The 55,340-nt window shown below is 73.0% G+C and carries 52 protein-coding genes and 7 tRNA genes (1 of these 59 cut by a window edge); 37 read left to right on the top strand and 22 right to left on the bottom strand.

Annotated elements, in window-relative coordinates; translation table 11 throughout:
* The 4 genes in view from argJ to AC067U_RS25645 are tightly spaced (at most 14 nt apart) and all read left to right on the top strand, a layout consistent with a single transcriptional unit that may run on beyond the window.
* On the top strand, nucleotides 1-621 hold the 3' portion of the coding sequence (gene argJ, locus AC067U_RS25630) for a bifunctional glutamate N-acetyltransferase/amino-acid acetyltransferase ArgJ (RefSeq protein ID WP_478832100.1). Its footprint begins 555 nt before the window's first position; only the last 621 of its 1,176 coding nucleotides appear in the window; its start codon lies beyond the left edge, outside the window; the stop codon is at nucleotides 619-621.
* A complete protein-coding gene (argB, locus tag AC067U_RS25635; RefSeq protein ID WP_478832101.1) occupies nucleotides 618-1,535 on the top strand; it encodes an acetylglutamate kinase in 918 nt (305 codons plus the stop codon). The genes argJ and argB overlap by 4 nt, the downstream gene beginning before the upstream one ends.
* 14 nt (nucleotides 1,536-1,549) lie before the next feature.
* Nucleotides 1,550-2,770, top strand: coding sequence for an acetylornithine transaminase (locus AC067U_RS25640; protein WP_478832166.1), 1,221 nt, complete (start codon nucleotides 1,550-1,552; stop codon nucleotides 2,768-2,770).
* Between the two features lie 7 nt (nucleotides 2,771-2,777).
* The gene (locus tag AC067U_RS25645; protein WP_478832102.1) at nucleotides 2,778-3,314 is read left to right on the top strand and encodes an arginine repressor; all 537 of its coding nucleotides are present in this window, start codon (nucleotides 2,778-2,780) and stop codon (nucleotides 3,312-3,314) included.
* 47 nt (nucleotides 3,315-3,361) lie between these two features.
* On the opposite strand, the gene AC067U_RS25650 is transcribed toward AC067U_RS25645, so the two are convergent.
* From AC067U_RS25650 to AC067U_RS25660, 3 genes are all read right to left on the bottom strand, one after another.
* A complete protein-coding gene (locus AC067U_RS25650) occupies nucleotides 3,362-4,045 on the bottom strand; it encodes a L,D-transpeptidase family protein (protein WP_478832167.1) in 684 nt (227 codons plus the stop codon).
* A gap of 60 nt (nucleotides 4,046-4,105) precedes the next feature.
* Nucleotides 4,106-4,684 (bottom strand): pyridoxamine 5'-phosphate oxidase family protein, encoded by a 579-nt coding sequence (locus AC067U_RS25655; RefSeq protein WP_478832103.1) that lies wholly within the window; start codon nucleotides 4,682-4,684, stop codon nucleotides 4,106-4,108.
* A 145-nt stretch (nucleotides 4,685-4,829) separates the two neighbouring features.
* A complete protein-coding gene (locus tag AC067U_RS25660; RefSeq protein WP_478832104.1) occupies nucleotides 4,830-5,054 on the bottom strand; it encodes a hypothetical protein in 225 nt (74 codons plus the stop codon).
* A gap of 388 nt (nucleotides 5,055-5,442) precedes the next feature.
* On the opposite strand from AC067U_RS25660, the gene AC067U_RS25665 reads away from it, so the two are divergent.
* Together AC067U_RS25665 and argH are read left to right on the top strand one after the other, a co-directional pair.
* The gene (locus tag AC067U_RS25665) at nucleotides 5,443-6,636 is read left to right on the top strand and encodes an argininosuccinate synthase (RefSeq protein WP_478832105.1); all 1,194 of its coding nucleotides are present in this window, start codon (nucleotides 5,443-5,445) and stop codon (nucleotides 6,634-6,636) included.
* Between the two features lie 111 nt (nucleotides 6,637-6,747).
* Nucleotides 6,748-8,175 (top strand): argininosuccinate lyase, encoded by a 1,428-nt coding sequence (gene argH, locus AC067U_RS25670; protein WP_478832106.1) that lies wholly within the window; start codon nucleotides 6,748-6,750, stop codon nucleotides 8,173-8,175.
* Between the two features lie 107 nt (nucleotides 8,176-8,282).
* Here argH and AC067U_RS25675 read toward each other — a convergent pair whose 3' ends face one another.
* Nucleotides 8,283-8,792, bottom strand: coding sequence for an HAD domain-containing protein (locus AC067U_RS25675; RefSeq protein WP_478832107.1), 510 nt, complete (start codon nucleotides 8,790-8,792; stop codon nucleotides 8,283-8,285).
* A 119-nt stretch (nucleotides 8,793-8,911) separates the two neighbouring features.
* Here AC067U_RS25675 and AC067U_RS25680 point away from each other — a divergent pair, with 119 nt between their 5' ends.
* The 3 genes from AC067U_RS25680 to AC067U_RS25690 all read left to right on the top strand — a co-directional run bounded on the left by AC067U_RS25680 (nucleotide 8,912) and on the right by AC067U_RS25690 (nucleotide 12,559).
* The gene (locus tag AC067U_RS25680; RefSeq protein ID WP_478832108.1) at nucleotides 8,912-9,463 is read left to right on the top strand and encodes a TetR/AcrR family transcriptional regulator; all 552 of its coding nucleotides are present in this window, start codon (nucleotides 8,912-8,914) and stop codon (nucleotides 9,461-9,463) included.
* Nucleotides 9,460-11,004 carry an MFS transporter gene (locus AC067U_RS25685; protein ID WP_478832109.1) on the top strand — a complete coding sequence of 515 codons (1,545 nt, stop codon included), beginning with the start codon at nucleotides 9,460-9,462 and terminating at the stop codon, nucleotides 11,002-11,004. The genes AC067U_RS25680 and AC067U_RS25685 overlap by 4 nt, the downstream gene beginning before the upstream one ends.
* 79 nt (nucleotides 11,005-11,083) lie before the next feature.
* Entirely contained in the window at nucleotides 11,084-12,559 is a 1,476-nt protein-coding gene (locus AC067U_RS25690; RefSeq protein ID WP_478832110.1) for a membrane-associated oxidoreductase, read from the top strand.
* Between the two features lie 60 nt (nucleotides 12,560-12,619).
* Here AC067U_RS25690 and AC067U_RS25695 read toward each other — a convergent pair whose 3' ends face one another.
* On the bottom strand, nucleotides 12,620-13,402 hold the full coding sequence (locus AC067U_RS25695) for a lysophospholipid acyltransferase family protein (RefSeq protein WP_478832111.1): 783 nt from the start codon (nucleotides 13,400-13,402) through the stop codon (nucleotides 12,620-12,622).
* 185 nt (nucleotides 13,403-13,587) lie between these two features.
* On the opposite strand from AC067U_RS25695, the gene AC067U_RS25700 reads away from it, so the two are divergent.
* The 3 genes from AC067U_RS25700 (at nucleotide 13,588) to AC067U_RS25710 (ending at nucleotide 16,013) form a co-directional block, all read left to right on the top strand.
* Nucleotides 13,588-14,808 carry a glycerophosphodiester phosphodiesterase gene (locus AC067U_RS25700; RefSeq protein WP_478832112.1) on the top strand — a complete coding sequence of 407 codons (1,221 nt, stop codon included), beginning with the start codon at nucleotides 13,588-13,590 and terminating at the stop codon, nucleotides 14,806-14,808.
* A gap of 73 nt (nucleotides 14,809-14,881) precedes the next feature.
* Entirely contained in the window at nucleotides 14,882-15,460 is a 579-nt protein-coding gene (locus AC067U_RS25705) for an RNA polymerase sigma factor (RefSeq protein ID WP_478832113.1), read from the top strand.
* 37 nt (nucleotides 15,461-15,497) lie between these two features.
* Complete coding sequence (locus AC067U_RS25710; RefSeq protein WP_478832114.1) at nucleotides 15,498-16,013, top strand: GNAT family N-acetyltransferase; 516 nt, start codon at nucleotides 15,498-15,500, stop codon at nucleotides 16,011-16,013.
* A 72-nt stretch (nucleotides 16,014-16,085) separates the two neighbouring features.
* Here AC067U_RS25710 and AC067U_RS25715 read toward each other — a convergent pair whose 3' ends face one another.
* Nucleotides 16,086-16,499, bottom strand: a complete 414-nt coding sequence (locus AC067U_RS25715) for a hypothetical protein (protein WP_478832168.1) — start codon at nucleotides 16,497-16,499, stop codon at nucleotides 16,086-16,088.
* A 142-nt stretch (nucleotides 16,500-16,641) separates the two neighbouring features.
* Nucleotides 16,642-17,010, bottom strand: a complete 369-nt coding sequence (locus AC067U_RS25720; protein WP_478832115.1) for a hypothetical protein — start codon at nucleotides 17,008-17,010, stop codon at nucleotides 16,642-16,644.
* Between the two features lie 502 nt (nucleotides 17,011-17,512).
* Here AC067U_RS25720 and AC067U_RS25725 point away from each other — a divergent pair.
* From AC067U_RS25725 to AC067U_RS25760, 8 genes are all read left to right on the top strand, one after another.
* Entirely contained in the window at nucleotides 17,513-18,583 is a 1,071-nt protein-coding gene (locus AC067U_RS25725) for a methionine ABC transporter ATP-binding protein (protein ID WP_478832116.1), read from the top strand.
* Nucleotides 18,580-19,266 (top strand): methionine ABC transporter permease, encoded by a 687-nt coding sequence (locus AC067U_RS25730; protein ID WP_478832117.1) that lies wholly within the window; start codon nucleotides 18,580-18,582, stop codon nucleotides 19,264-19,266. Before AC067U_RS25725 ends, AC067U_RS25730 begins: the two co-directional genes overlap by 4 nt.
* A 171-nt stretch (nucleotides 19,267-19,437) precedes the next feature.
* The gene (locus AC067U_RS25735; protein ID WP_478832118.1) at nucleotides 19,438-20,301 is read left to right on the top strand and encodes a MetQ/NlpA family ABC transporter substrate-binding protein; all 864 of its coding nucleotides are present in this window, start codon (nucleotides 19,438-19,440) and stop codon (nucleotides 20,299-20,301) included.
* A gap of 78 nt (nucleotides 20,302-20,379) precedes the next feature.
* The gene (locus tag AC067U_RS25740; protein ID WP_478832119.1) at nucleotides 20,380-21,114 is read left to right on the top strand and encodes a GNAT family N-acetyltransferase; all 735 of its coding nucleotides are present in this window, start codon (nucleotides 20,380-20,382) and stop codon (nucleotides 21,112-21,114) included.
* 134 nt (nucleotides 21,115-21,248) lie between these two features.
* The gene (gene cbiE / locus AC067U_RS25745) at nucleotides 21,249-22,463 is read left to right on the top strand and encodes a precorrin-6y C5,15-methyltransferase (decarboxylating) subunit CbiE (RefSeq protein WP_478832120.1); all 1,215 of its coding nucleotides are present in this window, start codon (nucleotides 21,249-21,251) and stop codon (nucleotides 22,461-22,463) included.
* Nucleotides 22,464-22,745: 282 nt separating this feature from the next.
* Complete coding sequence (gene cobT, locus AC067U_RS25750) at nucleotides 22,746-26,492, top strand: nicotinate-nucleotide--dimethylbenzimidazole phosphoribosyltransferase (protein ID WP_478832121.1); 3,747 nt, start codon at nucleotides 22,746-22,748, stop codon at nucleotides 26,490-26,492.
* 1,275 nt (nucleotides 26,493-27,767) lie between these two features.
* A complete protein-coding gene (gene cobA, locus AC067U_RS25755) occupies nucleotides 27,768-29,024 on the top strand; it encodes a uroporphyrinogen-III C-methyltransferase (RefSeq protein WP_478832122.1) in 1,257 nt (418 codons plus the stop codon).
* A 78-nt stretch (nucleotides 29,025-29,102) separates the two neighbouring features.
* A complete protein-coding gene (locus AC067U_RS25760; RefSeq protein WP_478832123.1) occupies nucleotides 29,103-29,924 on the top strand; it encodes a TrmH family RNA methyltransferase in 822 nt (273 codons plus the stop codon).
* Nucleotides 29,925-29,969: 45 nt separating this feature from the next.
* Here the strand turns inward: AC067U_RS25760 and AC067U_RS25765 are convergent, their stop codons facing one another.
* The 3 genes from AC067U_RS25765 to AC067U_RS25775 form a co-directional block, all read right to left on the bottom strand.
* Nucleotides 29,970-32,843, bottom strand: a complete 2,874-nt coding sequence (locus AC067U_RS25765) for a VWA domain-containing protein (RefSeq protein WP_478832124.1) — start codon at nucleotides 32,841-32,843, stop codon at nucleotides 29,970-29,972.
* Nucleotides 32,844-32,870: 27 nt separating this feature from the next.
* Nucleotides 32,871-33,638, bottom strand: a complete 768-nt coding sequence (locus tag AC067U_RS25770; RefSeq protein ID WP_478832125.1) for a hypothetical protein — start codon at nucleotides 33,636-33,638, stop codon at nucleotides 32,871-32,873.
* An 81-nt stretch (nucleotides 33,639-33,719) separates the two neighbouring features.
* Nucleotides 33,720-34,940, bottom strand: a complete 1,221-nt coding sequence (locus tag AC067U_RS25775) for a serine/threonine-protein kinase (protein WP_478832169.1) — start codon at nucleotides 34,938-34,940, stop codon at nucleotides 33,720-33,722.
* Between the two features lie 207 nt (nucleotides 34,941-35,147).
* Between AC067U_RS25775 and AC067U_RS25780 the strand changes: the two genes are divergently transcribed.
* The 4 genes from AC067U_RS25780 (at nucleotide 35,148) to AC067U_RS25795 (ending at nucleotide 37,283) form a co-directional block, all read left to right on the top strand.
* Entirely contained in the window at nucleotides 35,148-35,393 is a 246-nt protein-coding gene (locus tag AC067U_RS25780) for a hypothetical protein (protein ID WP_478832126.1), read from the top strand.
* A 183-nt stretch (nucleotides 35,394-35,576) separates the two neighbouring features.
* Nucleotides 35,577-35,768, top strand: a complete 192-nt coding sequence (locus AC067U_RS25785; RefSeq protein ID WP_478832127.1) for a hypothetical protein — start codon at nucleotides 35,577-35,579, stop codon at nucleotides 35,766-35,768.
* 193 nt (nucleotides 35,769-35,961) lie between these two features.
* The gene (locus tag AC067U_RS25790; RefSeq protein WP_478832128.1) at nucleotides 35,962-36,939 is read left to right on the top strand and encodes a phosphotransferase family protein; all 978 of its coding nucleotides are present in this window, start codon (nucleotides 35,962-35,964) and stop codon (nucleotides 36,937-36,939) included.
* A 65-nt stretch (nucleotides 36,940-37,004) separates the two neighbouring features.
* Nucleotides 37,005-37,283: a TFIIB-type zinc ribbon-containing protein gene (locus tag AC067U_RS25795; RefSeq protein ID WP_478832129.1), complete on the top strand. Its 279-nt coding sequence runs from the start codon at nucleotides 37,005-37,007 to the stop codon at nucleotides 37,281-37,283.
* Nucleotides 37,284-37,384: 101 nt separating this feature from the next.
* On the opposite strand, the gene AC067U_RS25800 is transcribed toward AC067U_RS25795, so the two are convergent.
* The 5 genes from AC067U_RS25800 to AC067U_RS25820 form a co-directional block, all read right to left on the bottom strand.
* Nucleotides 37,385-37,459, bottom strand: a tRNA-Val gene (locus tag AC067U_RS25800).
* Nucleotides 37,460-37,500: 41 nt separating this feature from the next.
* Nucleotides 37,501-37,572 (bottom strand) — tRNA-Val (locus tag AC067U_RS25805).
* A 34-nt stretch (nucleotides 37,573-37,606) separates the two neighbouring features.
* Nucleotides 37,607-37,678 (bottom strand) — tRNA-Val (locus tag AC067U_RS25810).
* Between the two features lies 1 nt (nucleotide 37,679).
* Nucleotides 37,680-37,753: transfer RNA gene (locus AC067U_RS25815), tRNA-Cys, on the bottom strand.
* Nucleotides 37,754-37,792: 39 nt separating this feature from the next.
* Nucleotides 37,793-37,865 (bottom strand) — tRNA-Gly (locus AC067U_RS25820).
* A 177-nt stretch (nucleotides 37,866-38,042) separates the two neighbouring features.
* Between AC067U_RS25820 and AC067U_RS25825 the strand changes: the two genes are divergently transcribed.
* The 3 genes from AC067U_RS25825 (at nucleotide 38,043) to AC067U_RS25835 (ending at nucleotide 40,885) form a co-directional block, all read left to right on the top strand.
* On the top strand, nucleotides 38,043-39,101 hold the full coding sequence (locus AC067U_RS25825) for a chorismate-binding protein (RefSeq protein ID WP_478832130.1): 1,059 nt from the start codon (nucleotides 38,043-38,045) through the stop codon (nucleotides 39,099-39,101).
* The gene (locus AC067U_RS25830; protein ID WP_478832131.1) at nucleotides 39,098-39,919 is read left to right on the top strand and encodes an aminotransferase class IV; all 822 of its coding nucleotides are present in this window, start codon (nucleotides 39,098-39,100) and stop codon (nucleotides 39,917-39,919) included. Before AC067U_RS25825 ends, AC067U_RS25830 begins: the two co-directional genes overlap by 4 nt.
* Nucleotides 39,920-40,060: 141 nt before the next feature.
* Nucleotides 40,061-40,885, top strand: coding sequence for a GNAT family N-acetyltransferase (locus tag AC067U_RS25835; RefSeq protein ID WP_478832132.1), 825 nt, complete (start codon nucleotides 40,061-40,063; stop codon nucleotides 40,883-40,885).
* A 360-nt stretch (nucleotides 40,886-41,245) separates the two neighbouring features.
* Here the strand turns inward: AC067U_RS25835 and AC067U_RS25840 are convergent, their stop codons facing one another.
* Complete coding sequence (locus AC067U_RS25840) at nucleotides 41,246-41,767, bottom strand: DsbA family protein (protein ID WP_478832133.1); 522 nt, start codon at nucleotides 41,765-41,767, stop codon at nucleotides 41,246-41,248.
* 169 nt (nucleotides 41,768-41,936) lie between these two features.
* Here AC067U_RS25840 and AC067U_RS25845 point away from each other — a divergent pair, with 169 nt between their 5' ends.
* Together AC067U_RS25845 and AC067U_RS25850 are read left to right on the top strand one after the other, a co-directional pair.
* Nucleotides 41,937-42,395: a hypothetical protein gene (locus tag AC067U_RS25845; protein WP_478832134.1), complete on the top strand. Its 459-nt coding sequence runs from the start codon at nucleotides 41,937-41,939 to the stop codon at nucleotides 42,393-42,395.
* A gap of 176 nt (nucleotides 42,396-42,571) precedes the next feature.
* Entirely contained in the window at nucleotides 42,572-42,742 is a 171-nt protein-coding gene (locus tag AC067U_RS25850; protein ID WP_478832135.1) for a hypothetical protein, read from the top strand.
* An 84-nt stretch (nucleotides 42,743-42,826) separates the two neighbouring features.
* Here AC067U_RS25850 and AC067U_RS25855 read toward each other — a convergent pair whose 3' ends face one another.
* Both AC067U_RS25855 and AC067U_RS25860 read right to left on the bottom strand, forming a co-directional pair.
* Entirely contained in the window at nucleotides 42,827-43,384 is a 558-nt protein-coding gene (locus tag AC067U_RS25855; protein WP_478832136.1) for a CGNR zinc finger domain-containing protein, read from the bottom strand.
* 170 nt (nucleotides 43,385-43,554) lie between these two features.
* Nucleotides 43,555-43,968: an SsgA family sporulation/cell division regulator gene (locus AC067U_RS25860; protein WP_030011909.1), complete on the bottom strand. Its 414-nt coding sequence runs from the start codon at nucleotides 43,966-43,968 to the stop codon at nucleotides 43,555-43,557.
* Nucleotides 43,969-44,145: 177 nt separating this feature from the next.
* Here AC067U_RS25860 and AC067U_RS25865 point away from each other — a divergent pair, with 177 nt between their 5' ends.
* Entirely contained in the window at nucleotides 44,146-44,571 is a 426-nt protein-coding gene (locus AC067U_RS25865; protein ID WP_478832137.1) for a TIGR02611 family protein, read from the top strand.
* A gap of 78 nt (nucleotides 44,572-44,649) precedes the next feature.
* Nucleotides 44,650-44,721 (top strand) — tRNA-Val (locus tag AC067U_RS25870).
* Between the two features lie 321 nt (nucleotides 44,722-45,042).
* Here AC067U_RS25870 and AC067U_RS25875 read toward each other — a convergent pair.
* A complete protein-coding gene (locus AC067U_RS25875) occupies nucleotides 45,043-47,493 on the bottom strand; it encodes an SCO7613 C-terminal domain-containing membrane protein (RefSeq protein WP_478832138.1) in 2,451 nt (816 codons plus the stop codon).
* Nucleotides 47,494-47,550: 57 nt separating this feature from the next.
* Between AC067U_RS25875 and AC067U_RS25880 the strand changes: the two genes are divergently transcribed.
* Entirely contained in the window at nucleotides 47,551-48,006 is a 456-nt protein-coding gene (locus AC067U_RS25880) for an SRPBCC family protein (RefSeq protein WP_478832139.1), read from the top strand.
* 39 nt (nucleotides 48,007-48,045) lie between these two features.
* Nucleotides 48,046-48,117 (top strand) — tRNA-Val (locus AC067U_RS25885).
* Nucleotides 48,118-48,163: 46 nt separating this feature from the next.
* On the opposite strand, the gene AC067U_RS25890 is transcribed toward AC067U_RS25885, so the two are convergent.
* Complete coding sequence (locus AC067U_RS25890) at nucleotides 48,164-48,889, bottom strand: exonuclease domain-containing protein (protein WP_478832140.1); 726 nt, start codon at nucleotides 48,887-48,889, stop codon at nucleotides 48,164-48,166.
* A gap of 294 nt (nucleotides 48,890-49,183) precedes the next feature.
* On the opposite strand from AC067U_RS25890, the gene AC067U_RS25895 reads away from it, so the two are divergent.
* Nucleotides 49,184-49,729: a DUF4365 domain-containing protein gene (locus AC067U_RS25895; RefSeq protein WP_478832141.1), complete on the top strand. Its 546-nt coding sequence runs from the start codon at nucleotides 49,184-49,186 to the stop codon at nucleotides 49,727-49,729.
* Nucleotides 49,729-50,964 (top strand): hypothetical protein, encoded by a 1,236-nt coding sequence (locus AC067U_RS25900; protein ID WP_478832142.1) that lies wholly within the window; start codon nucleotides 49,729-49,731, stop codon nucleotides 50,962-50,964. The genes AC067U_RS25895 and AC067U_RS25900 overlap by 1 nt, the downstream gene beginning before the upstream one ends.
* A 33-nt stretch (nucleotides 50,965-50,997) precedes the next feature.
* On the opposite strand, the gene AC067U_RS25905 is transcribed toward AC067U_RS25900, so the two are convergent.
* Nucleotides 50,998-51,594 carry a hypothetical protein gene (locus AC067U_RS25905; RefSeq protein ID WP_478832143.1) on the bottom strand — a complete coding sequence of 199 codons (597 nt, stop codon included), beginning with the start codon at nucleotides 51,592-51,594 and terminating at the stop codon, nucleotides 50,998-51,000.
* A gap of 283 nt (nucleotides 51,595-51,877) precedes the next feature.
* Here AC067U_RS25905 and thrS point away from each other — a divergent pair, with 283 nt between their 5' ends.
* Entirely contained in the window at nucleotides 51,878-53,854 is a 1,977-nt protein-coding gene (gene thrS / locus AC067U_RS25910) for a threonine--tRNA ligase (protein WP_478832144.1), read from the top strand.
* A gap of 35 nt (nucleotides 53,855-53,889) precedes the next feature.
* On the opposite strand, the gene AC067U_RS25915 is transcribed toward thrS, so the two are convergent.
* Nucleotides 53,890-54,555 (bottom strand): potassium channel family protein, encoded by a 666-nt coding sequence (locus AC067U_RS25915; RefSeq protein WP_478832145.1) that lies wholly within the window; start codon nucleotides 54,553-54,555, stop codon nucleotides 53,890-53,892.
* Nucleotides 54,556-54,622: 67 nt separating this feature from the next.
* Between AC067U_RS25915 and AC067U_RS25920 the strand changes: the two genes are divergently transcribed.
* Entirely contained in the window at nucleotides 54,623-55,183 is a 561-nt protein-coding gene (locus AC067U_RS25920) for an HIT family protein (protein ID WP_478832146.1), read from the top strand.
* Nucleotides 55,184-55,340 lie beyond the last annotated feature (157 nt).

The following is a 55,340-nucleotide window of genomic DNA, read 5'->3' on the forward strand; positions in this document are numbered from 1 at the left end:
GCCACCATGCTGGTCGTCCTCACCACCGACGCCGACCTGGACAGCGCCGCGCTCGACACCGCGCTGCGGGCCGCCACCCGGACCACCTTCGACCGGGTGGACTCCGACGGCTGCATGTCCACCAACGACACCGTCCTGCTGCTCGCTTCCGGCGCCTCCGGCACGGTCCCCGCGGCCGGCGAGTTCGCCGAGGCCGTCCGGACCGTCTGCGACGACCTGGCCCGTCAGCTGATCGGCGACGCCGAGGGCGCGAGCAAGGACATCCGCATCGAGGTCACCGGTGCCGCCTCCGAGGACGAAGCCGTGGAGGTCGGCCGGACCATCGCCCGGAACAACCTCCTCAAGTGCGCCATCCACGGCGAGGACCCGAACTGGGGCCGGGTACTGGCCGCGATCGGCACCACCTCCGCCTCCTTCGACCCCGACCGGCTGGGCGTCGCCATCAACGGCGTCTGGGTGTGCAAGAACGGCGCGGTCGGCGAGGACCGCGAACTGGTCTCCATGAAGGACCGCGAGGTCGTCATCACCGCCGACCTGAACGCAGGCTCCGCCTCCGCGGTCATCTGGACCAACGACCTGACGTCCGAGTACGTCCACGAGAACAGCGCGTACTCCTCATGACCGGCACCGCGCGGAAGCACACCGCGCTCCCCAAGGCCCAGACCCTGATCGAGGCCCTGCCGTGGCTCACCCGCCACCACGGCAAGACCGTCGTGATCAAGTTCGGCGGCAACGCCATGGTCAACGAGGAGCTGAAGGCCGCCTTCGCCCAGGACGTGGTCTTCCTGCGGCACGCCGGCCTCAAGCCCGTCGTGGTGCACGGCGGCGGCCCGCAGATCAACGCCCAGCTGGACCGGCACGGCCTGGTCAGCGAGTTCAAGGCGGGCCTGCGGGTCACCACCGACGAGGCCATGAGCGTCGTACGGATGGTCCTGGCGGGCCAGGTCCAGCGGGAACTGGTCGGCCTGCTCAACCAGCACGGGCCGCTCGCCGTCGGCATGACCGGCGAGGACGCGCACACCATCACCGCGACCCGGCACACGCCCGAGATCGACGGCGAGCTCGTCGACATCGGCCGGGTCGGCGAGATCACGACCATAGAGACCGGGGCGATCGAGGCGCTGCTGGCGGACGGCCGGATCCCGGTCATCTCCTCCGTCGCGCGCAGCGCGGACCCGGGCGACACCGGCGTCTTCAACATCAACGCCGACACCGCCGCGGCCGCGCTCGCCGCCGCCCTCGGGGCCGAGACCCTGATGGTCCTCACCGACGTCGAGGGCCTCTACGCGGACTGGCCGAACAGCGACGAGGTCATCAGCCAGCTCACCGCGAGCGAGCTGGAGAAGCTGCTGCCCGAGCTGTCCAGCGGCATGGTGCCGAAGATGGAGGGCTGCCTGCACGCCGTCCGCAACGGCGTGCGCACGGCCCGCGTGATCGACGGGCGGGTCCAGCACTCGATCCTGCTGGAGATCTTCACGGACGAGGGAATCGGCACGATGGTCGTGCCGGACGGGAACGGAGGGGGAGGACAGTGACCGGCACCACCAACATCACCGGCACCACCGGCAGCACCGGCGGCAACCAGGAGTTCAGCGCACGCTGGCAGAAGGCGCTGACCAACAACTACGGCACCCCCGCCGTCGCGCTCGTCCGAGGCGAGGGCGCCCAGGTCTGGGACGCCGACGGCAAGCAGTACACGGACTTCGTCGGCGGCATCGCCGTCAACGCCCTCGGCCACGCCCACCCGGCCGTGGTGGAGGCCGTGACCCGGCAGATCACCACCCTGGGCCACGTCTCCAACCTGTTCGCCTCCGAGCCCGTCCTCGCCCTTGGCGAGCGGCTCCTGGAGCTGTTCGGCCGCGAGGGCAGGGTCTTCTTCTGCAACTCCGGCGCGGAGGCCGTCGAGGCCGCCTTCAAGATCGGCCGACTGACCGGCCGGAGCCACATGGTGGCCACCGACGGCGGCTTCCACGGCCGGACCATGGGCGCCCTCGCGCTCACCGGCCAGCCGAAGAAGCAGGAGCCCTTCCTGCCCCTGCCCGGCGAGGTCACCCACGTCCCCTACGGCGACGCGGAGGCCCTCCGGGCCGCCGTCACCGAGGAGACGGCCCTGGTCGTCATCGAGCCCGTGCAGGGCGAGAACGGTGTCGTGGTGCCGCCCGCCGGCTACCTGGAGGCCGCCCGCGAGATCACCCGAGCCACCGGCACCCTGCTCGTGCTCGACGAGGTGCAGACCGGCATCGGCCGCTGCGGCCAGTGGTTCGAGCACCAGGCCCACCACGGGGTCGAGCCCGACATCGTCACGCTGGCGAAGGGACTGGGCGGCGGCCTTCCGATCGGCGCCGCCGTCGCCTTCGGGGACGCGGCCGCGCTGCTCCAGCCCGGCCAGCACGGCACCACCTTCGGCGGGAACCCGGTGGCCTGTGCCGCCGGCCTCGCCGTGATCGACACCATCGCCTCCGAGGGGCTGCTCGACCGGGTCAAGAACCGGGGCGAGCGGCTGCGGGCCGGGATCGAGGGGACGGGCCACCGGCTGGTCTCCCACGTCCGCGGAGCCGGCCTGCTGCTGGGTATCGTGCTGACCGAGCCGCTCGCCGCGCAGGTGCAGCAGGCGGCTCAGGAGGCCGGCTTCCTGGTCAACGCGCCCGCCCCCGACGTCGTACGGCTGATGCCCCCGTTCGTCGTGTCGGAGGCCGAGGTGGACGCGTTCGTCGAGGCGCTGCCCGGCATCCTGGACGCGGCAGGCGGGGACGGACGATCCGGAGAATGAGACGACGATGAGCCAGGCGCAGGACAACGACCAGGTCGGGCCCTCGGTTCCGCAGACCCGTACCGCCCGGCACCGCCGGATCGTGGACATCCTCAACCGGCAGCCGGTGCGCTCCCAGAGCCAGCTGGCCAAGCTGCTCGCGGACGACGGCCTGAGCGTCACCCAGGCGACGCTCAGCCGGGACCTCGACGAACTGGGTGCGGTGAAGATCCGCAACACCGGCGGCGAGCTGATCTACGCAGTGCCCAGCGAGGGCGGTTTCCGTACCCCGCAGGCACCGCTCGGCGAATCCGCCAAGGAGGAGCGGATGCGCCGTCTCTCCGGGGAACTGCTGATCTCCGCGGAGGCCTCGGCGAACCTGGTGGTCCTGCGCACCCCGCCGGGGGCGGCCCAGTTCCTGGCCTCCGCCATCGACCAGGCCGAACTGCACGCCGTCCTCGGCACGATCGCCGGCGACGACACGCTGATGCTGATCAGCCGCGACCCGGCCGGCGGCCAGGCCCTGGCCGACCACATGCTGCGCCTGGCGCAGAAGGAGAGCTGAACGGCGGGAGAGCCGATCCGCATCCCGGGCTCCCGCTCCGTCACCTGCTAATAGCGGGTGACGGAGAGGGGGCCCGTTTCCGTGCCCACCGCGATGTGCGGGCGACGCCGCGGGTCCGCCCAGCGCAGGATGGCCCGCATCGCCCGCTCCGGCACCGACACGCAGCCGGCCGTCGCCCCCTTGCCGTTGACGTGCAGGAAGATGCCCGCGCCCCGGTTCCGCACCGGCTGCGCGTAGTTGAAGCCGATGACCAGGGCGTGCGCGTACTGGGCCGCGTACGTCACCAGGTGCTCGGCCTCGCCGGGCCGGCAGTCCGCGGGCAGCTGCTCCACCCAGCGGTTGTACGCGGACGAGCCGTTGTCCTGGCACCACCAGGAGTCCGGGGTCACCGGCCGGTACCGGACGTGGGTGCCGACCGGGGCGCGCCGGATCCCGAAGGCGTACGGGAGGTCGTACAGCCCGGTCGGGGTGGTGCTGGTGCCCTGCTGCCGGGCGGCCCCCTCGGCCAGCCCGTTCTTCCCGAACCGGGCCTCCGCGCTGCCCGCCTCGAACCAGTGGCCGGCGTGCCGGTCCCACCAGGTGACCCTTCCCGTGGTCGAGCCCGGGGCGGGCGCGACGGCGGTGATCAGCTGGCTGCCGCCGCCGGTGTCGGCCATCCGGGCGGGCAGCGGCGCGGACCGCGGCGGCGGGAGCGGCGGCACGGGCGGGCCCGGCGGCGGTACGGCGGGCAGGGGCGGGACGGTGACGAGGGCGAGGCCGAGCAGCGCGGCGAGGGCTGATCCGATCACACGTCAGACGCTACGCGGAGGCAGGGGCAGGGGCAGGGAAGGCAGGCCGTCGATGGAGTGGCCCATGTCCTTCTTCTCGCAGTACGCGGCGAACTCGTCGTCCGTCTTCCGGGCGAAGTAGTCGGCGTGCAGGGTGCGCTCCTCCTGGTAGTCCATGAGCGGCACGGCGTAGCCGCAGCTGTCGGAGACGCGCGTGGCGCGCACCAGGATCACCGCGCGCAGGGCCGGCCCGTCGGCGTCCCCGAACAGACCGATCAGCTCGCCCCATCGGGGGTCGTCACGGAACACGGCCTCGCCCTCGCCGTGCACCCGGAGGATCTTCGGAGGCCCGGAGAAGGCGCACCACATGAGGGTGATCCGGCCGTTCTCGCGCAGGTGGGCGATGGTCTCGGCGGTGCTCCCGCCGAAGTCCAGGTAGGCGAGGGTCTGTTCGTCGATGACCACCAGGGTGCCCGCCCGGCCCTTGGGGGAGAGGTTGACGTGTCCGTCGCCGGAGAGCGGAGCGGTCGCGTGGAAGAACACCGGCTGGGCCTCGATGAACTCCCGCAGCCGTCCGTCTATGCGTTCGTAGGTTTTTCCCATGAAGGGATTATCGGCCCGTCATGATCGGTGTGGAGCGGGGGTTTCAGCGTGCCAGGCCGATCCGGCCGGCCCGCAGTGCCAGTTCCCCTTCGTCCCAGGGGCCATACGTCGGGCAGCCGCGCCGCGTCGAGATGACGAAGCCCGCTTACCGCGGCCGCCCGCACGGTGCCCACGGGGTCCGCCGCAGCGCCGCCGACAGGATCCGCCGGGCCCGTTCCCGGACGGGGGCCACCCAGTCGGCGCACCGGATGACGACCAGGGGCAGCAGTGCGCGGTCGGTCTGGGTCGCGGCGAGGGCGCGCTGCCGGATCCGGCCGTCGGGGCGGCACAGCGCGGTCTCCGGCCGCGCCTCCAGCTCCCGGTCCGGCATCCGGGGCAGGCTCCGTACGCCGGCGTCCAGTGCGATCCACGCGTGGGGGTCGGCGAGGTCCGGAAGCCGCTTCGGCAGTTCCCCGCCGAGCCGCCGCCCGGCTGCCCCCCCGCGCGCGCGACCCGCCCCTCCGGCCGTGTACCGGCTTCGATGTCGCCTCCCTGCGACCCGTACCGATGCCGGGCGCCCGACTCCGCCCTGCGCGCCCGTATGTCCCGCCCCTTGCCTGCTCGCGGGCGGGCAGGGGCCACGAGGCGCATTCTGGCAGCAGGGCCGGGAACGAGGCCCGCGCGCGGATCTTGACAAAGCCCGGCACGGCTCGATTGACGAAACATACGGAGTCATGCATAGTTATGCCTGTCAGTGAATGCACCGTAAGGAGAAACCCGTGACCGAGCGCGTCGTACTCGCCTACTCGGGCGGCCTGGACACCTCCGTCGCCATCGGCTGGATCGCCGAGGAGACGGGCGCCGAGGTCATCGCCGTTGCCGTGGACGTCGGCCAGGGCGGCGAGGACCTGGACGTCATCCGCAAGCGCGCGCTCGCCTGCGGTGCCGTCGAGGCCGAGGTCGCGGACGCCAAGGACGAGTTCGCCAACGAGTACTGCCTCCCGGCGATCAAGGCCAACGCCCTGTACATGGACCGCTACCCGCTGGTCTCCGCGCTCTCCCGGCCCGCGATCGTCAAGCACCTCGTCGCCGCCGCCAAGAAGCACAACGCCTCCGTCGTCGCCCACGGCTGCACCGGCAAGGGCAACGACCAGGTCCGCTTCGAGGCCGGCATCCAGGCGCTCGGCCCGGACCTGAAGTGCATCGCCCCGGTCCGCGACTACGCGATGACCCGGGACAAGGCGATCGCCTTCTGCGAGGAGAAGCAGCTCCCGATCGCCACCACCAAGAAGTCCCCGTACTCCATCGACCAGAACGTCTTCGGGCGGGCCATCGAGACGGGCTTCCTGGAAGACATCTGGAACGCGCCGATCGAGGACATCTACGAGTACACCTCGAACCCGGCCCTCTCGCGTGAGCCCGACGAGGTCGTCATCTCCTTCAAGGAGGGCGTCCCGGTCGCCATCGACGGCAAGCCCGTCACCGTGCTCCAGGCCATCCAGCAGCTCAACGAGCGCGCCGGCGCCCAGGGCATCGGCCGGATCGACATGGTCGAGGACCGCCTGGTCGGCATCAAGTCCCGCGAGGTGTACGAGGCCCCGGGCGCGATCGCGCTGATCACCGCCCACCAGGAGCTGGAGAACGTCACCGTCGAGCGCGAGCTGGCCCGCTACAAGCGGCAGGTCGAGCAGCGCTGGGGCGAGCTCGTCTACGACGGCCTGTGGTTCTCCCCGCTCAAGCGCGCCCTGGACGGCTTCATCAACGAGGCCAACCAGCACGTCACCGGCGACATCCGGATGACCCTGCACGGCGGCCGCGCCACGGTCACCGGCCGGAAGTCCGAGGAGTCGCTGTACGACTTCAACCTCGCCACCTACGACACGGGCGACACCTTCGACCAGTCCAAGGCGCAGGGCTTCATCGACATCTTCGCCCTCTCCGCGAAGATCGCCGCCAAGCGCGACCTCGGCTGAGACCCGTCGGCTGAGACCGGCAGCACGCCGTAACCCCGGCGACCGCCTCCCCGTTACCTCCGCGCGGGGAGGCCGTCGCGTACTGGAAGCAGTCCTCAAGGAGCATCAGCAGTGAGCAGCAACAACGGTGACGTCCGGCTCTGGGGCGGCCGGTTCGCCGACGGCCCGGCCGAGGCCCTCGCGAAGCTTTCCGCCTCCGTCCACTTCGACTGGCGGCTGGCGCCGTACGACATCGCCGGCTCCCGAGCGCACGCCCGCGTGCTGCACAAGGCCGGCCTGCTGACCGCCGACGAGCTGGACCGCATGATCGCGGGCCTGGACGCGCTCGAGGCGGACGTGGCCGACGGCTCCTTCACCGGCACCATCGCCGACGAGGACGTGCACACCGCGCTGGAGCGCGGCCTGCTGGAGCGGCTCGGCCCCGACCTGGGGGGCAAGCTGCGGGCCGGCCGGTCCCGGAACGACCAGGTCGCCACCCTCTTCCGGATGTACCTGCGGGACCACGCCCGGATCATCGGCGGCCTGATCGCCGACCTGCAGGACGCGCTGGTCGGCCTCGCCGACGCCCACCCGGACGTGGCCATGCCGGGCCGGACCCACCTCCAGCACGCCCAGCCGGTGCTCTTCGCCCACCACGTGCTGGCCCACGTCCAGGCGTTCTCGCGGGACGCGGAACGGCTGCGGCAGTGGGACACCCGCACGGCCGTCTCCCCGTACGGCTCGGGCGCCCTGGCCGGTTCCTCGCTGGGCCTGGACCCGGAGGCGGTCGCCGCCGACCTGGGCTTCGAGCGGGGCTCGGCCGGCAACTCCATCGACGGCACGGCCTCGCGCGACTTCGTCGCCGAGTTCGCCTTCGTCACGGCCATGATCGGGATCAACCTGTCCCGGATCGCCGAGGAGATCATCATCTGGAACACGAAGGAGTTCTCCTTCGTGACGCTCCACGACGCGTTCTCCACCGGCTCCTCGATCATGCCGCAGAAGAAGAACCCGGACATCGCCGAGCTCGCCCGCGGCAAGTCGGGCCGTCTGATCGGCAACCTGACCGGCCTGCTCGCCACCCTCAAGGCGCTCCCGCTCGCCTACAACCGGGACCTCCAGGAGGACAAGGAGCCGGTCTTCGACTCCTGCGACACCCTTGAGGTGCTCCTTCCGGCCTTCACCGGAATGATGGCCACCCTCACGGTCAACCGGGAGCGGATGGAGGAGCTCGCCCCGGCCGGCTTCTCCCTCGCCACGGACATCGCGGAGTGGCTGGTCAAGCAGGGCGTGCCGTTCCGGGTGGCGCACGAGGTGGCCGGCGAGTGCGTGAAGGTCGCCGAGTCGGAGGGCAAGGAGCTCGACGGCCTCACCGACGACCAGTTCGCGAAGATCTCCGAGCACCTCACCCCCGAGGTCCGCACGGTCCTCAACGTGCCCGGCGCGCTGGCCTCCCGCAACGGCCGCGGCGGCACCGCCCCCTCGGCGGTCGCCGTCCAGCTCAACGAGCTCAAGGCGGACCTGGTGATCCAGCACGCCTGGGCCCAGCACAAGCAGTGACGCTGCGCAGGCAGTAACACCGACAGACCCCCGAGGGGGCGGCCGGGGCGGACGGGCCCCGGCCGCCCCCTCGGTGCGTCCAGTCTCGGATCCCGCACCCCGCCTCGCTACGCCGCCCAGGCCGCCAGCGCGTCGAAGTCGGCCCGGGTCAGGCCGATCCGCTCGTCGACGCGCATCAGCAGGGCGTGCGCGAGGTGGTGCCGCTCGACGTACTCGCGGTCCGCGGCCGTGATGTCGTCGTCGATCCAGGCGAAGGGGCGGGCGCCGGCGTATTCGAGGACGTACTGCGTCTTCCAGAAGGTCCCGGCCGGGGCGCGGCCGTGCATCTGCGGCCAGTCGATGTAGGGGAGCCGGGGCAGGCCCAGGTGCGGGCTTATCCAGTCATTGGCCTCGTCCTTCCAGGTCGTGGCCCACACCAGGTCGTATACGTCCGCCAGTGCGAGCAGCTCCGCGCCGTGGCCGTGGTTGAGCCAGACGCGCAGGGGCTTGGCGCTCTCCGCCCCGGTCCAGCCGGTGGGGCGCATGCGGTGGGTGGTGTAGCCCTCGGGTCGGCGCTCCGGCTTGGCCGCGTACGGGTTCAGCGGGCCGTCGACGTCGATCAGCAGCAGTGGCTTCATCGCCTCAGGGTTCCTCTCCGCCCGGCTCCGGGCAGCTGGTTTTCTCGGTTCCACGCACACCGTGGGTCATCACTGCCTCGAATGAGACATCAACGTCTCATTCGAGGTATGCTTGTCTCATGGCCATGGATCGTGACCAGGTGCTGCGCGCTGCCGCCGCCCTGCTCTCCCGCAAGTCGACCGCCACGATGGACGAGGTGGCGAAGGCCGCCGGCATCGGCCGGGCGACCCTGCACCGGCACTTCGCCGGCCGCGACGCCCTCGTCCGCGCGCTGGAGGACCTCGGCATCCGGGAGTTCGAGGGTGCCTTCGACCGGGCGCGGCTGGAGGACGGCTCCGCCGTCGACGCGCTGCGCCGGCTCGTCGCCGAGTCCGAGCCCAACGCCCAGCTGCTCGCCTTCCTCGTCACCGAGAACCAGCTGTTCGAGGGCGACCAGGTCAACGAGGGCTGGGCCCGGCTCGACGCACGGGTGTCCGCCCTGTTCAAACGGGGCCAGGCAGAAGGCGACATCCGCATCGACCTGAGCCCCGCATGGCTCACCGAGGCCCTCTACGGCCTCATCGGAACCTGCGCCTGGGCCGTCATGGACGGCCGGGTCGCGGCCAAGGACTTCCAGTACATGATCATCGAGCTGTTGCTCGGTGGCGCCCGACGGAGTGTGGAGAAATGACCGGGACCCAAGCACTGACCAGCCCGAGCGGAACGGAGGTCAAGAGCCCCGGACGCTGGCTGGCCCTGTCCGTACTCGTGCTCGCGGTGCTGCTGGTCGCCGTGGACGCGACCGTCCTCGGCCTCGCCACGCCCGCGCTCTCCGAGGACCTCCAGCCGTCCGGTAGCCAGCTGCTCTGGATAGGCGACATCTATTCCTTCGTCATCGCCGGCCTGCTCGTCTCCATGGGCTCCCTCGGTGACCGGATCGGCCGGAAGAAGCTGCTGCTCACCGGCGCCACCGCCTTCGGCGCCGTGTCCGTCCTCAACGCGTACGCGACCAGCCCCGAGATGATGATCGTGGCCCGGGCGCTGCTCGGCGTCGCCGGCGCGACCCTGATGCCCTCCACCCTGGCGCTGATCCGCAACATCTTCCACGACCCCAAGGAGCGCAGCCTCGCCATCGGCATCTGGGGCGCCACCGCCTCCGCCGGTGCCGCAGTCGGCCCCGTCATCGGCGGGTTCCTGCTCCAGCACTTCTACTGGGGCTCGGTCTTCCTGATCAACCTCCCCGTGATGGCCGTCCTCGTCCTCGTCGGCATCAAGCTGCTGCCCGAGTCGAAGAATCCGGTCGCCGGCCCCTGGGACCTGGTCAGCGTCGCCCTCTCGCTGGTCGGCGTCATCGGCGTCGTATACGCGATCAAGGAAGCCGCCACGCACGGACCGACCTGGGAGGTCTGGTCCGCCGCGGTCATCGGTGCGGCCGCCCTGTACGCCTTCGTACGGCGCCAGTTCACCCTCGCCTCACCCCTGCTCGACATGCGGCTGTTCCGGCACCGGGGTTTCTCCGGGGCCGTCCTCGCCGACCTGCTGACCGTCTTCGGCCTCTCCGGGCTGGTCTTCTTCCTCTCCCAGTTCCTGCAACTGGTCCAGGGGCGGGAGCCGTTCGAGGCCGGCCTGGCCGAACTGCCCGCCGCCATCGGCGCCGTGGTCACCGGTCTGATCGCCGGACAGTACGCCCGGAAGTACTCCGTGCGCGGGGTCGTCGCCGGCGGCCTCGCCGCCATCGGCCTGGCCCTCGGCGTGCTCACCCTGGTGCACAAGGAGACCGGCTACCCGCTGCTCGGCGTGGCCCTGCTGGCCGTCGGCCTCGGCGCCGGCTTCTCCTTCACCGTCACCGCCGACGTGATCCTCTCCAGCGTGCCCAAGGAGCAGGCCGGTTCGGCCTCCGCCGTCTCCGAGACCGCGTACGAACTCGGCGCCGCCCTCGGCATCGCCCTGCTCGGCTCCATCGTGACCGGCGTCTACCAGGGCTTCACCGCCCCGGCGGGCGTCCCGGCCCAGGCCGCGGCGGCCGCCCACGAGTCACTGGGCGGGGCCGTCGAGGCCGCGCACGCCCTGGACCCCGCCACCGGCACCGCCATGGTGGACGCCGCGCAGGCGGCCTTCACCGACGGCCTCCGCCTCGCCTCCGGCGTCGGCTCGCTGGTCCTGCTCGCGACCGCCGTCGCCGCCTGGTTCCTGCTCCGCGGACAGAAGCTCCAGGACGGCGTCGAGCACTGAGGGAGCCGGTGCCGCCACCAAGGGGACGGTGCGCGCCCGTGGTTGACATCATGATCACGGACGCGACACCATCCCCGCGATGGAGACCACCGATCTGACCCCGGCCGAGCGCCGCATCCGGGACGCCTTCACGCGCGGCGAGGGCGTCGACTTCCGCGAGGGTCCCGACGAGAACTCCGCCGACGGTGCCTCCTGGGGCCCGGAGCGCACCGTGCGCGCCGACGTGCTGCGGGCCCTGCTGGTCAGCGGCCGGGCCGAGGAGGGCCAGGTCGCCGGGCTGAAGGTCTACGGCGCCCGCGTCACCGGCAAACTCGACCTCAAGTACGCCGTCGTCGACCACCCCGTGCGGCTGCGCGGCTGCTGGTTCGAACGCAAGCCCCTGATGTACGGCGCACAACTGAAGGCGCTGGTGCTCGGCGACTCCACCCTCCCCGGCCTGACCGCCGCGAACCTCCGGGTGGAGGTGGTGCTCCGGCTGTCCAACTGCACGATCAACGGCCCGGTCCGGCTGGCGGGTGCCCGGATCGCCGGCGGCCTGTTCCTCAAGGACACGGTGATCCACCGCTCGGTCGAGCCCGACGAGGCCGACGAGCCCCCGCTCCAGCTCAACCACGCGGACATAGGAACGGACATCATCGCGGGCGGCCTCACGGTCCACGGCCCGCTCCGCATCACCGGTGCCAACGTCGCCGGCCAGATCAGCCTCGACCGGGCCAGGCTGCTGAACCCCGGCGGCATGGCCCTGGAAGCCGAGACCCTCTCCGTCGGCACCGACCTGCGCGGCCACCGGCTGGAGGCCCAGGGCATGGTGAACCTCACCGGCGCCCGGGTCCCCTGCCAGCTCAACCTCACCCGTGCCAGGCTCTCCAATCCCGACGGGGTGGCCCTGCGCGCCAGCAGCGCCGTCATCGCCGAGCTCTGGCTGCGCAAGTGCCAGCCGATCGAGGGCATCGTCAACCTGCGCCGGAGCCAGCTGGACATGCTCTACGCCGAACCCGAGGTGTGGCCGGCCGTGGTCCGCATGGACGGCCTGACGTACCGGGTGCTGCACCCCACCCTGCCCGCCGAGGAACGGCTGCCGCTGCTGGAACGCGAGGAGGACGGGTACTCCCCGTACTCCTACGAGCAGCTCGCCACCGCCTACCGCACGGTCGGGGACGAGGCGGCCGCGCGCACCGTCCAGCTCGCCAAGCTCCGTGGACACCGCCACACCCTGCCCCGGCACGCCCGCCTCTGGGGACTGCTCCAGGACACCACCGTCGGCTACGGATTCCGGCCCCTGCGGGCGGCCGGCTGGCTCTTCGCGCTGCTGCTCATCGGCACCGTCGCCTTCGCGGTGGAGCACCCGCGCCCGCTGAAGGCGGGGGAGGCCCCCGACTTCAACCCGGTCTTCTACACCCTGGACCTGATGCTGCCGATCATCGGATTCGGCCAGGAGCAGGCCTTCGCCCCCTCGGGCTGGCAGCAGTGGCTGTCCTACCTGCTGATCGTCACCGGCTGGATCCTGGCGACCACCACGGCGGCCGGCGTCAGCCGCTCCCTGCGCCGCTCATGACCGTGCCCCGGGGCACACACCCCGGGGCACGGCACTGCGCGGCAGGACATGAGGCGCGGCTCAGGCCGCCTTCGCCTTGGTCGCGTACATGTCGACGTACTCCTGGCCGGAGAGGCGCATGACCTCGGCCATCACCGAGTCGGTGACCGCGCGCAGCACGTAGCGGTCGCGGTCCATGCCCTCGTAGCGGGAGAACTCCATCGGCTCGCCGAAGCGGACCGTGACCCGGCCCGGACGCGGCATGCCCGCGCCGCCCGGCTGCAGCTTGTCGGTGCCGACCATCGCGAACGGGACCACCGGGGCGCCCGTCATCAGGGTGAGCCGGGCGATGCCGGTGCGGCCGCGGTACAGGCGGCCGTCGGGGGAGCGGGTGCCCTCCGGGTAGATGCCGAAGATCCGGCCCTCCTCCAGCACCCGGCGGCCGGTCATCAGCGCGGCGACGCCGCCGTTGGCGCCGTCCCGGTCGACCGGGATCATGCCCGCGCCGGTGAAGAACCAGGCCATCAGCCGGCCCTTGATCCCCTTGCCGGTCACGTACTCGTCCTTGCCGATGAAGTGCACCGTGCGGTCGCACACCAGCGGCAGGATCATGGAGTCGATGAAGGTCAGGTGGTTGCCCGCGAGGATGACCGGACCGCTGCCGGGGATCTGCTCGGCCCCCTCCACGCGGATGCGGAACATCATGCGCAGGACGGAGCCGACGGTGGCTTTCAGGAACCTGGTACGCAACAACGGTGTGCCCTCCGGCATCGACAGGCGGGTGCGCACCGCGCGCTCCGGCAGTGGTGCGGGTGCGGCAGTGCAGGTGTGGACGATACTCGCGGGCTCCGCGACCGCGCACATCGGGTTCACGAGATGGATACGTCGTGTTGACGCACGTTTCCGCCATGTTCCGGCGGGGGTGGCCCCTTCGACACGCCCCGCTGCCTACGATCGCGGCGCCGATTCGGGCCGGAGGGTCCCGGTGGATGGCCGGTGATCCCGGCACCCGAGGACCACAGGCAGCCAAGGAAGACCGGGAGACGACGATGACACAGGGCGGGGCGGCACGGCGCACGGTACTGGGGGCGGCGGTGCTCGCCGCGGGCAGCGGCGCGCTGGGGCTCGGCGCGGGCACGGCGCACGCGGAGGGACCGGCCGACGGCGGAACGGCCGGAGAGGGCGGAGCGGCCGGAGCGGCCGGACCGGGCGGCCGCACCGGCGGGGGTGGCTACCGGGACCTGCCGTACCCCACGGTGATCGGCCATCGGGGTGCCAGCGGCTACCGCCCGGAGCACACCATGGGCTCCTACCAGCTCGCCCTGGACCTCGGCGCCGACGTCATCGAGCAGGACCTGGTCCCGACCCGCGACGGCCACCTGGTGTGCCGGCACGAGAACGAGATCGGCGGCACCACGGACGTCGCCGACCGCCGGGAGTTCGCCTCCCGCCGCACCACCAAGACCGTCGACGGAGTCTCGGTGACCGGCTGGTTCACCGAGGACTTCACCCTGGCCGAGCTGAAGACCCTGCGGGCGAAGGAGCGCATCCCCGCCCTCCGCCCCCGCAACACCCTCTACGACGGCCGCTGGCCCGTGCCCACCTTCGAGGAGGTGCTGCGCTGGGCCAACCGGGAGGGCCGCCGCCGCGACCGGCAGATCTGGCTGCACGTCGAGACCAAGCACCCCAGCTACTTCCGCTCCCTGGGGCTCGGTCTGGAGGAGCCGCTGGCCCGGCTGCTGCGCCGCTACGGCCGCGACCGCCACGACTCGGCCACCTTCCTGCAGTCCTTCGAGCCCTCCAGCATCCAGCGCCTGTCCCGGCTGGTCTCCGCGCCCCGAGTGGTGCTGCTCTCCCAGCCGAACACCCGCCCCTGGGACTTCGAACAGGCCGGGGACCCGCGCACGGTCGCCGACCTGGTCAAGCCCGAGGGCCTGAAGTGGATCGCCGGCTTCGCCCAGGGCATCGGCCCCACCCTGGACCTGGTCATCCCCAGGGACGCCGCCGGGAAGCTCGGCACCCCGACCACGCTGGTCCGCGACGCCCACGCCCACGGCCTGGTGCTGCACCCGTGGACCGGCCGCAACGAGAACAACTTCCTGCCCGCCGACTTCCGCAAGGGCACCGACCCGGCCGCCTACGGCGACGCGTTCGGCGCCTACCGGACCTACTTCGAGCAGGGCATCGACGGCATCTTCAGCGACAACCCGGACACCGCGCTGCTCGCCGCCGAGGACTTCCGCCCCGGCCGCCGCCCCGTCAACCGGTAGCCGGATCCTCCCGTACGAGTGGGGCGCGGCCGGCGGGGAAACCACCGGCCGCGCCCGCCGCGTCCCGCCGGGCATGAACCCGGTGAAGGTGAAACTGGCGCAGCGGTCCGCCCGCCACGGCCAGGCGGACCTGGTGAGGGAACTCGGCCCGCTGCTCTCCGCGGAGGCGGCGGCGGAAGCCCCGGCCGCGGGCGTGGACCCGGCCGACATCGAACAGGCGGTCTGGGTACGCCTCCTGGAACACGGCCCGGCCCGGCCGCCGGAACCCGCCCGCTGGCTGCGCCGCGCCGTGCGCGCCGAGGCCCGCCGCGCCCGCCGCCGCGCCCGCCGCGAGGTCCCGTGCCACGAGGTGCCGCCCAGCCAGGACGCGTACGGCGGCGCGCCGGCCGTCCGCACCGCCCCGGAGGAGGAGCTGCTCGGCCGGGAGGCGGGGATCGCTCTCCGAACGGCCGTCGCCCGATTGCCCGGACGCTGTCCGGAGCTCATTCGGGCACTTCTATCGCCAAGAGACCTCACCTACCGTGAAATCGCAGGAGAGTTGGGTATCTCACAAGGAAGTTTGGGGCCCATACGTTCCCGTTGCCTGGGATGTCTGCGCAGAATGCTGGCTGCAGAGGTTGCGGCACCCGGCCTGTGGGGAAGGGAGCCGTAGAACAACGGGCCATCAGGGTGAGCGGAGGCATGCGCACATGGGCATGAGCGTGACCATTTCGTCGGCGGCCGCAGAGGACGCGGAGCAGATCTTCAAGCTCCAGTACCTCGCGTTCCAGAGCGAGGCCGAGCTGTACGGCAACTACCGCATCCAGCCCCTCACGCAGTCCTTCGAATCGCTGAAGGCGGAGCTGGCCTCGGACACCGTCCTCGTGGCCAGGCTCGGGGACGAGGTGGTGGGGGCGGTCCGCGGCCGCACCGACGAGAGCGGCACCGGCAGCATCGCCAAGCTCTGCGTCCACCCGCGCCTGCAGGGCCACGGCCTGGGCGCCCGCCTGCTGCGCGCCATGGAGGAGTCCCTGGCCGGCACCGCCAAGGCCGCCCGCTTCCGGCTGCACACCGGCCGCAAGAGCGAGTCCAACCTGCGCATGTACCGCAACGCCGGGTACGTGGCGGTCGGCGGCCGCACCGCCTCCGACGGCATCGAACTGGTCATCCTGGAGAAGGAGGCCAAGGACGCGGCCGACGCCGCCGACTACGCCGTCAGCGCGTAACGGCAGGACCGGGACCGGCCCGGGAACAGTACCGGGAAGAGAGGAGGGGTCGGCCCGTCGTGGGCCGGCCCCTCAGCCGCGCGCCCGGCGCAGCCACAGCATCCCGGTGACCGGCAGGATCACCGGGATGAAGAGGTAGCCCATCCCGAAGTCCGACCACACGGTCGCGTCGGGGAACGCCTCCGGCCGCAGCAGCGTCCAGGTGCCCACGGTCAGTACGCCCGCCAGCTCGGCGGCGCAGCACACCAGGGCCGCCCTGCGGGCGGTCTCCCCTCCGCGCACCAGCGAGTACGTGATGAACGCGTACACCAGGGCGGCGGCCGCCGACAGCGTGTAGGCCAGCGGCGCCCGGTCGTACTCGGTGGCGATCTGGTAGACCGAGCGCGACAGCGCGCCCACCACCATCACCCCGTACAGCCAGACCAGCAGCAGGCCCGGCCCGGACACCAGGTGGGCCGGCCGTTCGCCACCCGACTGCGCCCGCACGTTCGGTGTCGGCGCGTCAGGTGTCCGCGCGTCCGGTGTCTGTCCGTCTGGTGTCCGCGCGTCCGGTGTCTGTCCGTCCGGTGTCCGTCCGTCCGGCGCCTGCCGGTCCGGCGCCTGCCCGTCCTGCGGGGTCGCGGTCGTGTCAGGCACCGGTGCCTCCCCAGATGTCGTGGAGCCGTACTTCGAGGACGGCCAGGACCACCGCGCCCGCGGCCACGGTCACCGACCCCCACTTGGTGCGCTCGGACAGCGAGAGCATCCCGGCCGCCGGGACCGCCGCGAACGCGCCGAGGAGGTAGGCGACGAAGATCACCCCGCCCTCGTCGGGCTTCTCGCCCTGCGCCAGCCTGACCAGTCCGACCGCGAGCTGCGCCAGGGCCAGCACGGTCACCACGGCCATGCCGATGAAGTGCCAGTCCTTGGTCGGCTGGTTCCGGTAGGCGGCGAAGCCGCACCACCCGGCGAGGGCCAGTGCGGCCACGCCGAGGGCGATCGTGAGGGCGTCGAGCATGCAGCGAGCGTATTACGGGCCCGGGGAACGGCTGCGCGCACCCCTGTGCGGGCAGTGGTCTTGACCACAACCCGCCCCGGTGGCCAGTGTCGCGCCGACCCCGCCGTACGGGCCGTTCCGGCACTGTCCGCGCAGGTCACGGCCGGGGACCGGGGGTCGGAGGGCAGGGTGGCTGCGCCCTAGGTGTCCGGAATGCGGCCGAGATCCGTCCGCTATCCGGACATCGTTGATCGGTCAGCGAAGGGTTCTGCTTTACTGGGGCCCATGACCACGACGAGCAACCGCACCCTTGCGACCGAGGCGATGATGACGCCCGGTGCTCGTTGTATGTGTCGAATGTGCGCCTTCTGAGGGCCTTTCTCCCACGCGCCTCGCGCCCCGAAGCGAGACCACGGCCGAGCCTGTCCGGATCTTGGACGGCTCCTGCCCGCGTCCCCCCAGATGATTCGCCCCCGTGCCGGCCGCCCGTCCGCGCCGCGCACTCGACAGCGACGGAAATCCTGTGATCACCACATCGGGCCTCACGAAGGTCTACCAGTCCCGTGGCCGCGAGGTCACCGCCCTGGACGGCATCGACCTGCACGTCCGCGAGGGCGAGGTATACGGAGTCATCGGCCAGAGCGGCGCCGGCAAGTCCTCCCTCATCCGCTGCGTCAACCTGCTGGAGCGCCCCACCACGGGCACCGTGACCGTCGACGGCGTCGACCTCACCGCACTGGCCGGCCGCGGCCGCCGCGCCGGCAAGGAGCTCCGCGAGGCGCGCAGCCGTATCGGCATGGTCTTCCAGCACTTCAACCTGCTGTCCTCGCGGACCGTGCAGGCCAACGTCGAACTGCCCCTGGAGATCCTCGGCGTCTCCGGCCGTGAGCGGTCCCGCAAGGCCCTCGAACTCCTCGACCTGGTCGGTCTCGCCGACAAGGCCAAGGCCTACCCCGCCCAGCTCTCCGGCGGCCAGAAGCAGCGCGTCGGCATTGCCCGCGCCCTGGCCGGCGACCCCAAGGTGCTCCTCTCCGACGAGGCCACCAGCGCCCTGGACCCCGAGACCACCCGCTCCATCCTCCAACTGCTGCGCGACCTCAACCGGCAGCTCGGCCTGACGGTCCTGCTCATCACCCACGAGATGGACGTGGTCAAGACCATCTGCGACTCGGCCGCACTGATGAAGAAGGGCCGCATCGTGGAATCGGGCCGGGTCTCCGAACTGCTCGCCACCCCCGGGTCCGAACTCGCCAGGGAGCTCTTCCCGCTGAGCGGCTCCGCCACCACCGAGGAGCACACGGTCATCGACGTCACCTTCCACGGCGACAGCGCGACCCAGCCCGTGATCTCCCAGCTGGCCCGGACCTACAACATCGACATCTCGATCCTCGGCGCGGCGATGGACACCATCGGCGGGCGGCAGATCGGCCGGATGCGCATCGAGCTGCCCGGCCGCTACGAGGACAACGTCGTCCCGGTGGGCTTCCTGCGCGAGCAGGGGCTCCAGGTGGACGTGATCGACGCGGAGACCGAGCTCGCCGAGCTCGCCGAGCTCCCCGAGTTCCCCGAGCTCGTCAAGGACGGTGCCCAGTGACCTGGTCGGAGATGCAGCCCCTGCTCAACCAGGGCACGTACGACACCCTCTACATGGTCCTGTGGGCCGCCGTGGTCACCGTGCTCGGCGGCCTGCCGCTGGGCGTGCTCCTGGTCCTCACCGACAAGGGCGGCCTGCTGCAGAACCGTCCCTTCAACAAGGTCCTCGGCGTGGTCGTGAACATCGGCCGCTCGCTGCCCTTCATCATCCTGCTGATCTGGCTGATCCCGGTCACCAAGTGGGTGATCGGCCTCCTCACCGGCATCCCCACCTACATCGGCCCCACCGCCATGATCGTGCCGCTGTCCATCGGCGCCATCCCGTTCTTCGCCCGCCTGGTCGAGACGGCCGTCCGCGAGGTGGACCCCGGACTCGTCGAGGCCGCCCAGGCCATGGGCGGCGGCATTCCGACCGTCGTGTGGAAGGTGCTGCTGCCGCAGGCCCTGCCCTCCCTGGTTTCCGGACTCACCACCACCGTCATCGCCCTCATCGGCTACTCGGCCCTGGCCGGAGCCGTCGGCGGCGAAGGCCTCGGCAGCCTCGCGATCACCTACGGCTACCAGCGCTTCGAGGGCGATTTCATGCTCGCCACCGTCGTCGTCCTCATCGCGATCGTCACCGCCGTCCAGCTGATCGGCGACGGAGCGGTGCGGCTGCTCGCCCGCCGCGGCCGTACGGCCTGAGCGGTTGCATGCGTCAGCGGTTGCATGCGTGACCGCGTGACCGCGGGCCGCGTGATTGCCTGACTGCCCCGGCTCGCCGGGACTGACGGCACCACAGTCCTCATCCCCCATACAGCCCGCACTTGTCGTGCTCGGGCGTAGACCGCACCACCCAAGAAAGAGGCACTCTTCGTGCGCAAGAACACCAAGCTCACCGCCGTCGCCGCCACCACCGCGGCACTCGCCCTCGGCCTCACCGCCTGCGGCAGCTCCTCCGACCCGGCCTCCGCCAAGAAGGCCGACGGCAGCATCGACACCAGCGCCCCGCTCGTCGTCGCGGCGTCCCCCACCCCGCACGCCGACATCCTGAAGTTCGTCAAGGACAACCTCGCCGAGAAGGCCGGCCTCAAGCTGGACGTCAAGGTGTTCACCGACTACGTCCTGCCCAACAAGGCCACCGAGGACGGCCAGGTCGGCGCCAACTACTTCCAGCACAAGCCCTACCTCGACGACTTCAACGCCAAGAACGGCACCCACATCGTGCCCGTCGTCAACGTGCACCTGGAGCCCCTCGGCCTCTACTCCAAGAGGGCCAAGGCCCTCACCGAGCTCAAGGCCGGCCAGACCGTCGCCGTCCCCAACGACAACACCAACGAGGGCCGCGCCCTCCAGCTGCTCGCCGAGAACAACCTGATCACCCTCAAGCAGGGCGTCGGCTCCACCGCGAAGCTCTCCGACATCACCGACGCCAAGGGCCTGAAGTTCAAGGAGCTGGAGGCCGCCACCCTGCCCCGCGCCCTCGATGAGGTCGACGCCGCGGTGATCAACGGCAACTACGCCATCGAGGCCGACCTCAAGCCCAAGGAGCAGGCCCTGGCGCTGGAGAAGGCCGAGGGCAACCCGTACGCCAACTTCCTCGCCGTGAAGAAGGGCAACGAGAACGACCCGCGCGTGGTGAAGCTCGCCGCACTCCTGAACTCCCCCGAGGTCAAGAAGTTCATCGAGGACAAGTACGCCGGCTCCGTCACCACCGCCTTCGGCAAGCCGCAGTCCTGACCCACCGGACCGGCGGCCCCGCACCCCACGAGCCAGGGGTGCGGGGCCCAGCCATGCACACCGCACGGCGCATGCTGCATGCTGTGCCTCTACGGCCCAAACGGTCCCGCAACGCTGTCTCACGCCATGGAGCTGCGCATGACTACCACCTTCCCGGACGTCTCCATCAGCACGGACCGGTTGGTGCTGCGCCCCTTCGAGGAAGCCGACGTCGCCGCGTTCGCCGAGATGATGAACGACGAACTCGTCACCGCGTGGACCAGCGCCCCGCACCCCTGCACCCGTGCCGACGCCCGCCGCTGGGCCACCCGCGACGCCCACGCCGAACGCACCGAGGGCCGTGGCATCGTCTTCGCCGTCGCCGAGTTCCTCACCCAGAGACTCGTCGGCGCGGTCCACCTGCAGAACACCAACTGGCGGGCCCGCACCACCGAGGTCGGCTACGTCACCGCGCCCTGGGCCCGCGGCGAGGGCTACGCCAGCGAGTCCGTCCTCGCCGTCGCCCACTGGCTGTTCCGGGACCAGCGGTTCGAACGCCTCGAACTGCGCACCGCCGCCGACAACACCGCCGCCCAGCAGGTGGCCCAGAAGATCGGTTGCATCAGTGAAGGCGTTCTGCGGAACGCGTGGATAGTGCGCGCCCAGGCGGCCGACGGCCAGTGGGCCGAGGTCCGCACCGACCTGATCGTCTGGAGCCTGGTCCCCGAGGACCTCGACGACCTGGACGAGTTCGACGGCCACGACGGCTACGAGGGCTACCACGGCCATCCGGCCGAAGCGGGCGGCTACGCCGTCTCGACGCACTGGAACTGATCCGCTCACCGGGTAGTCTCATGTGACCGCGTCCCTTGTGACCGCGTCCCTTGTGACCGCGTCCCATGTGACCACCCGCGCTCCAGGACCGCACTCCACACTCCCACCCCACCAGGATCTGGAGACTGACGACGATGGCCGACCGGGTCACGGTGATCGGCTGGGACGGCTCGCCCCTCACCGCGGCCGCCAGGTCAGCGCTATCCGCCGCCACCCTGGTGGCCGGCGCCGCCCACCACCTGGCCCTGCCGGAGATTCCGCCCGCCGCCGAACGCATCCGGCTCGGCAGTCTGGGCCTCGCCGCCCGCCGCATCGCCGGCCACCGCGGCACCGCCGTCGTCCTCGCCGACGGAGACCCCGGCTTCTTCGGCATCGTCCGGACCCTCCGCGCACCCGAACACGGCCTCGAAGTCGAAGTCGTCCCCGCCGTCTCCTTCGTCGCCGCCGCCTTCGCCCGCGCCGGCATGCCCTGGGACGACGCCCAGGTCGTCGTCGCCCACCGGCGCACCCTGCGCCGCGCCGTCAACGTCTGCCGCGCCCACACCAAGGTCGCCGTCCTCACCTCGCCCGGCGCCGGCCCCGCCGAACTCGCCCTGCTCCTCGACGGAGTCCACCGCACCTTCGTCATCTGCGAGGAACTCGGCACCGACCGGGAACAGGTGACCGTCCTCACCTCCGACAAGGCCGCCGACCACAGCTGGCGCGACCCCAACGTGGTCATCGTCATCGGCGGCGGCGGACAGGTCGGACACGGCGCCAACGAAGCCGGCTGGCTGTTCGGCCAGCCCGCATCCGGCGCCGCTGACGCCCCCCGCGGCTGGGCCCACCCCGACCCCGACGCCACCGAGGGAGGCTCCGCCCCACTGCGGGCGGCACAGCTCGCCCGCCTCGGCCCGCGCATCGGCGACCTGCTCTGGGACATCGGCACCGGATCCGGCGCCCTCGCCGTGGACGCGGCCGCCTTCGGCGCCGCCGTCATCGCCATCGACTCCGACGCACGCGCCTGCGAACGGGCAACTGCCGCCGCCCGCGCGCGCGGAGTCCAGCTCCAGACCGTGCACGGAACCGCCCCGCACGTGTTGGAATCCCTGCCCGAACCGGACGTCGTACGCATCGGCGGCGGGGGCGTCCCGGTGGTCCTCGCCTGCGCCGACCGCCGCCCCGAACGGATCGTCACCCACGCCTCCACCCGCGACGAGGCCGAGGCCCTCGGACGGGCCCTGACCGAACGCGGATACACGGTCGAGTGCTCACTCCTCCAGTCCGTCGCCCTCGACCCCCGCACCTGGGACGAACAGGACCGTTCCGTGGTGTTCCTGCTGGCAGCGGTACGCCCCGCGCCCCGCTGACCACGCCGCCCGGGGTAGGCTGGCCGATCGTCGTACCGGGAGACGCGTGATGTGCTGACGTGGCGCAGTCCACAGTGGACCGGGGTCGTAATGGCCGCCACCGCGGCGAACGGGCGCGACAATGCTTAGTGGTTGCCCGCGGCGGGGTACGTGAGGTGTTCGTGCCGTGCGGCAGCCGCGCTCGTTCCGCCGTGGCCTGTCGGCCGTGGCGCCCGGCCCTGCCGGCCGTACGGGCGCCGGCGAGGCGACGGAGGAAGCACAAGCGATGGGCGAGGGGTACGCATGACCGACACCGGCCAGGTTCCGGGCGAGGGCCTTCCGGACAACGCGGACATGATGGATCAGCAGGGCATCCCCGCGCCGATTCCCCCACAGGCCCCGGCACCCGTCCCCCCGCAGCCCCCCGCCGGCCACCCGGCTCCCGGCGGCTACGCCTTCCAGGACCTCGCGGACAATCCCGAGGACGAGGAAGAGGACGAACTGCTGTTGATGCCCAGCGGCCAGGGCCTGGGCGGCTCGTGGAGCGACCCGCAGGTGGTCCCGCCGGTACCCGCGTACCCGGTGGAGGGTTACCCGGCCGAGGGGTACCCCGTCGAGGGCTACCCGGGCGAGGGCTACCCGGTGGAGGGTGGTTACCCCCTCGGCGGTTACCCCACCGAGGGGTACCCGGTGGAGGGCCAGGCCGCAGCGCACTACGCGGATGGCGCCCACGAAGCGGGCGGCCGCGACTCCGGCTCGCTCGACCTCGGTGGCATGAACCTTCCCCAGTCGCAGATGGCGCCCCCCACCGCCCCGGTGCCCCCCGGCGCGCCCATGGCCCCGCCGGCCCGGCGCCCGCTGCACATGGGCCCGCCGATGCCGGACGCCTCCGGCGGTGTCGTACGGTCCCTGGCCGACCGTGGTCCGGCCCCGGCGGCGGCGGCGCCCGCGCCCGTCGCCCCGTCGGCCGCCGTGCCCGCGCCGCAGCCCGGACCGGGTCCGGAGTACCTCGACGTACCGGGCCGGCCGGTCCCGCCCGTTCAGCCGGTGCAGGCCGGTGAGCCGTGGGCGGCCGCGCCGGTCGAGGGCGATGCCCCTGTGGAGCCGGCTGTGGTGGATGCGGCCGTGGTGGAGCCGGTCGTGGTGGACCCGGCCGTGGTGGACCCGGCCGTGGTGGAGCCGGCCGTGGTGGAGCCGGCCGTGGTGGACGCCGTCCTCGCCGTGGACCCGGCCGTGCCCGTGGAGGCCGTTGCCCCCGTGCCGGTCGTGGAGCCCGTCGTACCCCTGGAGCAGATCGCGCCGTTGGGGCAGGTCCCGTCGGCGGAGCAGGTCGTTCCGGCGGAGCAGGTCGCTCCGGTGACGGACGCCGCGGAAACGGCGGTTCAGGCGTCGGAGCAGCCGGTGGCCGCGGACGCGGACGCGGCCGTGCCGCTGGTCCCCGCAGCCACTGCAGTCCCCGCAGCCCCGGGGGAGCCCGCCGCTCCTGCGGCTTCTGACGTTCCTGCCGCTTCTGCCGCTTCTGCCGCTTCTGCCGCTGTCGAGCCGGCCTCTTCCGCCGAGCCCGTCGTTCCGGTCGCGGCCGTCGGGGCTGTTGCGGCTGTCGCGGGTGCCGCCCCGGTCGAGGGAGTCGTCCCGGTCGGGCCCGAGGCGTCCGAGGCGTCCGTCGTGCCCGAGGTGTCCGTCGCGCCCGAGACGGCTGGTGCCCCCGAGGTTCCCGTTTCTCCCGAGGCACCTGTTGCTGTCGAGGTGCCGGCTCCCGCCGAGGTGCCCGCCGCTCCGGTCGCGGAGCAGGCGCCGGAGCTGTCCTCCGGCCCCGCCGAGGGCCAGGCCGTGCCCGGAGCGGACGTTCCGGCCGGTGAGTCGGCGCTCGCCGAGCCGCTGCCGGCCGCCGAGTCCGTCCCCGTCGAAGCCGTCTCCGCCGAGGCCGTCCCCGCCGAGGCCGACGGCTTGTTGGCCGCCGCCGTTCCGGCGGGTCCCGTCGGACCGCAGGTGCCCGTGACCGGGCCGGCCGCCGAGCAGTCCGCCGCGCCGCTGGCCGAGCAGGCCGCCGCGCAGGCGGCTGCACAGGCAGCCGGGCAGGGCGCCGGGCAGGCGGGCGGGCAGGCGGGCGAGACCGTGGCGCCGGAGGCGCCGCAGGCCGTCCCGCTGCCGGACCCTGCCGTCCCCGCCGTACCGGCCGAGGCCGTCGCCCCGGTCGAGGCCCAGGTCGAGGACGCTGCCGAGGCCCCCGCCGCGGAGCCGCTGTCCGAGCCCGCCCCGGAGGCGGACGGGACCGCCGATGCCCCGGAGGCGGACGCCGCCCCGCAGGCACCGGCCGGCGAGCCCGCGCCCGGATACGCCGACGCCGAACGCGAGGCCGTCCTCCGCGTCATGCGCGAGCGCCGCGACATCCGCAACGGCTTCCGCAACGACCCCATCCCGCACGAGGTGCTGCTGCGCGTCCTCGAAGCCGCGCACACGGCCCCGAGCGTCGGCCACTCCCAGCCCTGGGACTTCGTGGTCATCCGGTCCGCCGAGACCCGGCGCACCATGCACGAACTGGCCCAGCGTCAGCGCGAGGCGTACGCCAAGTCCCTCCCGAAGGGCCGGGCGAAGCAGTTCAAGGAAATGAAGATCGAGGCCATCCTCGAGACCCCCGTGAACATCGTGGTCACCGCCGATCCCACCCGGGGCGGCCGCCACACCCTCGGCCGGCACACCCAGCCGCAGATGGCCCCGTACTCCTCCGCCCTGGCGGTGGAGAACCTGTGGCTCGCCGCCCGCGCCGAAGGGCTCGGCGTCGGCTGGGTCAGCTTCTTCGACGAGCGCGAGATGGTGCGCGCCCTCGGCCTGCCCGAGCACCTGGAGGTCGTCGCCTACCTGTGCGTCGGGTACGTCGACGAATTCCCGGACGAGCCCGAGCTGATGCAGGCAGGCTGGTCCAAGCGGCGCCCGCTGTCCTGGGTGGTCCACGAGGAGACGTACGGCCGCCGGGCCCTGCCGGGCGAGGCGCCGCACGACCTGCTCGCGGAGACCGTCGGCAGCATCCGCCCGCTCGATGCCAAGGCGCTCGGCGAGGCGTGGGAGCGCCAGAAGCGCATGACCAAGCCGGCGGGCGCGCTCGGCATGCTGGAGATCATCTCCGCGCAGCTGGCCGGCCTGTCGCGGGTCTGCCCGCCGCCCATCCCGGAGCCGGCGGCGGTCGCGATCTTCGCCGGTGACCACGGCGTCCACGCCCAGGGCGTCACCCCGTGGCCGCAGGAGGTCACCTCGCAGATGGTGGCCAACTTCCTGGGCGGCGGGGCGGTCTGCAACGCGTTCGCCAACCAGGTGGGCGCCGAGGTCTGCGTGATCGACGTGGGCGTCGCCGGGGACCTCCCGGCTACTCCCGGCCTGCTGCCCCGCAAGGTCCGGCCGGGCACCGCCGACCTGTCCACCGGCCCGGCCATGACCCACGAGGAGGCCGTCGCCGCGATCGAGGTGGGCATCGAGACGGCCCGCGACCTGGTCGCGGCCGGCAACAAGGCGCTGCTCACCGGCGAGATGGGCATCGCCAACACCACCGTGTCCGCGGCGCTCATCTCGGTCTTCACCGGGGTGGACGCCTCGGAGGTCACCGGCCGGGGCACCGGGATCAACGACGAGACCCATGCCCGCAAGGTCGACGTGGTCCGGCGCGCGCTGGAGCTGCACCAGCCCGACCCGGCGGACCCGATCGGCGTCCTCTCCGCGATCGGCGGCCTGGAGCACGCGGCGATGGTCGGCCTCATCCTGGGCGCGGCCTCGCTCCGTACGCCGGTGATCCTGGACGGCGTCAGCGCCGGCGCGGCAGCCCTGGTGGCCCGCGCCATCGCCCCCGAGTCCCTCTCGGCCTGCATTGCCGGCCACCGCAGCGCGGAGCCGGGCCACGTGGCGGCCCTGAACAAGCTCGGCCTGCGCCCGCTGGTCGACCTGGACCTGCGCCTCGGCGAGGGCACGGGCGCCCTCCTGGCCCTCCCGCTGGTCCAGAGCGCGGCCCGGGCGATGCACGAGGTGGCGACGTTCGACTCGGCGGGCGTCACGGAGAAGTAGGGGACGGTGCGGGTGCGGGTGCGGGTGCGGGTGCGGATGCGGGTACGAGGACGGGCCCGGGTACGGTCCTGATCCCGTGCCCGCTCCAACCCTGAGCGGGCACGGGGGGCCGGGGCGTGCACGGGGAGGCTCCGCCTGGGCGGTATCCGGGGGTGCCCGGGGGCTGCCCGTCAGTCCCAGTGTCATTACGTGCCGGCCGCCGGCGTCAAGGGCGCTCCTTCGTCGCGTCGGCAAGCCGATGGCCCTTTGGGCCACCCTTGACGCCGGCGGCCGTCACGCAACGACAAGGACTGTCGGGCGGCCCCCGGGGGATGGCATGGGAGGAGCCTTCGGATCCTGGCGCTGTGGCGTTGGCGGGTACGGGCGGCGGCTCTCGCTCGGCCAGCCGCCCTCCGGGCGGGCGCGGGGGTGAAGTGGATCAGTTCTACGTAATGTGGGCCGGTCCGGGCGCGCCAGATCGCTACGCGCTCCTGTCGGACGGCGGGTGCGGGCGGCCGGTGGCCGGACATAGACCGCCACGGATCGCTACGCGCTTCGGCCTGTCGGCGGGTGCGGCCCGCCGGGGCTGAACTGTGCTCCTGCGGGTATGGCGGCCGACAGGCCGCGTGCGTCGCCGACCACCGGCCGCTCAGCAGCCAACGGCGCGCAACCACGCACAGGTGGCTCGGTATCTGTGATGCCTTGTATGGGTGGGCGGGTGGGAGACCCCCCTCCGCGCGAAGCGCGGTACAAGCCGTGGCGGGTCGGCCGCCGATGGCGCGTAGCCACGCACAGGTGGCTCGGTATCTGTGATGCCTTGTATGGGTGGGCGGGTGGGAGACCCCCCTCCGCGCGAAGCGCGGTACAAGCCGTGGCGGGTCGGCCGCCGATGGTGCGCAACCACGCACAGGTGGCTGGGCATCTGTGATGCCTTGTACGGGTGGGCGGGTGGGAAACCCCTCCGCGCGAAGCGCGGAACAAACCATGGCGGGGCGGCCGCCAACGGCGCGCGCGCCGGCCCGTGGCGGGGCAGCCGCCGACGATGGCGTCGCCGCCATGGGCAATGGCCCGCATGCGCGGCGGCGCACGCTGCGCGCGGGGAGACCGGCGCGGAGCGCGAACGCGGAGGGGTCCGGCGCGGCCGCGCCCCGAGCCACCGGGCCCCGGTCCCCGAGGGCACGCAGGGCGCGCCGTAAGGTGGACCCCGCAGGACAACACCGCACGTCAGTACCCCCCGCCGCTCCAACGCCGCAGCGGCACCCGCAGCACCACCGCCGCCTCAGGAGCCGCACCGCCATGGCCGAACATCCCGCCTACCCCGTAGGGCTCCGCCTCGCCGGCCGCCGCGTCGTCGTCGTCGGCGGCGGCCAGGTCGCGCAGCGCCGCCTCCCCGCCCTCGTCGCGGCCGGCGCCGACGTTCTGCTGATCTCGCCCTCGGCCACCCCGTCCGTCGACGCCATGGCCGAGACCGGTGAGATCCGCTGGGAGCGCCGCCGTTACCGGGAGGGCGACCTCGCCGACGCCTGGTACGTGCTCATCGCCACCCAGAACCGTGACGTCAACGACCTGGTCTCGGCCGAGGCCGAGCGCGGCCGCGTCTGGGCCGTGCGCGCCGACGACGCCTCCGCCGCCACCGCTTGGACCCCGGCCACCGGGCGCAGCGAGGGCGTCACGGTCGCCGTGCTGACGGGGAACGACCCGCGCCGTTCGGCCGCCGTCCGGGACGCCGTGGTGGAGGGGCTGAGGGACGGCTCCCTCAACGCCCCCGCCCAGCGCCGGGCGCACGCCCCGGGTGTGGCGCTCGTCGGCGGCGGGCCCGGTGACCCCGACCTGATCACCGTGCGCGGGCGCCGGCTGCTCGCCCAGGCCGACGTGGTCATCGCCGACCGGCTCGGCCCCCGCGACCTGCTGGACGAACTCCCGCCGCACGTCGAGGTCATCGACGCGGCGAAGATCCCGTACGGCCGTTACATGGCGCAGGAGGCCATCAACAACGCGCTCATCGAGCACGCCAAGGCCGGCAAGGCGGTGGTCCGGCTCAAGGGCGGGGACCCGTACGTCTTCGGACGGGGCATGGAGGAGCTCCAGGCGCTCGCGGCGGAGGGCATTCCCTGCACGGTGGTGCCCGGGATCTCCAGCTCCATCTCGGTGCCGGGCGCCGTCGGCATCCCGGTCACCCACCGGGGCGTCGCCCACGAGTTCACCGTCGTCAGCGGACACGTGGGTCCCGACGACCCGCGGTCCCTGGTCGACTGGGCGTCCCTGGCGAAGCTGACCGGCACCCTGGTGATCCTCATGGGCGTCGACAAGATCGGCCTGATCGCCGAGGCCCTGGTCCGGTACGGGCGCTCCGCCGACACCCCCGTCGCCGTGATCCAGGAGGGCACCACGGCGACGCAGCGCAGGGTGGACGCCACCCTGGCGACCGTCGGCGAGACCGTGCGGGCGGAGGAGGTCCGGCCGCCGGCCGTCATCGTGATCGGCGAGGTCGTGAACGTACACCGGGCCGAGGACACCGCGCCCGGCGCCGGGGACACCGGCACCGCCGGCTGACCGCACCGGCACCCCGCCGACCGCACCACCGGCCGCCGGGCCGTTGGCACCGCACCCTGGACAAGGCAGTATCACCCTGTGGCAGATCTCATCACCGTCGAGGACCCCGACGACCCGCGCCTGCGCGACTACACGGGCCTGACCGACGTCGAACTCCGGCGCAAGCGCGAGCCCGTCGAGGGCCTGTTCATCGCCGAGGGCGAGAAGGTCATCAGACGGGCCAAGAACGCCGGCTACGAGATGCGGTCGATGCTGCTGTCCGCCAAGTGGGTCGATGTGATGCGGGACGTCATCGACGAGCTCCCGGCCCCCGTGTACGCGGTCAGCCCCGAGCTGGCTGAGCGGGTCACCGGCTACCACGTGCACCGGGGAGCCCTGGCCTCGATGCAGCGCAAGCCGCTCCCCACGGCGCAGGAACTGCTCGCCGGTGCCCGCCGGGTGGTGGTCATGGAGGCCGTGAACGACCACACCAACATCGGGGCCATCTTCCGCAGCGCCGCCGCGCTCGGCATGGACGCCGTCCTGCTGTCGCCCGACTGCGCGGACCCGCTCTACCGGCGCTCGGTCAAGGTGTCCATGGGCGCGGTGTTCTCCGTGCCGTACGCCCGGCTGGAGACCTGGCCCAAGGGGCTGGACACGGTCCGGGAGGCCGGGTTCAGGCTGCTGGCCCTGACGCCGCACGAGAAGGCCTCGCCGATCGACGAGGCGGCGCCGCAGGACCTGGAGCGGGTCGCGCTGATGCTGGGCGCCGAAGGCGACGGCCTGTCCACGCAGGCCCTCGTGGCCGCGGACGAATGGGTCCGCATCCCGATGGCGCACGGAGTGGACTCGCTGAACGTGGGCGCGGCCGCGGCCGTGGCCTTCTACGCGGTGGCCGGCTCCGGCCGTCCCACGGGCTGACCGGTGCCGGGGCGGGTTCCCGCCGCGCCGGCACGTCCGGCTCAGTCAGAAGGAGAAGGCGCCGGACCGCACCTTCGCGAAGTGGTTCATGACCCGGATCCCGGGTGCGGGGGCGGCACCGTCCGTGTAGGCCACGGCGGTGCCGAGTCCGTCGGCCAGGGTCCTCAGCTTCTGCAACACGACCCGGTCGTCGACGAGCTCCTCGGCCGGAAAGCTGTCATAGGTCTGCTGCAGAACCTCGATGTGCCGGTCGAGGCGGCGCCCGGCGCCCTCCCGGTCGTTCTCGTACAGGTCGTCGAGCGCGCGGTACGTGACCTCGCTCGTCCGCAGCCCCACCGCGTGCACGATCACCGTCTCCTCGTCGAGCGTGGCCCCCTCGGCCAGCACGAGCTTCCGGCTCCGGCTCTGCCGGGCGAGCGTGTCGGCGTACTGCACGACGGCCGTGCCGAGCCCGTCCGCCGGGTCCCGGCCGTCCGGGACCCGGACCTCGAGCACCACCCAGTACGTCTCGCCGAAGGCCAGGTCCGGGGCGAAGATCCGGATCCCCTTCTCCCCGGTGATCAGATCCGGCAGCACCTCGGTGCCGTGCTGCTCCCGCGCGGTCCGGGCGGCCGCCGCGGCCTCCCGGAACACCCGCGCCCGCTCCCTCGGGTCGGACACCAGGTCGTGCCCGTACAGGTGCCACACCTCCACCTCGGGATCGACGTCGATCCTGAGCTGGACGTCGATGGCCGCCAGGTGGTCCCGCCGTTCCAGGTCCTCCAGCAGCCCGGCGCCGACGTCCTCGGGACGGGTCACGAAGGCCGAGCTGCCACCCGCCGTGCCGGCGAGCGCCGACAGCTCGGCCATCCGCGCGTCCGTGCCGAAACCGAAACAGGAGAGGGTCAGGTCGCCGCGGAGCCTCGCCGCGAGGTTCCGGCGGATCACCGTCCAGTTCCGCTCGCCCGAGGTCGGGTCGCCGTCCGAGAAGAGGTAGAGCCGGTTGACGGTGCGGGCACTGCCGGCCCGGCGGCCGATCTCCGCGATCCCGTACTGCAGGCCGCGGTCGATGTCCGTGCCGCCGTCGGCCGTCATCCCCGACACGAGCTGGACGAACCGCTCCTCCGGCAGATCGGCCTTGCGCGTGCCGGGGAGCAACGTGGCCACGTCGGTGGCGAAGGTGACGATGCCCAGGCAGTCGGTGGGGCGCAGCCTCCGGTAGATCTGCTGGAGCGCGGCCTTCACGGTGTCGAGCTTGGGACCCGCCATGGAGTAGCTGATGTCCACGACGAAGACGAGGTTGACCGGCAGCGGCTCCCGGGCCGGGGCCTCCGCCGAGGGGGCCGCACCCGCCTTCAGGGCGATCTCGACGAAGTGGGTGGTCGCCTCGCGGGCCTTCGAGTCACCGGGCACGGCCGCGATCCCGTGGCTGACGGCGACGGCCTCGCCCTCGGGCGGCCCGGGCACCTGGCCGGTGCGGGAGGCGACGAAGTCGTCGAAGCGGATCTGGTCCTGCCCGATGAGCACACCGTTCTCGATCAACTCGGTGATCCCGAGCAGCGACCGCGTGCCGTAGGCGGTGCTGCGGCGGATGAAGAGCCCGTCGTGGGGGAGGGGGCGGCCGGGGTCCCGGCCGGGCCCGGTGCCCGAGGGCGGGACGGCGGCACGGCGGGCGTTGGGTCCGAAGGCGATGTTCCCGTTCCCGGCGGAGCGCGAGTGGGCGAAGCCGGTGTTGGCGTGGCCGCCTCGCGCCTGGCGAGCCCCGGAGCGCTCCCCGGGGGCGGACCCGCGCGGGGCGGAGCGGGCGCTCGGCGGGGCGGAGAGGGCGCTCGGCGGGGCCGAGCTCCGGACGTCCCCCAGGAAGTCGGGCACGTCCAGGTCGTCGTCGTCCCACCCGAGCCGCCGGGGCGCGGGCGCGGCGGGGCTGGGCGGCAGAACGGAGGCCCGGGGAGACGGCTCCGCCTCACCGCGCAGAAGCTCCTCCGCCGCCCTCAGCCGCTCCAGCTCTTCCCGAAGCCTTTCGCGGCGCTCGATCTCCAGCCTCTGGAGGTGGTCCAGCTCCCGGTACTTCTGCTCCAGCTCGCGCCGCACCTCCTGCAGCTGCTCCTCGCGTTCCGGGTTTCGCCTGCGCTCCTGGGCGTCCAGTCTGCCGAACTCAGCCCATTCGCCCGCCGGCTGCGGGAGCTGCACCCGTCCCGTGGAGTGGATGACCACCCCGCGCTCCAGCCAGCGCTGAACCGGCTGCCGGTGGGCGGGGATCCCGTCCGGGACGCCGGGGCCGGCAGTACCGCGCCCCAGCCAGCGGCGAAACGGGTTCCGGCGGCCGGGGGCCCCTCCCGGCAGGCCGGGGCCTGCCGTCAAGGTCTCCGCGTGGATCACGACAGTGACGCCGGGGTCGAGGGGAAGGGCGCGCAGCTCCCGGTCGACGAAACGCCGGTACGTCACCAGATCGTCGACGACCTCGCACTCGCGGGCCCCCAGGTGCGCGGCGTAGCGCCGGCAGGCCACCTCGCGCCGGTCCCGCCGACTCGGGCCGTCCGGAGCGAAGGGGTCGCAGAGCAGCAGTACCACCCGGCCCCCCGACCAGTCGTCGCGAGCGGGCCAGGAGCCTTCGAACCGCTCGTCGCAGAGCCGCAGTGAGGCCCCGAGGGCGAGGAGGCCTTCGAGGAGGTCCTCCTGCCCCTCCATCAGCCCCTGCCGCAGCGCCTCGCGCTCGACGGTCGGCCGGACGAACACCGCGGTGCCGGGGTACCGGTCGAGTAAGTCGTCCACCTCCTGCGGATCGTGGACCGCCGTCCTCGCCAGGCGCAGTCCCGCGCCCCGGAAGCGGATCTCGCCCTCCAACGGCGGGACCAACGGGGTGTCCTGCGAGGCCGCTCGCGGCAGGTAGAGCAGGGCCGGGGAGCCCTCCTGGCCCGCACCCCAGAAATCGTCCGTCATGCGCGTTTCCTCCGGTATCGATGTCAGTCAGTGGGACGCGGCACGGCCCTGGCGCGCCGGCAGCGGGCAGCGTTCGTCCAGTTGTGTGTTGGTCCGCACCCCGACCTCGAACATTCCCTCCGCCCGCAGCCGTCCCAGCCACACGTCCAGGTCTCCGTCCAGCCCTCCGTTGGCCTCTGCGAGCCGTACTGCCCGGCCGAGGTCGGCGGGGTCCTGGGAGACCAGCAGGATCCTGATCTTCAGCGCGATCCCGTGCGGGTTGTCCGGTTCCCGCCTCAGCGCCTCGTCCACGTACCCCGAGGCCACCGCGGTGTTCTCGTTGGCCAGCGCGATCCTGGCCTTCCAGTACCAGAACTCCTCGGACTCCCGGTCCGTCCCGGGCGCCTCCAGCGCCCGTTCGGCCTGCTCCGGCTCGCCCGCTGCGAGCAGCCGGGCCACACGCGGGATCCGCGCCTCCGCGGCCGTTCCCTGTACGGGCCCCCGGCGCGCCTGGCTCATGAACCGCACCGCCACCACCAGGGCCGCCAGCAGGAAGAGCAGCAGCGCGCCGACCAGGACCATGAAGTTCAGCGCCCCCGCGCCGTCCGCGAGCGTGGCGAAGATACCCAGGACCGCGATGGCGAAGGTGAAGGTGATCACGGCCCCGAACAGGCCCGTGGCCTGCGCGGCAGTGAGCGTCCGGAACATCTTCGTGCGGATGAGGTTCCGGATGAAATCCCGGTAGATCATGAACAGGACACCGAGGGCCACACCCCCGAACCCGGCGATGGCGCCGAGGATCTGAAAGTCCAACATGCCACGGACTGTAGGACCTTGGGCCAGGGGGACGCAGGAATACCGGCGGAGATTCCCCGCCCGGAGGGGGCCTGGAACGGTCTAGAACCGCTGCGCCGCCGCGATGCCCAGGGCCACGATCAGCGTGACCACCACGAACACGATCAGCCGCTGGCGCAGCAGCCGCGGGTCGGGCCCGGCCGGGCGCCGCCCGCCCGTGGTGCTCCTCGGGGCCGGCCGCCCGTTGGTCCGGGGACCGGTACGCGGTCCCGTGCGCCCGGTGTCACGGCCCGCGCCGGTCCGTGCCGGACCGCCGTCCCGGGCCGGATTGCGGGTGCCGCTCGGCGTGCCGCCCGTGGGCCGGGGGGCCGGGGTGCCGGCGGGGCGGCGTTCGGTCCGCTGTTCGGCGTACTGCTCCGCCAGCCGGCCCGTCGGCCGCTCGGCCCGTTCGGGCCGGTCCGTCCGCGGACGGCGCTCCGGGATCCGGCCGTCCGTCAGCCCCTGCGCCTCGCGCGCCGCGATCTCCTTCAGCCGCATGGACAGCTGGAGGGTGCTCGGCCGGTCCTCGGGGTCCTTGGCCAGGCAGGCCCGGATCAGCGGGGCGAGCGCGTCCGGGACGCCGTGCAGGTGCGGCTCCTCGTGCACCACGCGGTACAGCATCACCTCGGAACTGCCGTGTCCGAAGGGGGAGTCGGCGGTCGCGGCGTAGGCGAGGGTGGCACCCAGGGCGAACACGTCGGTGGCCGGGGTGACCATGGCGCCGCGCACCTGCTCGGGGGCGAGGAAGCCGGGCGAGCCGACGGCCGTCCCCACGTGCGTGAGGGTGCTCGCGCCGGTCGCCCAGGCGATACCGAAGTCGATGATCCGCGGGCCCTTCGGGGACAGCAGGATGTTGGAGGGCTTGAGGTCGCGGTGGACGACCCCCGCCTCGTGCACGGCGACCAGGCCCTCGGACAGCGCGGCCCCCACGGCCGCGATCTGCGCCGCCGTCAGCGGCCCGTCCTCGGCCACCCGGTCGTGCAGTGAGGGTCCGGGCACGTACTGGGTCGCGAACCAGGGCCGCTCGGCCTCCAGGTCGGCCGCCACCAGGCGGGCCGTGCACCCGCCTCGGATCCGCCGGGCGGCGGACACCTCGCGGGCGAACCGGGACCGGAACTCCTGGTCCTCGGCCAGATCGGGCCGGATCACCTTCAGCGCGACGCGCTGTCCGCGCCGGTCCGAACCCAGGTAGACCACACCCATCCCGCCGGCGCCGAGCCGTCGGTGCAGCCTGAACGAGCCGACGACACGCGGGTCCTCGCGCCGGAGCCGCATCATCGCCATGTCCACCCCGCTGACTGACCGGTCGTCCTGTTGACGTGGCACAGCTTACGGACCATCCGCCACCTGCGCTCAGAGGCCGCGCCCTCGTCGGGAGATTCGATTGTCAGTGCGGTGTACGACACTTGAGGGGTGCTCAGAACTCGTCGGCCGGGACGGTCGCGGGCCCGGCCGCGCGGTCAATGGTCCATCGCGTAAGGGGGATTGACGATGAAGGGCGACAAGGTCGAGATCGTCGTGGACGCGGGTGACACGACACGGACGTACGAGGTGGCGGCGACCAGGGCGGGACGGCGGGTGGAGACGGCCGTCCGCCGCGGCGTGGTGGAAGTGAGCGAAGTCACGCGGTCGGGGCGCCCGGTGCGCACGGCCCGCTTCATGGCCAACCGGGTGGTCGCACTGGTGGAGCAGCCCCTTCCCGGGGGTCCCCTGGGGGATGACCCCCAGGAACGGTGAGGGATCTACACCCAGGGGAGTACGCCGGTGGTACGCCCGTCATCCTCCTGGATGCCCGCCAAAGGGTACGGAGGCATGAGGCCACGGCGGTTCCGCGCTCCTAAGGTTGAACTCAGGCGGTGGGCGGACAACTCGTCCCCCGAGGTCACCACGCCCACCGCCGCAGACGACAGGGAGAGGACGATGGCCGACACCGCACGGCAGGGACGCAAGGCATTCGCCTTCCACGCGCACCAGTCCGCATCCGGTACGCGCCACCCACTGGTGGCCGCGGCCATGGTCCTCCCCCTGGCCACCCTGCTCGTCATCCTCTTCGGGGGCTGGGAGCAGGTGGTGACACAGGCGTCGTCCGTGGGCGCGTTGCTGGGGCGCTGAGCGGCGCCCCGGGTCCGGGAGAGCGGCCCGGACCGGGACACGCGGCCCATACCCCGTGGGGACGGGGGTGCGGCGGACGGCCGATGAAGGTGCCGGCGGTACGACTGGGGAGTCGTACGGCCGGCACCTTTGCCTTTCCCGCGGGCTACGATCCCGGGGGCGGCCGGCGCCCGCACGAACCCCGGGGGACCACATGAACGAGCCGCCGTCCCAGCCGCCGTCCCGGACACTGACCGCAGCCCTGGCCGGTGCCGCGTCCGAGGTGGCCGGGGGCGGGGCCGGGCAGCCGTACGCCGTGCTCGCGGAACGGGACGACGGCGTGGTCGTGCGGCACGGGGACGTCGTCGCCAAGGCCCACGCGGCGGACAGCGACCCCGTCGGACTGGACGTCCGGCTCCGCGCGGCCGCGGCGCCCGAGCTCGCCGGCGTCCTGCTGGCGCCGCTGCGGCCCGCCGCCCGGGAGCTCCGGGGCCGCGCCGTGACCTTCTGGCCGTACGGCGCCCCCGTCGACCCGGAGCGGCCCGGCGACGCCCCCTGGGAGGAAGCCGCCCGGCTGCTCGCCGCCCTCCACCGGACACCGGTGGACCGGCTGCCGGGGCCGGTCCCGCCGATGCGCGGGCCCGCGAAGGTGGCCCGGGCGCTGCGGCGCATGGCCGGGGCGGTCGCCCGGGGGACCGAAGTGCCGGCCGGGGAGGTCGCCGCCGTGCTCGCCGCCGCCCGGACCCTGCCGGCCTGGGCCACCGGGGCGGCGTCCGCACCGGCCTCCGGGGTGCTCTGCCACGGGGACCTGCACCTCGGCCAGCTGGTCCGGGTACCCGGCACCGGCTGGCGCCTCATCGACGTGGACGACCTGGGTGTGGGCCTGCCCGCGTGGGACCTGGCCCGTCCCGCATCCTGGTACGCCGCCGGACTGCTGGCCCCCGGGGTGTGGCTGCGCTTCCTCGACGCCTACCGGGCCGCCGGCGGCCCGGCCGCGGGACCGCCCGGCAGCGACCCGTGGCCGGAACTGGACCTGGCCGCCCGTGCCTTGACCGTGCAGACCGCCGCGCTGGCCGTGGCCAAGGCGTGCGCCGAGGGCCGCGGACTGGACGACGTGGAGCGGGCGATGACCGCTTCTTGTGGCCGAATAGCGACAATCCCGGGTGAGTTGGAGGCGGGTGCTCCGTCGTAAGGTGAGCTCACGCCCCCGGCATTGCCTGCCGGAGGCACGTCCGACCGGCGAGGAGTGAGCCGATCATGCAGTGTCCGAAGTGTCACGCGATGATGCATACCTACAACCGCAGCGGTGTCCAGATCGAGCAGTGCAGCGGCTGCCGGGGCATCTTCCTGGACTACGGCGAGCTGGAGGCCCTGACCCGTCTCGAGTCCCAGTACGGCCAGGTCCCGCCGCCGCCCGCGCCGCCGGCCTACCCGGCGCAGCACGCCGCGCCCGCGCCCGCCTGGGGCGCCCCGCACCACGGCCAGCACGGACACGGCCACCACCGCGGTTTCGGCCGGATGCTGTTCTCCTCCTGAGAACCCGCCGCGGGGCCCCGGAAGGGGAGGGGCCCGGCCACGGCATGCACGCCGATCACACGCGGAAGCCCCGGCCGTCGAGACGGCCGGGGCTTCCGGGGTGGTGCGCGATACTGGGATTGAACCAGTGACCTCTTCCGTGTCAGGGAAGCGCTCTCCCGCTGAGCTAATCGCGCGGGTCATGCCGCAGGCGGCACGGGTACTGCGTGGTACTGCGTGCGCGATACTGGGATTGAACCAGTGACCTCTTCCGTGTCAGGGAAGCGCTCTCCCGCTGAGCTAATCGCGCGGGGGATCCGTGGATCCGGGATCCGTGGATCCAGTGGACGATACTGGGATTGAACCAGTGACCTCTTCCGTGTCAGGGAAGCGCTCTCCCGCTGAGCTAATCGTCCTTGGAGGTGGAGACGGGATTTGAACCCGTGTAGACGGCTTTGCAGGCCGTTGCCTCGCCTCTCGGCCACTCCACCAGGAGTGATTTCGGGGGTTCGGGAAGATCCCCCACATCGAGCGGACGACGAGATTCGAACTCGCGACCCTCACCTTGGCAAGGTGATGCTCTACCAACTGAGCCACGTCCGCATGTCGCCGTGTTGCTCCGGGTTTTTTCCTTCGCTCCCCGGCGACGTGTTGAACTCTAGCGGATTCCCGGGCCAGCTCAAAAACGCGTTTCCGCAGCGTGCTGCCGGTCGATCACCTCAGGTCACCCGGCCGTCACCTCTCCGGCGCCTTCCGGCCACCGGTCATAGACTCACAGCCGTGCAAGACCTGCAGCCCATGGCCCGCTTCGGCGGGCTCGTCGCAACGGATCTCCGCGACGTCACCAGTGATGCCTCCGCCCTCGACTCCACCGGGTTCTGGGCGGTCTCGGCCGACTTCGAGGGGCGCCTGATCTGCGCCCGCTTCGGCGATATACGCCCCGATCCGGTCCCGGCTCCCGTGCCGGGCGCCTGGCACGGTCCCGCAGCGGACCGGTGGACCTCCTCGCTGGACCGCGAGGGCTACGTGGCCGGCGTCCGGCGGATCCGCGAGCACATCGCCGCGGGGGAGGTCTATCAGGCCAACCTCTGCCGGGTGATGTCCGCGCCGCTGCCGGATCCGGCAGCGGCCGATGTGGACGCCCTCACCGCACTGCTCGCGCGCGGCAACCCCGCGCCCTACGCAGGAACGATTCGGCTCCCTGCCCACGGCGTGGAGATCGCCACCGCCTCCCCGGAGCTCTTCCTCCGCCGCTCCGGCCGGCACGTCGAGTCCGGACCCATCAAGGGCACCGGCCGCACCGCCGACGACCTGCTGGAGAAGGACCACGCCGAGAACGTGATGATCGTGGACCTGGTCCGCAACGACCTCGGCCGCGTCTGCACCACCGGCTCCGTGACCGTGCCCGAGCTGTGCGCGATCGAGGAGCACCCCGGCCTGGTCCACCTGGTCTCCCTGGTCAGCGGGGAACTCGCCGAAGGGGCGGGCTGGCCCGAGCTGCTGGCCGCCACCTTCCCGCCCGGCTCGGTCACCGGTGCCCCCAAGTCCTCCGCCCTGCGGATCATCGAGGCCCTGGAGACGGCGCCGCGCGGCCCGTACTGCGGCGGCATCGGCTGGGTGGACGCCGACCGCGGCACGGCCGAGCTCGCCGTGGGCATCCGCACCTTCTGGATCGACCGCCAGGCCCCCGGTGGCCCCCGGCTCCGCTTCGGCACCGGCGCCGGCATCACCTGGGGCTCCGACCCCGAGCGGGAGTGGGCGGAGACCGAACTGAAGGCCGCCCGGCTGTTGGCTGTAGCGTCGGGTACGTACCAGGCGAGCGAAGGGACCGTACGGTGAGGATCTGGCTCGACGGTGAGCTGCGCGACGCGGACGGCGCACGGGTGTCCGTCTTCGACCACGGACTGACGGTGGGTGACGGGGTCTTCGAGACCCTCAAGGCGCAGCACGGCACCGCCTTCGCGCTCACCCGCCACCTGGAACGGCTGACCCGTTCGGCGCGCGGCCTGGGGCTGCCCGACCCGGACCACGACGAGGTCCGGCGCGCCTGCGCCGCCGTCCTCGAAGCCAACCCGGTGCCCCTGGGCCGGCTCCGCGTCACCTACACGGGCGGGCCGTCCCCGCTCGGCTCGGACCGCGGCCAGGCCGGGCCCACCCTGGTCGTCGCGCTCGCCGAGTCCCCCAGGCGCCCGGACACCACCTCGGTGATCACCGTCCCCTGGGTGCGGAACGAGCGCAGCGCGATCGCGGGCCTGAAGTCCACTTCGTACGCCGAGAACGTCGTCGCACTGGCCGAGGCACACCGGGCAGCGGCCTCCGAGGCGCTGTTCGCGAACACCCTCGGGCGGCTGTGCGAGGGCACCGGTTCGAACGTCTTCGTGGTCCTGGACGGCGAGCTGCACACCCCGCCGGTCTCCTCCGGCTGCCTGGACGGCATCACCCGCGCCCTGGTCGTGGAGTGGACCGGGGCCAAGGAGACCGACCTGCCCTTCGAGGCGCTGGACCAGGCCGAGGAGATCTTCCTGACCTCGACCCTGCGCGACGTGCAGGCGGTCCGCCGGATCGACGGTCGCGACCTGGCCGCGGCCCCGGGACCGGTCACCGCCAAGGCCGCGCGGATCTTCGAGGAGCGCTCCGGCGCCGACCTGGATCCGTAGGAAGGCGCCCTCCGCGAGACCGCGGGGCGGCGCCCCCCGGGGCCTCCCGGGCGGAGGAGATGGCCGAGAGAGGTCCTGTGAGGGCCGCGACGGGCCGTAAACGGGCTGACGCGCGGCCCCCGGGTGGGTAGAACAATCCTGATGACCACCACCCTGCGGCCGAGCGGGCCGCTCCAGGAGAGCAGCGGGGGCGCGCGGACGCGCCCGTACGAGGTCCGGGTCAACAGCCGGCGCGTCGGCGCGCTGCTGCTGGCCTCGGACACCCCCTTCGGTCCCAGCGTGGGCGAGATACGGGACCTGAGCATCGACGGGCCGGACCGGCGGCGCGGCCGCGGCACCGTCGCCGCACTCGCCGCCGAGGAGGTGCTGCGGTCCTGGGGCTGCCGGCGGGTACGGGTCGCGGTGCCGGCCGACTCGGTGGCCGGCCTGCGGATGGCGACGGCCCTCGGTTACACCGAGTACAGCCGCACCATGTCCAAGGACCTGCCGGCCGAGCCCCCCGCGCTGCCCGAGGGCGTGCGCGGCCGCCCGATGACGGAGGCCGAGTACGGGCCGTGGCTGGCCCGGGCGATCGTGGCGTACGCGGAGGACTGGAGCAGCCGGGGCATGCCCGAGGAAGCCGCCCGAGCCAAGTCGGAGGCCGACCACGCCGACTCCCTGCCGCAGGGTCTGGAGACCCCCGGCGCGGACCTGGTGGTGCTGGAGGCGGACGGCGGGCCGGTCGGCCACCTGTGGGTGGCGCGCCCGGGCGGCGCGGCGTACGTCTACGACGTGGAGGTCGCGGACGCGCACCGGGGCCGGGGGCACGGCCGCAGCCTGATGCTCCTGGCCGAACGCACCGCCCTGGCCACCGGCGCCCGCACCCTGGGCCTCCAGGTCTTCGAGGGCAACACCCCGGCCCGCCGGCTCTACGAGTCCCTCGGCTACCGGCCCACGGCCGTCAACTTCGCCAAGGACCTGATCTAGGTCCGATCCAGGTCGCGTCGTCAAGGTCCCGTCCGGCCGACGGGGCCCGGCGCGCCCGCGCGAGGACATCCTCGGCCGTACGGTTCCGACGGCGGAGGCGGACAGCCGCGGGGGAACCCGGACCGCCCGTTCCGCCCGTTCCGCCGGGGTCCGTCCCCTCCGCACCGCCTGCCCGGGGCCGACGGCGGACACCGCCACCGTGGGCGCGGGGCCGTACCCGGAAACCCCCGACCCGTCGAGTCCCGAATCGCTGGGCCCGGCCATCGGCGAGGGAGGACGACAACCCGGGTCCGGCAGTGGGCTGCCGAGCTGCCCGCGCGGCCAAGCGGGTCGGTGACCCGTTCGACGCGCGCCCCGGCCTCAGTTCCCGGCGAGCAGCCGGTCGGCGATCTCCTCGATGCGGGCGAGCAGACCGTCCTGGGACTTGCCGCCGTCCAGGCGCTCACCGCCGATCACGTACGTCGGGGTGCCCGTCACGCCGATGGCCTTGCCCTCGGCCTGGTCGGCGTCCACGGTCAGGATGTGCCGGCCGTCGATCAGCGCGATGTCGAACTCCTCTGCGTCGAGGGAGAGTTCACGGGCGACATCGATCAGGAACGCCTCGCCGCGGCTGCCCAGTTCCCCGGTCCGGGCCAGCACCGCCTCCGTGTACGCCCAGCCCCGGCCCTGCTCCGCGGCCTCCTCGGCGGCCTGCGCGGCAGCGAAGGCGTACTTGTGCTTCTCCAGCGGGAAGTGGCGCAGCACGATGTCCAGCCGGTCGCCGTAGCGGGCGCGCAGGGCGCGCACGTCGTCGAGCGCGCGGTGGCAGTCCGGGCACTGGAGTTCGCACCAGACTTCGAGCACGACGGGGCCGGGGGAGGCGGGGGACGTGGAGTGGGTCATGGGGACAGTCTCCCAGCCCGGGCCCGGCGACCCGGACCGGGACCTGCGGAGGATCCGGGACCCGGAGTTCTCCCGGAGATCGGGCCCGGGACCGCCCGGCGCGTGGCCCGGAGCACCGGGACCGGTGCAGGATGGATGACGGACGCATCACCCATGGCTGGAGGACCGCATGCTTGCCGAGACCATATGTTCCGCGGTGTCCGCGGCGGGCCTGGGCTTCGCCGCGCTGACCGCGTACCGCAAGCGCTTCCTCGCCGCGACCCGCATCGCCGCGTACTCGCTGATCCCGGTGGGTCTGGTGATGACCGGGGTGGTGGAGTGGCTGAGCAACATCGTCTTCCAGCCGTCGGTGTGGGTGGGCTTCGGCCTGCTCGGACTCGCCTGGCTGCTGCTGGTGACCACCCGGGCGGTGGAGCGCCGCAGCCTGGGCGCGGGCAAGGAGAAGTCCGCGGTCAAGGCGGGCCGGGGCAGGAAGAGCGAGGCCGGTCCGGAGGCCGTCGCGCCGGGCGCCTCGGCACCCTCGCTGGGCGCGGGGACCCGCCAGAAGCCCGCGGCGCCGCAGCGGACCGCCGCCCCCGAGGAGGACTTCTCCGACATCGAGGCGATCCTCAAGAAGCACGGGATCTAAGGGCTTGTCGGGCGGACCGGGGCCGGGGCGCCGCCGCTGAGTGATCGCAGGTGATCGGGAGCCTGACCCGGTTCGCAAGCATTCCGGTCACGAAGCGCGGCAAACGGCCAACCCCCGTACAGGTGCTGGCGTGTTGAGGGGGGTGGGGTGGTGACCTGCGCCATCATCGGCCCGAGATGCTCGACACAACACAGAGCGAGCCGCCGGGACGGACTTCCGTCTCCGCGGCCGCCGAGGAGCCGCGCGGATGTCTGTTCGCGCTCTCCCAGCCGCCGCTGATGATCTTCCTGGCCGTGATCGGCACCCTGCTGCTGCTCGCCGCCGTGCACGACCTGTTCCTGCTGTGACCGGGAGGCGGACCCGCCCGGTGCTGCGGTCTTCCCGGTCCTCCCGGTCTTCCCGGTCCGTCCGGCCGCCGGCCCTGGCGGGCGCTACTCGGCGGCTTCCTTGCGCCGGGCCCGGTACGCCGCCACGTGCAGCCGGTTCCCGCAGGTACGGCTGTCGCAGTAGCGGCGGGACCGGTTGCGGGAAAGGTCCACGAAGGCGCGGCGGCAGTCCGGCGCCTCGCAGCGGCGCAGCCGTTCCTGCTCGCCCGAGACCACGATGAAGGCCAGCGCCATGCCGCCGTCGGCGGCCAGGTGGTCCCCGACCGAGGCGCCCGGCGCGAAGTAGTGCACGTGCCAGTCGTAGCCGTCGTGGTTGGTCAGCTGCGGGGTGGTGCCGGCCGTGGCGACCAGCTCGTTGATCAGCCCCGAGGCGGCCCGCGCATGGGGCGCGGCGAACACCTGGGCGAACTTGCCGCGCACGGTGCGCACCCCGGCGAGGTCGCGGGCGCCGAGTTCGCCGACGTCGCTGATGGAGAACTCGTCCACGAAGGCGCGCAGTGCCCCGATGTCCGTCAGCCCGTCGGGCTCGTCGCCCTCGGGCGCGGTGTTCACGAGGGCGACGACCACGTCGAGCGCCCGGCGGGTGTCGTGAGGAATCTGCACGCCGTCGACTCTAGCGCTTCGTGCGGAAAGCGCACCGGCGCTGTTCCCGCGGACGGCTTCCGCGGGAACAGCGCCGGTGGTGCTGTGTGTGGCTGTCCGCTTCGACACCGTCGCCCCGAGTCGGACGGTGTCGAGCGGCGGTCGGGCTGGCTCTGCTGAGTGGAGAGCGATCAGCTTTCGGCCAGGATGTGGGAGAGCTCCTTGTCGAGGTCGAAGTGCCGGTGCTCGGTCCCGGGTGGAACCGCGGCGTCGGTCCGCTTGAGGAACGACTCGAGAGCTCGCGCGGGTGCTTCGAGCAGGGCTTCTCCCTCCGGTGAGCTCAGGGCGATGCAGACGACGCCCTGGCCGTGGCTGCGCGACGGCCAGACGCGGACGTCTCCGGTACCGGTGGGCCGGTGGAGGCCCTCCGCGAGGAGGTCGCGGGCGAAGACCCACTCGACCGTCTCCTCGGCGCCGGTGTGGAAGGTGGCGTGCACGGCGTAGGGGTCGGCCGTGTCATACCGCAGGCCCGCGGGAACAGGCAGTGAGGACTCGCTCGACACAACGAGGCGCAGGTGCAGCTCGCAGCTGACCGTGGTGTTCATAAGCGCCAGGGCCTTTCGCTCAGTGTGCGCTCGGGGATTCGCACGTCGGCGAAATCGACATGCCACCTACGGTGCCGTTGTAAACCCCTCTGACCGTTTTGCGGACCTTCGGGTCCCTCGGACGGCGGATCCAAAGGGTCATTCACGTGTGCTTCCGGCTCGGGTAGATTCGAGCTCATGAATACGGGGAGTGACGAAGACAAGACGACGGAGATGCCCGAAACGGAGCAGCCGCTCGGTTCGAGGGCGCCGGGCTTCATCAAGGCGCGCAAGAGCCTCCACGTCAGCTGGCAGGTCGGAGTCTTCATCGTCGGCCTGGCCGTCGTGGTGACCGGTGTCATCCTGCTGCCGCTGCCCGGCCCCGGCTGGGTGATCATCTTCGCCGGCATGGCGATCTGGGCGACCGAATTCGTGTGGGCCCAGCTGGTCCTGCGCTGGACCAAGCGCAAGGTCACCGAGGCGGCCAAGAAGGCGCTCGACCCCAAGGTCCGGCGCCGCAACATCATCCTGACCGCCATCGGCCTGGTCATCTGCGGAGCGCTGCTCGGGGTGTACGTCTACGAGTACGGGATGACCATGCCCTGGGACATCAACGGCGGGTGATCTCCGGCGGCCGTCCCTCCGCCGTCCGGCAGATGGTCAAAGGCACCGCTGACATGCGGTAATGTTTGCGGTGCGCCCGGGCGATTAGCTCAGTGGGAGAGCGCTTCGTTCACACCGAAGAGGTCACTGGTTCGAACCCAGTATCGCCCACCCGGACCAAGGCCCGGAGACTTCCCGAAGTCTCCGGGCCTTCGGCGTTCCCGGCCCTCGTCCCGAGGCCCGGGCGGGAGCGGGAGCAGGCCCCGTCGGGGCGTCGCCCGCGAGGTGGGCTCGCAGGGCTCGGCGGGCGACGGCCGCCCCGTGGTCCGCACCCGGATCACGCATCCTCGACCTCGGGGGCCCGTGGCCCCACGGAGGCGGAGCTCGTGCGGAGCCCACGGCCGGGCCACCCGGGCTCGGCCCGGGGAGGGGGCCCGGCCGTGGGCTCCGCACGCCGGCCACCCGGGCCGTCCGCGGGGCCGGCGGGCTCGCTCAGCGCAGCCGCCCCAGGGCCTCCCGGAGCCGCCGGGCGTCCCGCAGCCGCTTCTCGTACGTCGCCCCCACCGCGAGCAGCAGCAGGCCCGCCAGGGCCGGGGGCAGCCAGCGCGGCAGCGCGTCCACCACCTGGACCACGTACGGCGTCAGCTCGTGCAGGGCGTCGAGCGCCAGCACCGCACCGCCCAGCACCAGCGGCGCCTGCAGCCTGCGGTGCGCGCCCACCAGGGTCACGCCCAGCGCCCCCAGCCCCAGCAGCAGCGGCCGCAGCCAGTGCGGGTCCCCCCAGGCGGCGAACAGGCTCGGGAGGAGCGTCGCCGCCAGCCCCGGGCCGTACGCCGTCCAGGACGAGGCCTGCGGGTCGCGCCGGCGGCGCAGCAGCCCCACCGCCAGCGCCGGCAGCGTGACCGGCAGGGTGTACGCCTCCGGCACCGCCACGCCCGAGTCCGCCAGCCGCACCCAGGTCGCCGCCACGAACAGCGCCCCGGCCGCGTACCCGACCCGGCGGCGGTCCGCCCGTACCGCCGCGCCCGCGCACACCACCCCGGCCAGCGCCAGCAGCAGCGCCAGCCAGGCCGGGTCCCCGACCGCCAGGGCCACCGCGAGCAGGCCCGCGCCGGCCGCCGCCAGCTCCACCGGCACCCGCGGCACCGGACCCCCGGACCGTCCCGGCGGCCGGACCGCCACCGCCGCGGGCACCACCAGCACCAGCAGCCCCCAGCAGGCCACCGGCAGCTCCAGCAGGGCCCCCAGCGCCACCAGCAGCGCGGTCGCGTACCCGAGGGCCGCCACCGCCGAGCAGGCCCGCAGCCAGACCGGAGCGGGCCCGTACGCGGCGCCCGCCGCGCACACCGCACCCAGCACGGCGCACACCGCGAAGGTCGCGGTCCGCCCGTCCAGCGCGGCCACCGGAACGGTCACCGCACCCAGCGCCGCACACGCCGCGGCCGCCACCCCGGCCCCCCGGAACCCGGCCGGACCGGTCCACCGCAGCGCCGCGCCCAGCGCGGCCACGGTCACCGCGGTCCACACCGCGAGCACCGCGCCGGCCGGCAGCTCCGCCGCCACCGGGGTCGTGAACAGCCCGGCCCACCCCAGGACCACGGCCACCACACCCGGCTCCGGACGGTTCAGCACGCGCCCCAGCCACGCGGCCGCGGCCGCCGCCGGCAGCAGCACCGCCGCGACGGCCACCCCCGGCCACACCGGCGACACGGACGGTGCCGACGCCTCCCACACCTCGTCCAGCACCGCCAGTGGGGAGGCCAGCGCCACCAGCACGGCCGGCGCCGTCAGCGCCACCGTCAGCGCCGCGACCGTCGCCCCCGCCGCGGCCAGGCCCCGCCGGACCGGCACCGGCAGGCCGCCCGCCCGTACCGCCGTGAGCAGCGGCAGCGCCACCGCCAGGAACACCACCGGCAACCACTCCGAGTGCAGCGGGGGCCGCAGCACACCGCCGACCGCGCCCACCGCGGCGAACCCGCCCGCGACCGCGAGCCCGTACCCGGCGACCCGGCCCGTACCCGAGGAGCCCGAGGCGCCCGACTCACCCGAGGCTCCCGTCGCGGCCGCAGCCCGCCAGGCCGCGGCCAGGCAGCAGACCGCCAGCGCCGCGAGCAGCGCCCCCGGAGCCAGCGCGTCCGCGCCCGCCCGGGAAGCCGCCGACACACCCAGCCCGATCAGCAGCACACCGGCCCCGAGCACCGCACCCGACACACCCGCACACCACCTGACGACCGCACCCGCCCGCGCCCACAGCACGAGCGCCGCGTCCAGGGCAGCCGTCAGCAGCAGCGCCCAGGCCGTCCCGGTCGGGCCGGCCTCCGCGGCCAGGGCCGCCAGCGGCAGCGGCAGCTGCGCGGTGAACACCGCCGCCGGCAGCGGCGTCCGCAGCCCCGGCAGGACCAGCCCGTACGCCGCCCAGCCCGCCGCCAGCACCGCCGCGGCGCCGGCCGCGTACGCCGTGCCGTCCGTCCCGGACAGGCCGACCGCGTACACCGCGTACGCGTCGAGCACCGTCAGCAGGAGCGCCACCACGGCGACCGACTCGGCGGTGGACCGCAGGCCGCGGCGCAGCAGGGCCGCGGGCGTGGCCAGACCCGCCGCGGTCACCACCGCCAGCACCGCCGACCGGCCTCCGAGGCCCATCGAGCCCCAGCTCACCAGCGTGAACGCGAGGGCGGCCACCGCGAGGAGCACGGCGCCCAGCGTCAGCAGCAGGTTCTGCGCACCGGGTGCCGAGGCGTCCCGGCGCGGCCCCGGCTGTCCAGGAGGCGCCCAGGGCTGCCCGGGCACGGCCGGAGTCCGCGGCGCGGCGGCCTCGGAGGCCCGCAGCAGGTTCAGCAGCCAGGCGCGACGACCCAGCAACCAGGTGCGGCGGGCATCGATTTGGGCCAGTTCACGGTCGATGAGCGCCAGCTCCTCGGCCGGCGGCAGCGGTATGTCCATGCTCCGAAGTGTGGTGCCGGTCACGCGCCCTGGACATGGGTACGGATACTCAGATGCATGGACTGGAGTCACTACCGCTTCCGTAGTGTCTGGGACCTGCCGGCACCGCCCGAGCGCGTCTACGCCGTCCTGGAACGTCCGGCCGACTACCCGCTCTGGTGGCCCCAGGTCCGCCGGGTCGACGCCGCCCCCGGGGACGACCGGGCCGGCACCGCCGTCTTCCGGTCCTTCCTCCCGTACGAGCTGCACGTCACCGCCCGCGAACGGCGGGCGGAGCCGGACCGCGGGGTGCTGGAGGTCGCGCTCCACGGCGATCTCGAAGGCTGGGTGCGCTGGACGCTGCGGCCGCTCGGCACCGGAGGCACCCGGGCCCTCTACGAGCAGGAGGTGACCGTGCGGAAGCCGGCGCTGCGCCGGCTGGCGGTCCCCGGGCGGCCGCTCTTCCTGCTCAACCACGCCCTGATGATGCGGGCCGGACGGCGCGGTCTGGCCGCCCGGCTGGAAGCGGTTTGAACGAACCCCCGCCGGATGTGTATTGTTCAGTGCGTTCCCGGGCGATTAGCTCAGCGGGAGAGCACTTCGTTCACACCGAAGGGGTCACTGGTTCGATCCCAGTATCGCCCACCGGGAGAAGCCGGTCCGTCTCAGACGGACCGGCTTTTTCGTGTGTTCACGCCGCCGTGGACAGCTCCGGCCGGACCGGCCAGTGGGGATCCACCGCCTCCTCCGAACCGTTGCGCGCGAACCAGGCCTGCAGACCCCGCGCCTGTGCCGCGTGCCACACCGCCTGCAGCGTGTGCAGCTCCGCGGGGCTCAGCCGTTCCAGGCGCGCCGCGAAGCGGCGGCCCACCGCCCGGACCACCTCCAGCGAGGCCAGCGCGTCCGCCGCCGCGTCGTGCGCCTCCGCGAGCTCTATGCCGTAGTGCGCGCACAGGTCGGTCAGCGTCCGGCGGCCCTTGCGGTACCGGTCCAGGTGCTTGTCCAGCACCCGCGGATCCAGCACCGTCAGCGGCCGGTTGTCCAGGTACCGGGCCAGGGAGGAGGCCCGGTGCCGGCGCAACTCCCGGTCCAGCAGGGTCAGGTCGAACGGCGCGTTCATCACCACCACCGGGCGGCCCGCCACCTGCTGCTCCGCCAGACAGCGGGCTATCTCCTCCACCACGGGGGCCGGCCAGCGGCCGTTGCGCTGGAGGTGCTCGTCGGTCAGGCCGTGCACCTCCGTGGCGCCGGGCGGCACCGGGATCCCGGGATTGACCAGCCAGCGGGTCACCCGGGCCCGGCCGCCCGCACACTCCTGGACGACGACGGCGGCGGACACGATGCGGTCCTGCTCGACGTCCACACCGGTGGTCTCTGTGTCGAATGCGGCCAGCGGGCCCTCGTACCAGCGCGTCATGGCGAACTCCTCGTTCCCGAAGGGCAGGCGGGGCCTGCCCGCATCCGTGATACCCGGGAGGTTTGCCCCGTACGCCGTTTGCGGCGTGCCGGGTGCGGAGACAACACCCTTGGGGGGCCGTACACATGAACGGCCATCAGCATGCGTCGGTTTCCGCGCCGGTCGAACCGGCGGCTCCGGCCACGCCGTTCGAGCGGTCCACATCACATTCGCACCATCGAGCCGTCGAGTTCATCGAGTTCATCGAGTAGTCGAGCCATCGAGCCGTTCGAGCCTGGAGGGCGTGGGGGAGCCATGGCGCTCGCGCATCCCGAGCCGGGTGAGGTGCTGCGCGGCAGCCTCGCCACCACCGCCTGCATGGAGACCCTTCAGGTGGCGTACCTGCACGCCGTGGCGGCGGCGGCCGGGTGCTCGCTCTCCCAGCCGTTCCCCGACAACGGCATCGACTGGCACGTCAGTCACGGCGCGGCCGCGCACACGGTCGACGACGAGGTCACCATCAAGGTGCAGCTGAAGGCCACCTACCAGACGGCCGCCCGGCCGCCCGGACCGAGCTTTCCGTTCACCCTCGACAACGAACACCTGGTCAAGCTGGCCAGGACACCGGTCGCCGTCCACAAGATCCTCGTGGTGATGCTCGTTCCCCGGGACCGCGCGGACTGGCTGCGCGCCGGGCACGACCGGCTCGACCTGCGGCACTGCTGCTACTGGACCAACCTGGCCGGCACCCCGGTGACCGGCCGGCACCGCACCACCGTCCGGATCCCGACCGCGCGGATCTTCGACGACCGGGCGCTCTGCGAGATCATGACCCGGGTCGGGTCGGGAGGGACACCTTGATGCACTGGCACCCGCAGGACCCGGCACGGCACCCGGCGCGGCTCCCCGCCGCCTACCTGCCGCGGGGTACCGCGCCCGATCCGGTGTCCGGTCCCGCGCCGGACCCGGCGCGTGTCGACCCGGCGGTGCTCACCGCCCTGCTCCGCCGGCACGGCTGGCAGCGGCGCGGCGGCGCACCCGGCCGGTACGGGCGCTGGACCCCGCCCGACGGGCGCGGCGGCACCAGTGTCCTGGTCCCGGAGAGCCGCGCCTTCCCGGACTGCGCCGACCTGCTGGAGGAGACCGTGGCGGCACTCACCCGCAGCGGGCTGGCCTCCGCCCGGGAGGTGCTCTACGGGCTGACCGTGCCCAGTGACGAGGTCCGCTGGGCCCGCGAGGCCGGCGACGGGGACGAGGCGTCCTGGCCCGCCCAGGAACGACTCCGTTCGGCGGCCCGCCAGTTGCTGCTGGCCGGCGCCCTGGCGGACCGGGCCAGGGCCGGCTACTACGGGGCGCGCTGGCGCGGCCAGGCCGAACGGTCCCTGGACGAGGTGCTCGTCGGACCGGCGGCGGGCGGGCGCCGGCTGACGGCGTACGTGCCGGTGGACGGCGGTCGCGGCACCGTGATCCGGCTGCACCACGCGCTGCACGCGGCCCGGGAGGCGGTCGACTACCGGCGGGCCACCGGCGGCATGGAGGCCTTCGACGCGGCCGTCGCGGCGGGCGTCAGCCGGGAGCTCGCCGAAGCGCTGATCGCGCTGGTGCACGGGAGCGAGGGCGCCACGGTCGCGCTGGCCTGGGCGCCCGCCGCCGGTGTCCCGGCGGGCTGCGCGGCCCGGCCCGAGCCGGTGGACTTCTCCCCGGGGGACCTGCCCGCGCTGCGCGAGGCGGCCGCCCGCTACACCCGCGACGAGCCGGCCGTCCCCGTGCGGCTCGCGGGGGCGGTGGTCCGGATGCGGCGCTCCGCCCCGGGGGGCGGGGGCACGGTCCGGCTCCGGGTGCTGTCCGGCGCGGAGGTCCCGTACGTCCGGGCGGCGCTCGACGAGGCGGCGTACCGGGTGGCCGGCCACGCCCACCTGGCGGGCGTTCCGATCCGGCTCAGCGGCCGGCTGGAGCGGCGCGGCGGCTTCCGCCGGCTGACGGAGGTCTCCGACGTCACCCCGGTCCCGCTCGACGACATCGACCGCGACCGCCTCCGCAAGTCCCTGGAGGACGACGCCCTCACGGACCCCGGTCCCGACCTCGCCGACGACTGACGGGGCGGGCCGGCGGCGGCGCGGGCCGGGGCCTCAGGCGGCGGGGGCCGAGCGGAGGGCGGCCGCCAGGGCCGTGGGGGAGTCCGCCGAGGCGTAGACCACCTTGGCGTCGACGACGCCGGCCGGTCCCAGGTCGAGGCGGACGGGAGGGTCGAGGCGGACGGCGACCTCGAGGGAGCCGGTCAGCGAGCAGGCCACCGCGTCCGGCTCGCCCGGCACCGGACGCGGGCCGCGGCCCGGAACGGTCCGCACCACCGGCACGGCCGAGCGCACGGCCGCGCGCGGCAGGCTCACGTCCCCGAGGAAGCCGGTCCGCAGGACCACCCGGTCGGCGTGCACCTCGTGCGGGTGCCGGACCACCGCGGCCACCAGGCCCAGCCCGGTCAGCACCAGCAGCAGTTCGAAAGCGGCGTGCACCGGGCGCACCGCGGGCGGCAGCGTGGAGGACAGCGGGAACGCCACCACGGCCTCCGTGCCGGCCAGGACCAGCACCAGCTGGCGTATCCCCGCCGAGTGCCGCAGGACCGTCCCGGAGCCGGTGCGGCCCGGACCGGGCCGCCGGGCGGCGACCGCCAGCAGCGACCGCGCCCACACCCGGCCGACCCCTGTCCCCCGCGGCCTGCCCGTCACCGTTCCGGTCGTGTGCTCCGCCTCCGCCACCGGCTGCCCCCCCGTCGGTTCGTCTTCCTTCCTGAAAGGGTCCCGCCCGGCCGACGGCGACGGACAGTGACAGATGTCATCGGTCCTCGTGGGACGCGCACGGGGCGGGCGGGCGGAGGGAACGCCTCCGGGGCCGCTCCCGCCGTGATCGCGCCCCACCGGTAACCGTTTAGCGGAGGCCCCGTCCCGCTCGGTACGATTCGGGTTGCGCGCAGTGTCCGCTGCCGCATCCCCCTTCAGGCAGGAGAGACCGGTGTCAGACGTCCGTGTGATCATCCAACGCGATTCCGAGCGGGAAGAGCGCGTGGTGACCACGGGCACCACTGCGGCCGACCTCTTCCCCGGTGAGCGCACCGTCATCGCCGCCCGCGTGGCCGGCGAGCTCAAGGACCTGTCGTACGAGGTCCAGGACGGCGAGACCGTCGAGCCGGTGGAGATCTCCTCCCCGGACGGCCTCGACATCCTCCGCCACTCCACCGCGCACGTCATGGCCCAGGCCGTGCAGGAGCTCTTCCCCGAGGCCAAGCTGGGCATCGGCCCGCCGGTCCGGGACGGCTTCTACTACGACTTCGACGTCGCCAAGCCCTTCACCCCCGATGACCTCAAGGCCATCGAGAAGAAGATGCAGGAGATCCAGAAGCGCGGCCAGCGCTTCGCGCGCCGCGTGGTCACCGACGAGGCCGCCCGCGAGGAGCTCGCGGAGGAGCCCTACAAGCTGGAGCTCATCGGCATCAAGGGTTCGGCCTCCACCGACGACGGTGCGAACGTCGAGGTCGGTGCCGGCGAGCTGACCATCTACGACAACCTGGACGCCAAGACCGGCGAGCTGTGCTGGAAGGACCTCTGCCGCGGTCCCCACCTGCCCACCACCCGGAACATCCCGGCGTTCAAGCTGATGCGCAACGCGGCCGCCTACTGGCGCGGCAGCGAGAAGAACCCGATGCTCCAGCGCATCTACGGCACCGCCTGGCCGTCGAAGGAGGAGCTGAAGGCCCACCTCGACTTCCTCGCCGAGGCCGAGAAGCGCGACCACCGCAAGCTCGGCAACGAGCTCGACCTCTTCTCCATCCCGGACGAGATCGGTTCCGGCCTCGCCGTCTTCCACCCCAAGGGCGGCATCATCCGCCGCACCATGGAGGACTACTCGCGCCGCCGGCACGAGGAGGAGGGCTACGAGTTCGTCTACTCCCCGCACGCCACCAAGGGCGCCCTCTTCGAGAAGAGCGGCCACCTGGACTGGTACGCGGAGGGCATGTACCCCCCCATGCAGCTCGACGGTGGTACCGACTACTACCTCAAGCCGATGAACTGCCCGATGCACAACCTGATCTTCGACGCGCGCGGGCGCTCCTACCGTGAGCTGCCGCTGCGCCTGTTCGAGTTCGGCACCGTGTACCGGTACGAGAAGTCCGGCGTGGTCCACGGCCTGACCCGGGCCCGCGGCTTCACCCAGGACGACGCGCACATCTACTGCACCCGTGAGCAGATGGCCGAGGAGCTCGACCGCACCCTCACCTTCGTGCTGAACCTGCTGCGCGACTACGGTCTGACCGACTTCTACCTGGAGCTGTCCACCAAGGACCCGGAGAAGTTCGTCGGCTCGGACGAGGTCTGGGAGGAGGCCACCGCGGTCCTCCAGCAGGTCGCCGAGAAGCAGGGCCTGCCGCTGACCCCCGACCCGGGCGGCGCCGCGTTCTACGGCCCCAAGATCTCCGTGCAGGCGCGCGACGCCATCGGCCGCACCTGGCAGATGTCGACCGTGCAGCTCGACTTCAACCTGCCGGAGCGCTTCGACCTGGAGTACACCGGCCCGGACGGTTCGCGCCAGCGCCCGGTCATGATCCACCGCGCGCTGTTCGGCTCCATCGAGCGCTTCTTCGCGGTGCTGCTGGAGCACTACGCCGGCGCCATGCCGCCGTGGCTGGCCCCGGTCCAGGCCGTCGGCATCCCGATCGGTGACGCGCACGTGGAGTACCTGCAGGAGTTCGCCGCCGAGGCGAAGAAGAAGGGCCTGCGGGTCGAGGTGGACGCCTCCTCCGACCGGATGCAGAAGAAGATCCGCAACCAGCAGAAGCAGAAGGTCCCGTTCATGATCATCGTCGGTGACGAGGACATGGCCGCGGGCACCGTCTCCTTCCGTTACCGCGACGGCTCCCAGGAGAACGGGATCGCGAAGGACGAGGCCCTCGCCAAGCTGGTGAAGGTCGTCGAGGATCGCGTCCAGGTCTGACGCGCGGCCGCACTCTCATGGCGGGGCCCCCGGGATCACTCCCCGGGGGCCCCGCCCTTCTCGTCCTCACGCGTGAACACCTGGACCAGCCAGGACGAGAACGAGCCGGTGATGGCTCCCAGCAGGGCCAGGCCGCAGGCCATCAGCCCGACCGCCACGGTGCGGCCCCACGGGGTCACCGGGGTGACGTCCCCGTAGCCGACCGTGGTGAGCGTCTCGGCCACCCACCACACCGAGTCCCCGAAGGTCAGGATGGTCGCGCCGGGCGCGTCGTGCTCGCACTGGTAGACGGCGAGCGCCCCAGCGAATCCCAGCAGCACCGCCGACATGCCGGCGTACGTGATCACCCGCGCGTGCAGGCTCAGGCGCGGCTCGTTGTGCCTCCGCTGCATGGCGTTGTACAGCTTCACCATCCGCAGCGGACGCAGCAGTGGCAGCACGAGCACCACACAGTCCAGCAGGTGCGTCCGGATGAACCGCAGCGGACCCAGACCACTGAGCACCAGGCGCACCACGAAATCCACCACGAAACACAGCCAGGTGCCCCAGATCGCCATGAAGCCGATGTCGGGCCAGAGGCCCTTGCCGGAGACCAGTACGTGCACCGCGTAGCCGGCCAGGAACACCAGGGAAGCGACCAGCAGCGGGAGCTCGGTCCGGTCCTCCCAGCGGCGCAGGCGCGGGTTCACTTCGTCCTTCATCGGGCCAGGATCGCTGCCACCGGGACGATCTTCGCCCCGGCGACACGCCGCCCGGGGACAAGGTCATATGCTGCTTGCCATGACGACTGAGCCGGAGCAGCAGAACGGCGTGGGTACCCAGGACGCCTTCCAGCGCCTGTGGACCCCGCACCGGATGGCGTACATCCAGGGCGAGAACAAGCCCACCGGCCCCGACGCCGGGGACGGCTGTCCCTTCTGCGGGATCCCGGAGATGTCGGACGAGGACGGGCTGGTCGTCGCCCGCGGCCGGCACGTCTACGCCGTGCTGAACCTGTACCCGTACAACGGCGGGCACCTGATGGTCGTCCCTTACCGGCACGTCGCCGACTACACCGATCTCGACTCCCCGGAGACCGCGGAACTGGCCGATCTGACGAAGCGCGCGATGGTCGCGCTGCGGAAGGCGTCGGGGGCGCACGGGTTCAACATCGGCATGAACCAGGGCGCGGCCGCCGGCGCCGGCATCGCCGCCCACCTGCACCAGCACATCGTGCCGCGCTGGGGCGGGGACACGAACTTCATGCCGGTCGTCGGCCACACCAAGATCCTGCCGCAACTCCTCGCGGACACCCGCCAGATGCTGGCGGACGCCTGGCCGACGGGCTGAGGCCACGGGCGTGCGGCGCCGGCGCCCGTACGCCGCGCCCGACCGGCTGCGCCCGACCGGCTCCGCGCGTCCCGGCGCAGCCGCCGGAACGCTGCCAGGCCCCGCCTCCCCGGTCAGGGGAGGCGGGGCCTGGCGCACGCGTCGACCGGCTCCGACC

The sequence above is a fragment of the Streptomyces sp. NPDC043853 genome (assembly GCF_056436025.1).

Excerpts from the sequence above, each read along its gene's own strand:
- argB (WP_478832101.1), top strand. The coding sequence starts at position 618 with ATGACCGGCACCGCGCGGAAGCACACCGCGCTCCCCAAGGCCCAGACC.
- AC067U_RS25645 (WP_478832102.1), top strand. The coding sequence starts at position 2,778 with ATGAGCCAGGCGCAGGACAACGACCAGGTCGGGCCCTCGGTTCCGCAG.
- AC067U_RS25655 (WP_478832103.1), bottom strand. The coding sequence starts at position 4,684 with ATGGGAAAAACCTACGAACGCATAGACGGACGGCTGCGGGAGTTCATC.
- AC067U_RS25660 (WP_478832104.1), bottom strand. The coding sequence starts at position 5,054 with ATGCCGGACCGGGAGCTGGAGGCGCGGCCGGAGACCGCGCTGTGCCGC.
- AC067U_RS25675 (WP_478832107.1), bottom strand. The coding sequence starts at position 8,792 with ATGAAGCCACTGCTGCTGATCGACGTCGACGGCCCGCTGAACCCGTAC.
- AC067U_RS25680 (WP_478832108.1), top strand. The coding sequence starts at position 8,912 with ATGGCCATGGATCGTGACCAGGTGCTGCGCGCTGCCGCCGCCCTGCTC.
- AC067U_RS25685 (WP_478832109.1), top strand. The coding sequence starts at position 9,460 with ATGACCGGGACCCAAGCACTGACCAGCCCGAGCGGAACGGAGGTCAAG.
- AC067U_RS25690 (WP_478832110.1), top strand. The coding sequence starts at position 11,084 with ATGGAGACCACCGATCTGACCCCGGCCGAGCGCCGCATCCGGGACGCC.
- AC067U_RS25695 (WP_478832111.1), bottom strand. The coding sequence starts at position 13,402 with ATGTGCGCGGTCGCGGAGCCCGCGAGTATCGTCCACACCTGCACTGCC.
- AC067U_RS25700 (WP_478832112.1), top strand. The coding sequence starts at position 13,588 with ATGACACAGGGCGGGGCGGCACGGCGCACGGTACTGGGGGCGGCGGTG.
- AC067U_RS25705 (WP_478832113.1), top strand. The coding sequence starts at position 14,882 with ATGAACCCGGTGAAGGTGAAACTGGCGCAGCGGTCCGCCCGCCACGGC.
- AC067U_RS25710 (WP_478832114.1), top strand. The coding sequence starts at position 15,498 with ATGGGCATGAGCGTGACCATTTCGTCGGCGGCCGCAGAGGACGCGGAG.
- AC067U_RS25720 (WP_478832115.1), bottom strand. The coding sequence starts at position 17,010 with ATGCTCGACGCCCTCACGATCGCCCTCGGCGTGGCCGCACTGGCCCTC.
- AC067U_RS25740 (WP_478832119.1), top strand. The coding sequence starts at position 20,380 with ATGCTGTGCCTCTACGGCCCAAACGGTCCCGCAACGCTGTCTCACGCC.
- cbiE (WP_478832120.1), top strand. The coding sequence starts at position 21,249 with ATGGCCGACCGGGTCACGGTGATCGGCTGGGACGGCTCGCCCCTCACC.
- cobT (WP_478832121.1), top strand. The coding sequence starts at position 22,746 with ATGACCGACACCGGCCAGGTTCCGGGCGAGGGCCTTCCGGACAACGCG.
- cobA (WP_478832122.1), top strand. The coding sequence starts at position 27,768 with ATGGCCGAACATCCCGCCTACCCCGTAGGGCTCCGCCTCGCCGGCCGC.
- AC067U_RS25765 (WP_478832124.1), bottom strand. The coding sequence starts at position 32,843 with ATGACGGACGATTTCTGGGGTGCGGGCCAGGAGGGCTCCCCGGCCCTG.
- AC067U_RS25770 (WP_478832125.1), bottom strand. The coding sequence starts at position 33,638 with ATGTTGGACTTTCAGATCCTCGGCGCCATCGCCGGGTTCGGGGGTGTG.
- AC067U_RS25775 (WP_478832169.1), bottom strand. The coding sequence starts at position 34,940 with ATGGCGATGATGCGGCTCCGGCGCGAGGACCCGCGTGTCGTCGGCTCG.
- AC067U_RS25780 (WP_478832126.1), top strand. The coding sequence starts at position 35,148 with ATGAAGGGCGACAAGGTCGAGATCGTCGTGGACGCGGGTGACACGACA.
- AC067U_RS25785 (WP_478832127.1), top strand. The coding sequence starts at position 35,577 with ATGGCCGACACCGCACGGCAGGGACGCAAGGCATTCGCCTTCCACGCG.
- AC067U_RS25790 (WP_478832128.1), top strand. The coding sequence starts at position 35,962 with ATGAACGAGCCGCCGTCCCAGCCGCCGTCCCGGACACTGACCGCAGCC.
- AC067U_RS25795 (WP_478832129.1), top strand. The coding sequence starts at position 37,005 with ATGCAGTGTCCGAAGTGTCACGCGATGATGCATACCTACAACCGCAGC.
- AC067U_RS25835 (WP_478832132.1), top strand. The coding sequence starts at position 40,061 with ATGACCACCACCCTGCGGCCGAGCGGGCCGCTCCAGGAGAGCAGCGGG.
- AC067U_RS25840 (WP_478832133.1), bottom strand. The coding sequence starts at position 41,767 with ATGACCCACTCCACGTCCCCCGCCTCCCCCGGCCCCGTCGTGCTCGAA.
- AC067U_RS25845 (WP_478832134.1), top strand. The coding sequence starts at position 41,937 with ATGCTTGCCGAGACCATATGTTCCGCGGTGTCCGCGGCGGGCCTGGGC.
- AC067U_RS25850 (WP_478832135.1), top strand. The coding sequence starts at position 42,572 with ATGCTCGACACAACACAGAGCGAGCCGCCGGGACGGACTTCCGTCTCC.
- AC067U_RS25860 (WP_030011909.1), bottom strand. The coding sequence starts at position 43,968 with ATGAACACCACGGTCAGCTGCGAGCTGCACCTGCGCCTCGTTGTGTCG.
- AC067U_RS25865 (WP_478832137.1), top strand. The coding sequence starts at position 44,146 with ATGAATACGGGGAGTGACGAAGACAAGACGACGGAGATGCCCGAAACG.
- AC067U_RS25875 (WP_478832138.1), bottom strand. The coding sequence starts at position 47,493 with ATGGACATACCGCTGCCGCCGGCCGAGGAGCTGGCGCTCATCGACCGT.
- AC067U_RS25880 (WP_478832139.1), top strand. The coding sequence starts at position 47,551 with ATGGACTGGAGTCACTACCGCTTCCGTAGTGTCTGGGACCTGCCGGCA.
- AC067U_RS25890 (WP_478832140.1), bottom strand. The coding sequence starts at position 48,889 with ATGACGCGCTGGTACGAGGGCCCGCTGGCCGCATTCGACACAGAGACC.
- AC067U_RS25895 (WP_478832141.1), top strand. The coding sequence starts at position 49,184 with ATGGCGCTCGCGCATCCCGAGCCGGGTGAGGTGCTGCGCGGCAGCCTC.
- AC067U_RS25900 (WP_478832142.1), top strand. The coding sequence starts at position 49,729 with ATGCACTGGCACCCGCAGGACCCGGCACGGCACCCGGCGCGGCTCCCC.
- AC067U_RS25915 (WP_478832145.1), bottom strand. The coding sequence starts at position 54,555 with ATGAAGGACGAAGTGAACCCGCGCCTGCGCCGCTGGGAGGACCGGACC.
- AC067U_RS25920 (WP_478832146.1), top strand. The coding sequence starts at position 54,623 with ATGCTGCTTGCCATGACGACTGAGCCGGAGCAGCAGAACGGCGTGGGT.